Origin of the sequence: Corynebacterium sp. zg-331 (assembly GCF_014267345.1) — a bacterium.
Lineage (GTDB): Bacteria > Actinomycetota > Actinomycetes > Mycobacteriales > Mycobacteriaceae > Corynebacterium.
In genome coordinates, this window is record NZ_JACMYD010000002.1 from 227,452 (window position 1) to 280,609 (window position 53,158).

Annotated in this window: 43 protein-coding genes, 1 tRNA gene and 1 pseudogene (1 of these 45 cut by a window edge); 17 read left to right on the top strand and 28 right to left on the bottom strand. The window is 68.2% G+C overall.

The genetic code is table 11. The features are described 5' to 3' along the window. The 5 genes from H7347_RS04340 to dcd all read right to left on the bottom strand — a co-directional run. Positions 1 to 1,804, bottom strand: partial view of a bifunctional cytochrome P450/NADPH--P450 reductase gene (locus H7347_RS04340; RefSeq protein WP_152821670.1) — the 5' portion only. The gene continues 1,427 nt to the left of window position 1, outside the view; 1,804 of the gene's 3,231 nt are visible here — the first part of the coding sequence; the start codon lies at positions 1,802 to 1,804; its stop codon lies off the left edge, out of view. A 147-nt stretch (positions 1,805 to 1,951) separates the two neighbouring features. Then, the gene (locus tag H7347_RS04345; protein WP_186337230.1) at positions 1,952 to 2,104 is read right to left on the bottom strand and encodes a hypothetical protein; all 153 of its coding nucleotides are present in this window, start codon (positions 2,102 to 2,104) and stop codon (positions 1,952 to 1,954) included. Between the two features lie 11 nt (positions 2,105 to 2,115). Continuing rightward, complete coding sequence (locus H7347_RS04350) at positions 2,116 to 3,105, bottom strand: GDSL-type esterase/lipase family protein (RefSeq protein ID WP_152821672.1); 990 nt, start codon at positions 3,103 to 3,105, stop codon at positions 2,116 to 2,118. 205 nt (positions 3,106 to 3,310) lie between these two features. Further along, positions 3,311 to 4,630, bottom strand: a complete 1,320-nt coding sequence (locus H7347_RS04355; protein WP_152821674.1) for a UDP-glucose/GDP-mannose dehydrogenase family protein — start codon at positions 4,628 to 4,630, stop codon at positions 3,311 to 3,313. Positions 4,631 to 4,678: 48 nt separating this feature from the next. After that, positions 4,679 to 5,236, bottom strand: coding sequence for a dCTP deaminase (gene dcd, locus H7347_RS04360; RefSeq protein WP_186337231.1), 558 nt, complete (start codon positions 5,234 to 5,236; stop codon positions 4,679 to 4,681). Between the two features lie 130 nt (positions 5,237 to 5,366). On the opposite strand from dcd, the gene H7347_RS04365 reads away from it, so the two are divergent. Continuing rightward, a tRNA-Gly gene (locus H7347_RS04365) sits at positions 5,367 to 5,437 on the top strand. Between the two features lie 257 nt (positions 5,438 to 5,694). On the opposite strand, the gene H7347_RS04370 is transcribed toward H7347_RS04365, so the two are convergent. Continuing rightward, positions 5,695 to 5,883: a hypothetical protein gene (locus H7347_RS04370; protein ID WP_152821677.1), complete on the bottom strand. Its 189-nt coding sequence runs from the start codon at positions 5,881 to 5,883 to the stop codon at positions 5,695 to 5,697. A gap of 430 nt (positions 5,884 to 6,313) precedes the next feature. Here H7347_RS04370 and H7347_RS04375 point away from each other — a divergent pair, with 430 nt between their 5' ends. Then, positions 6,314 to 7,303 (top strand): Abi family protein, encoded by a 990-nt coding sequence (locus H7347_RS04375; RefSeq protein WP_186337232.1) that lies wholly within the window; start codon positions 6,314 to 6,316, stop codon positions 7,301 to 7,303. Between the two features lie 182 nt (positions 7,304 to 7,485). Here the strand turns inward: H7347_RS04375 and H7347_RS04380 are convergent, their stop codons facing one another. Then, positions 7,486 to 8,043 (bottom strand): TetR/AcrR family transcriptional regulator, encoded by a 558-nt coding sequence (locus H7347_RS04380; RefSeq protein ID WP_152821681.1) that lies wholly within the window; start codon positions 8,041 to 8,043, stop codon positions 7,486 to 7,488. A gap of 107 nt (positions 8,044 to 8,150) precedes the next feature. Here H7347_RS04380 and H7347_RS04385 point away from each other — a divergent pair, with 107 nt between their 5' ends. After that, positions 8,151 to 8,651 carry a flavin reductase family protein gene (locus H7347_RS04385; RefSeq protein ID WP_152821683.1) on the top strand — a complete coding sequence of 167 codons (501 nt, stop codon included), beginning with the start codon at positions 8,151 to 8,153 and terminating at the stop codon, positions 8,649 to 8,651. A gap of 35 nt (positions 8,652 to 8,686) precedes the next feature. Next, the gene (locus H7347_RS04390; RefSeq protein WP_152821685.1) at positions 8,687 to 10,036 is read left to right on the top strand and encodes an NtaA/DmoA family FMN-dependent monooxygenase; all 1,350 of its coding nucleotides are present in this window, start codon (positions 8,687 to 8,689) and stop codon (positions 10,034 to 10,036) included. 16 nt (positions 10,037 to 10,052) lie between these two features. Here H7347_RS04390 and H7347_RS04395 read toward each other — a convergent pair whose 3' ends face one another. Beyond that, complete coding sequence (locus tag H7347_RS04395; RefSeq protein ID WP_152821687.1) at positions 10,053 to 10,514, bottom strand: helix-turn-helix domain-containing protein; 462 nt, start codon at positions 10,512 to 10,514, stop codon at positions 10,053 to 10,055. Positions 10,515 to 10,573: 59 nt separating this feature from the next. On the opposite strand from H7347_RS04395, the gene H7347_RS04400 reads away from it, so the two are divergent. Next, positions 10,574 to 11,581 (top strand): NADP-dependent oxidoreductase, encoded by a 1,008-nt coding sequence (locus H7347_RS04400; RefSeq protein WP_152821689.1) that lies wholly within the window; start codon positions 10,574 to 10,576, stop codon positions 11,579 to 11,581. A 3-nt stretch (positions 11,582 to 11,584) separates the two neighbouring features. Here H7347_RS04400 and H7347_RS04405 read toward each other — a convergent pair whose 3' ends face one another. The 3 genes from H7347_RS04405 to H7347_RS04415 form a co-directional block, all read right to left on the bottom strand. After that, positions 11,585 to 12,385 carry a hypothetical protein gene (locus tag H7347_RS04405; protein ID WP_152821691.1) on the bottom strand — a complete coding sequence of 267 codons (801 nt, stop codon included), beginning with the start codon at positions 12,383 to 12,385 and terminating at the stop codon, positions 11,585 to 11,587. A 36-nt stretch (positions 12,386 to 12,421) separates the two neighbouring features. After that, on the bottom strand, positions 12,422 to 14,113 hold the full coding sequence (locus H7347_RS04410) for a VanW family protein (RefSeq protein ID WP_186337233.1): 1,692 nt from the start codon (positions 14,111 to 14,113) through the stop codon (positions 12,422 to 12,424). 61 nt (positions 14,114 to 14,174) lie between these two features. Continuing rightward, positions 14,175 to 15,305, bottom strand: a complete 1,131-nt coding sequence (locus H7347_RS04415) for a glycoside hydrolase family 3 N-terminal domain-containing protein (RefSeq protein ID WP_152821693.1) — start codon at positions 15,303 to 15,305, stop codon at positions 14,175 to 14,177. A 126-nt stretch (positions 15,306 to 15,431) separates the two neighbouring features. Between H7347_RS04415 and H7347_RS04420 the strand changes: the two genes are divergently transcribed. Next, positions 15,432 to 15,629, top strand: coding sequence for a DUF2613 domain-containing protein (locus H7347_RS04420; protein WP_152821695.1), 198 nt, complete (start codon positions 15,432 to 15,434; stop codon positions 15,627 to 15,629). Further along, complete coding sequence (locus tag H7347_RS10930; protein WP_152821697.1) at positions 15,613 to 18,798, top strand: alpha-(1->3)-arabinofuranosyltransferase family protein; 3,186 nt, start codon at positions 15,613 to 15,615, stop codon at positions 18,796 to 18,798. The genes H7347_RS04420 and H7347_RS10930 overlap by 17 nt, the downstream gene beginning before the upstream one ends. Before the next feature lie 27 nt (positions 18,799 to 18,825). Here H7347_RS10930 and H7347_RS04430 read toward each other — a convergent pair. Next, positions 18,826 to 19,857: pseudogene (locus H7347_RS04430) on the bottom strand (acyltransferase family protein); the annotation flags it as partial. 18 nt (positions 19,858 to 19,875) lie between these two features. Here H7347_RS04430 and H7347_RS04435 point away from each other — a divergent pair. Both H7347_RS04435 and H7347_RS04440 read left to right on the top strand, forming a co-directional pair. Continuing rightward, positions 19,876 to 20,919 (top strand): porin PorA family protein, encoded by a 1,044-nt coding sequence (locus tag H7347_RS04435; protein ID WP_152821699.1) that lies wholly within the window; start codon positions 19,876 to 19,878, stop codon positions 20,917 to 20,919. Then, entirely contained in the window at positions 20,909 to 22,414 is a 1,506-nt protein-coding gene (locus tag H7347_RS04440; RefSeq protein ID WP_186337235.1) for a hypothetical protein, read from the top strand. Before H7347_RS04435 ends, H7347_RS04440 begins: the two co-directional genes overlap by 11 nt. Here the strand turns inward: H7347_RS04440 and H7347_RS04445 are convergent. Beyond that, a complete protein-coding gene (locus tag H7347_RS04445) occupies positions 22,395 to 23,513 on the bottom strand; it encodes a glycosyltransferase family 4 protein (RefSeq protein ID WP_152821701.1) in 1,119 nt (372 codons plus the stop codon). The two genes, H7347_RS04440 and H7347_RS04445, sit on opposite strands and share 20 nt — an antisense overlap. Positions 23,514 to 23,549: 36 nt before the next feature. Between H7347_RS04445 and H7347_RS04450 the strand changes: the two genes are divergently transcribed. Next, positions 23,550 to 24,053, top strand: a complete 504-nt coding sequence (locus tag H7347_RS04450; RefSeq protein WP_186337236.1) for a helix-turn-helix domain-containing protein — start codon at positions 23,550 to 23,552, stop codon at positions 24,051 to 24,053. A 161-nt stretch (positions 24,054 to 24,214) separates the two neighbouring features. Here the strand turns inward: H7347_RS04450 and H7347_RS04455 are convergent, their stop codons facing one another. Further along, positions 24,215 to 24,433 (bottom strand): hypothetical protein, encoded by a 219-nt coding sequence (locus H7347_RS04455; RefSeq protein WP_186337237.1) that lies wholly within the window; start codon positions 24,431 to 24,433, stop codon positions 24,215 to 24,217. A gap of 204 nt (positions 24,434 to 24,637) precedes the next feature. On the opposite strand from H7347_RS04455, the gene H7347_RS04460 reads away from it, so the two are divergent. The 3 genes from H7347_RS04460 to H7347_RS04470 all read left to right on the top strand — a co-directional run bounded on the left by H7347_RS04460 (position 24,638) and on the right by H7347_RS04470 (position 26,933). Next, positions 24,638 to 25,432, top strand: coding sequence for a class I SAM-dependent methyltransferase (locus H7347_RS04460; RefSeq protein WP_370513908.1), 795 nt, complete (start codon positions 24,638 to 24,640; stop codon positions 25,430 to 25,432). Between the two features lie 9 nt (positions 25,433 to 25,441). Further along, entirely contained in the window at positions 25,442 to 25,804 is a 363-nt protein-coding gene (locus tag H7347_RS04465; RefSeq protein WP_152821705.1) for an META domain-containing protein, read from the top strand. A gap of 145 nt (positions 25,805 to 25,949) precedes the next feature. Further along, the gene (locus H7347_RS04470) at positions 25,950 to 26,933 is read left to right on the top strand and encodes an HtaA protein (RefSeq protein WP_186337238.1); all 984 of its coding nucleotides are present in this window, start codon (positions 25,950 to 25,952) and stop codon (positions 26,931 to 26,933) included. Between the two features lie 64 nt (positions 26,934 to 26,997). Here the strand turns inward: H7347_RS04470 and H7347_RS04475 are convergent, their stop codons facing one another. Beyond that, complete coding sequence (locus H7347_RS04475; RefSeq protein WP_152821707.1) at positions 26,998 to 28,827, bottom strand: phosphoenolpyruvate carboxykinase (GTP); 1,830 nt, start codon at positions 28,825 to 28,827, stop codon at positions 26,998 to 27,000. A gap of 478 nt (positions 28,828 to 29,305) precedes the next feature. On the opposite strand from H7347_RS04475, the gene trmB reads away from it, so the two are divergent. From trmB to H7347_RS04495, 4 genes are read left to right on the top strand one after another with little or no spacing between them, the layout of a single operon-like run. Continuing rightward, positions 29,306 to 30,118 carry a tRNA (guanosine(46)-N7)-methyltransferase TrmB gene (gene trmB / locus H7347_RS04480; RefSeq protein WP_152821709.1) on the top strand — a complete coding sequence of 271 codons (813 nt, stop codon included), beginning with the start codon at positions 29,306 to 29,308 and terminating at the stop codon, positions 30,116 to 30,118. Between the two features lie 6 nt (positions 30,119 to 30,124). Further along, complete coding sequence (locus H7347_RS04485) at positions 30,125 to 32,416, top strand: MMPL family transporter (RefSeq protein WP_186337239.1); 2,292 nt, start codon at positions 30,125 to 30,127, stop codon at positions 32,414 to 32,416. Between the two features lie 44 nt (positions 32,417 to 32,460). Next, on the top strand, positions 32,461 to 33,432 hold the full coding sequence (locus tag H7347_RS04490) for a YbhN family protein (protein ID WP_370513909.1): 972 nt from the start codon (positions 32,461 to 32,463) through the stop codon (positions 33,430 to 33,432). After that, positions 33,429 to 33,737, top strand: coding sequence for a DUF3054 domain-containing protein (locus tag H7347_RS04495; protein ID WP_227658999.1), 309 nt, complete (start codon positions 33,429 to 33,431; stop codon positions 33,735 to 33,737). The genes H7347_RS04490 and H7347_RS04495 overlap by 4 nt, the downstream gene beginning before the upstream one ends. Before the next feature lie 96 nt (positions 33,738 to 33,833). Here the strand turns inward: H7347_RS04495 and H7347_RS04500 are convergent, their stop codons facing one another. From H7347_RS04500 to H7347_RS04560, 13 genes are all read right to left on the bottom strand, one after another. Continuing rightward, positions 33,834 to 34,295 (bottom strand): hypothetical protein, encoded by a 462-nt coding sequence (locus H7347_RS04500; RefSeq protein ID WP_152821713.1) that lies wholly within the window; start codon positions 34,293 to 34,295, stop codon positions 33,834 to 33,836. A 94-nt stretch (positions 34,296 to 34,389) separates the two neighbouring features. Continuing rightward, on the bottom strand, positions 34,390 to 35,934 hold the full coding sequence (locus H7347_RS04505; RefSeq protein WP_186337241.1) for an acyl-CoA carboxylase subunit beta: 1,545 nt from the start codon (positions 35,932 to 35,934) through the stop codon (positions 34,390 to 34,392). After that, positions 35,934 to 40,787, bottom strand: coding sequence for a polyketide synthase Pks13 (pks13, locus tag H7347_RS04510; protein ID WP_152821715.1), 4,854 nt, complete (start codon positions 40,785 to 40,787; stop codon positions 35,934 to 35,936). The genes H7347_RS04505 and pks13 overlap by 1 nt, the downstream gene beginning before the upstream one ends. Positions 40,788 to 40,904: 117 nt before the next feature. Then, a complete protein-coding gene (locus tag H7347_RS04515) occupies positions 40,905 to 42,740 on the bottom strand; it encodes a FadD32-like long-chain-fatty-acid--AMP ligase (protein ID WP_152821718.1) in 1,836 nt (611 codons plus the stop codon). A gap of 88 nt (positions 42,741 to 42,828) precedes the next feature. Next, entirely contained in the window at positions 42,829 to 43,761 is a 933-nt protein-coding gene (locus tag H7347_RS04520) for a cutinase family protein (protein WP_152821720.1), read from the bottom strand. A gap of 19 nt (positions 43,762 to 43,780) precedes the next feature. Further along, entirely contained in the window at positions 43,781 to 44,302 is a 522-nt protein-coding gene (locus H7347_RS04525) for a DUF732 domain-containing protein (RefSeq protein ID WP_152821721.1), read from the bottom strand. Next, positions 44,302 to 46,236, bottom strand: a complete 1,935-nt coding sequence (locus H7347_RS04530; RefSeq protein WP_152821723.1) for an alpha/beta hydrolase-fold protein — start codon at positions 46,234 to 46,236, stop codon at positions 44,302 to 44,304. The genes H7347_RS04525 and H7347_RS04530 overlap by 1 nt, the downstream gene beginning before the upstream one ends. A gap of 202 nt (positions 46,237 to 46,438) precedes the next feature. Further along, positions 46,439 to 47,506, bottom strand: a complete 1,068-nt coding sequence (locus tag H7347_RS04535) for an alpha/beta hydrolase family protein (RefSeq protein ID WP_152821725.1) — start codon at positions 47,504 to 47,506, stop codon at positions 46,439 to 46,441. A gap of 186 nt (positions 47,507 to 47,692) precedes the next feature. Next, complete coding sequence (locus tag H7347_RS04540) at positions 47,693 to 48,712, bottom strand: alpha/beta hydrolase family protein (RefSeq protein ID WP_152821726.1); 1,020 nt, start codon at positions 48,710 to 48,712, stop codon at positions 47,693 to 47,695. A 140-nt stretch (positions 48,713 to 48,852) separates the two neighbouring features. Then, positions 48,853 to 49,836 (bottom strand): decaprenyl-phosphate phosphoribosyltransferase, encoded by a 984-nt coding sequence (locus H7347_RS04545; RefSeq protein WP_186337242.1) that lies wholly within the window; start codon positions 49,834 to 49,836, stop codon positions 48,853 to 48,855. Then, positions 49,833 to 50,354 (bottom strand): phosphatase PAP2 family protein, encoded by a 522-nt coding sequence (locus tag H7347_RS04550; protein ID WP_152821728.1) that lies wholly within the window; start codon positions 50,352 to 50,354, stop codon positions 49,833 to 49,835. Before H7347_RS04550 ends, H7347_RS04545 begins: the two co-directional genes overlap by 4 nt. Further along, complete coding sequence (locus tag H7347_RS04555) at positions 50,347 to 52,326, bottom strand: glycosyltransferase (protein ID WP_370513912.1); 1,980 nt, start codon at positions 52,324 to 52,326, stop codon at positions 50,347 to 50,349. The genes H7347_RS04550 and H7347_RS04555 overlap by 8 nt, the downstream gene beginning before the upstream one ends. Before the next feature lie 185 nt (positions 52,327 to 52,511). Beyond that, positions 52,512 to 52,730 (bottom strand): hypothetical protein, encoded by a 219-nt coding sequence (locus H7347_RS04560; protein ID WP_152821730.1) that lies wholly within the window; start codon positions 52,728 to 52,730, stop codon positions 52,512 to 52,514. Positions 52,731 to 53,158: the final 428 nt, after the last annotated feature.

Consider the following 53,158-nt stretch of genomic DNA (forward strand, 5'->3'; position numbering starts at 1 on the left):
TGCGGTGGAAGGTGGCCGCCCATTCGCTGTTACCGCTGCCGAAGACCGCATAGCGCACGCCACTGAGGTCGATGGTAGCGTCGCCACTGATCCACTCCACGAACTTCTTGGCGTTGTCCGTGGGCAGCCCCTCGTAGGACGCGGTGCAGATGAGCACGGGGCCCTCGGTGGAAATATTGTCCACGGCCTCATCGAGGTCCAGGGTGTTCACCTCATAGCCCTGCGCGGTGGCGAAGGCCGCCAGACGACGCGCGAAGTTGCGGCTGGTTCCGGCGTTCGATCCCACGAGGATCTGCACGCTGTGCCCATTGGGGGCCGCCTCTACCTCAGCGTGCGCCACGGGGCACTCCATGCCGGAGGCATCGACATCCACGCCTACGGTCTTGCGGTTTTCCCCGCGGCCCTGGTAGGGCCGCTCGGCACGGGGGGTGATGCGAATATAGAAGTCCTTGGGCTTGGAGGTCAGACCATCGAGCACCTCAAGCTGGTAGTTCGGATCCGCAAACTCGATATCGAGGTGCTGAACGATCAGGGCCAGTACCATCGTGGCCTCCTGAAGGGCAAAGGCACGACCGATGCACGAGCGCTGCCCGTTGCCGAAGGGCTTCCAGGCGTTGTGCGGAATATTCTTGGCGTTCTCAAAGTCAAAGCGCTCGGGGCGGAACTCCTCCGGGTTATCCCACACCTTGGGATCGCGGTGCATGAGCGGGAGGATCACCAAAGCGGTATCCCCCGGGTGCATCTCGAATCCCTCGTGTTTCTCGTCCGCGCCCACAACGGTGGACTCGTAGGGCGTCACGGCGAAGGCCGGGGCCGTCGGGTAGAGACGCAGGGTCTCGCGCAGGATTTGGTCGATGTAGCCGAGATCCTTCAGGTCGCTGTGCTCGGGGAATCGGCCGCCCAGAACCTCATCGACCACCTTGCGGGCCTTGATCCACACGCGGGGGTTGCGCAGCAGCTCGTAGATGGCGAAGCTGAGCAGCCCCGAGGTAGTTTCATGCCCCGCGATGAGGAAGGTCACCAGCTGATACCGCAAGTTTTCATCGGAGAGCACCTCGCCGGTCTCCGGGTCCTTGGCGGACATCATCACGTCGAGGATGTCTTCCTCTCCCGCCGAGCTGGGGTTCTCCCGGCGCTCCGCGATGAGGGTATCCACCGTCTCCCACATCGTGGACACATCCTTATCGAAGCGACGCTGCGCCAGGACATTCATCTTTTTCTGCAGCTCCAAGGCGTGCGCGCGCCGCCCTGACTCGGCGAGGCCATCGCCCATCGCAGCGATGAAGGGGTGGAAGTCCTCGGAATAGAAGGAATTGAAGCGATAGCTAAAGGAACACAGGGCGATGGTGTCCAGGGTGAGACGGGTGAAATCCGCCGGGACGTTCACCTTTTCTTCCTGACGGGTGCGCGTCCACTTCAGCAGCAGCTGATCGGCAATATCGCACATGCCGTCATACATCGCCTTGAGCGCCACCGGGTTGAAGGCGGGCATGAGAATACGATGCGCCTTGGCCCACTCCGGGTCCTCCTGCTCTGCGGTAAACAAACCGTTGCCAGCGAAGCCTCGAATCTCCCGCAATGCGGAATGCACCTGCTTTTTAAAGCGGGTTTCATCGGAAAGGTCGCCGACCAATCGGTGAGAGCTGACCATATAAACGGGCTGATGTCCGGGGAAATTCTGCACGTACACTTCCCCGTATTTCTTGCCCAACTTGATCATCGACTGAACAAGATTATCAGGGTTGATGCTATAGGCAGTTCCAATTCCGGGAAGGGTCTTGGGGCCGGGAACGGCGGTGGTCATAGGGATGATGATCCTTAATTTTTCTTTAGAAAAGGTCAATGAGACTAACAATGTGCGGTGGGGCCGCGACGGAATAAACGTCGCTTATAGCCCCACGGGAAGCACGAGGCGCCTCGCCCCGGAGCGACCGAGGCGCCCGAAACGGGCTTAGCCGTAGTATTCGATCACCTGGCGGGTGTCCGGCCAGGCATTGAGGGTGCGCTCCACGAAGTCATCCAGTTCCAGGGAACCCGTGAGGTGAACCAACGGGGTGGTCAGGGGATAATCGTTGATGATCTGGGTCAGCAACTCGGGACTCATCAGTTTTCTCCTTATGCGTTGAACTCTTGCACGAGCCGGTTGGCGTAGTACGTATGACCGGCATCGGTGAGATGGAAAGTGAAGTTGTGCGGGGCGTCATCGAAGATAGCGGCGCTCAACCGATTCGGGTTCGGCGAGCAGCCGTTATTGTCGTTAGCGAGGTTAATCTCACTGACCATATCCAGGTATCGCGCACCGGTGGCCTGGGCTGCGGCACGCTGCGCGTTGCGCAACTCATCCTGATAGTAGGACACCACCGGGAAGTACCAGTGGGACACCATGCCGAGCAGGTTCGTGCCACACGTGTGGTTGGCACCGTCAGTCTGATCCGGCAGGCCCAGCATGACCACCTTGGCCTGCGGCGCAGCTTCCTTGATCCTGTTGAGGGCGCGGGTCACGTTCTCGTGATACAGAGCATTGCGGCGCTCCTGCCCCACGTTTTCATAGTTCCCGGGCTGCCACAGATCGTTCACGCCGATGGACACGCTCACCAACCGGGTACGGCCATCAAGCGCTCCGGCGGCGATAGCCTTGGATACCTGATCGTTGATCGTGTCGTGCGGAATGGCGCTCTTAGGATTGTCCTCCATGTAGGCGGTGGCACCACCGCAGGAGTAATCCTCCAACCGCAAACCGGTCTTCTGCGCCACCTGCGAAGGGAAGTTATTGACGCCCTGAGCGCAGAAGCCCTCCCGGATGGTGGGCCACTGAATATCAAGGCCCTGGCGCTGAGCGCGGGTGATCATAATGTCCAGCACGGTCGGGTTGGCGGCCACGGAGTCACCAAAGCTGACGTAGCTTTCCTGAGCGTTGGGATTAATGGGGGCCGGTGCCGCCACCCTCGGCTGTGGAATCGGCGACTGCGCCTTGACCACGTCCCCCAGGAACTGCGCCCCACCGGCGGGCTGCTGATTATCCTGAGCTAGGGCGATCCCCCCCCCCGCTAGGCTCATACCCGCCGCGCATACCGTGGCCAGGGCAAGCGAGACCCGTCGTTTCATCGAACTACCTTCCTCATTACTTCATACTTATCACTCAAGGTACAAAAGTAGCCTACTGTGAACTTAACCGACAACTGCCCACCATCACAGGCGGAACGGCAGGAAATACCTACCAAAACCGGAACCAATGATACCCCCACTCACCGCAAGAGGGAGCGGAAATCGAGGACACCTTCAGTAACATAAGCCACTTAGGTCACAGCTGTCACACGGCTCTCCCTAGAGCATAGACATCCCACCCGGCCTCCCGCCACCGCGAAAGGTCCAATACATTGCGCGCATCGATGAGGTTACGGCGCGCCACCAGCCGGGCCACAGCTGCCGGATCGAGGTCGCACAACTCCGGCCACTCCGTGGCAAGAATCACCACCTGCGCTTCCTGTAACGCTCCTTCCGCCGTGGGCGCGTAGGCCAGCATGGGAAAAACCGCTCGTGCCTTATCCATCGCCCGCGGGTCGTACACCGTTACACGCGCCCCCGCCGCGTGTAGTTCCCCCGCCACGTGCAGCGCCGGGGAATCGCGCACGTCGTCGGAATGGGGCTTAAACGCCGCGCCCAGCACGCACACCCGCACCCCCGATAACGAGGGCCCGCAGAAGCGTCGGACCAACTCCACCGTGCGCTCGCGGCGTCGGTGGTTAATCGCGTCCACCTCGCGCAGGAAGGTCGCCGCCTGCCCCACCCCCAGTTCCTCGGCGCGCGCCACGAAGGCCCGAATATCCTTGGGCAGGCACCCGCCGCCAAAGCCCAGTCCGGCACCGAGGTAGTGCCCGCCGATGCGCTCGTCATAGCCCAGGGCGCGCGCCAGGGCCGTCACGTCTGCCCCCGCCGCCTCGCAGACCTCGGATACCGCATTGATAAAGGAAATCTTGGTAGCCAAAAAGGCGTTGGCGGATACCTTCACCAGCTCCGCCGTGGGCAGGCCCATCGTCAAAAACGGCACCCCCTGCGCAATAGGCTCGGCATACACCTCGCGCACCAGCGATTCCGCCGCCGAGCCCTCGCGCAGGCCCAACACCAGGCGATCCGGGCGGAGGGTGTCCGCCACCGCGTGGCCCTCCCGCAGAAACTCCGGGTTCCATGCGATCTCCACGCTGGCCCCGGGACGCGCCAGGGAATCCGCCAGCTCCTGCAACTGCGCCGCCGTGCCCACCGGCACCGTGGACTTGCCCAGGATCAGGTGCTCGCCCTCCAGCAGCGGAACCAGCCGCTCGATCACCGCGCGCACGTGGCTCACGTCCGCCGCGCACGAGTCGCGCCGCTGCGGGGTGCCCACCGCCACGAAGTGCACCTCGGCGTGCTCCGCCGCGCGCGCATAATCCGTGCTAAACCGCAGCCTGTCGGCCTTCAGGTTGCGCGCCAATACCTCCCGCAACCCCGGCTCGTACAGCAGCGCCCGCCCCGCGGTGAGGGCCTCAATCTTGCGCCTATCGACGTCCACCCCCACCACCTCGTGGCCCAACTCCGCCATGCAGGCGGCATGCGTGGCCCCCAGGTAGCCCGTTCCTATCACGCTCAGCCTCATGCCACCAGCCCTACTCCCCCGGGGTAAACGACAAGGAAACCGGGGTGGTTACCGGAAGTTCAGGTACGCCTTCGACGGGGTGGGGCCGCGCTGCCCCTGATACTTCGAGCCCAGGCCGGAGGAACCATAGGGCGCCTCCGCCGGGGAGGACATCGCAAAGAGCGCCAGCTGCCCTACCTTCATCCCCGGATACAGCACGATGGGAAGGTTAGCCACGTTGGACAGCTCCAGCGTGATGTGCCCGGAAAAACCCGGGTCGATAAAACCGGCCGTGGAATGCGTGAGCAAACCAAGCCGCCCCAGGGAGGACTTGCCCTCCAGGCGGCCCGCCAGGTGCGCCGGCAGCGTGAACCTCTCCAGCGTGGCCCCCAGCACGAACTCGCCGGGGTGCAGCACGAAGCCCTCGTCCACCTCCACGCAGCTGGTCAGATCCTCCATCTCCCGCTTGGGGTCGATGTGGGTGTACTTGGAGTTGTTGAACACGCGGAAGAACCTATCCAGGCGCACATCCACGCTGGAGGGTTGCACCAGGGCCGCATCGTAGGGCTCGATGCCCAGATCGCCCTGGTCGATGGCACGGCGGATGTCACGATCGGAAAGAAGCACGGCACCGAGTCTACCGCGCCGGGCCCGCGAGGCCACCAGGGAGTTTCGCTTGGTCCGCCGCGGTGGTGTAGAGTATGCGGCAGCGCTTTTATGCGGCTCCTCTCGGAGGGGTCGCGATTGATGGCGCAGCGCCGATGTAATTCAATGGTAGAATGTCAGCTTCCCAAGCTGAATACGCGGGTTCGATTCCCGTCATCGGCTCCGCTTGGACGTCACTCTGGACACAAAGATTCCCGGCCCTGCTGGGAGGTGTGCGGGGTGGCGTTTTTGATGAAAAGTCCCGTCGACTTCAAGAACAAGATAGCCGACCACCACCTACAAACAACAGCTTAACCAGCAAGCCACTTAACTATGTGTCCATAGTGTGCGGGCAACCCCACATCGTTCATAAACTGCGGGTCATGCAGGTGCGGCGCCAATGGGATTACCCTGCGATGCACCGCGTGAGCGCAGAACTCTCATGGCAGCCTGACGTTCGCCTCGATGTCACCGTAGTACGGGGAGCAGAGGTAGACCGGCGGCCGGTAAGCAAACTCATCACGCTGAACCTGCTTGAGCGCTTTCAACGCTGTGGAGTCCAGGTAGCCGTGGGAGTTCACGCGCGGGATACCGAGATTGATGTCGAGCAGGATCGTTGTGGTGCTCATGCCGCCCGCTCTCATGAAGGGTGACGAGATCACACAGGGCCACGATCGTCGCAGCCTGCACACGGTTGATCTCGGCCAGCGTGTTGATTTCTCGGCGGGCTTCGTCGAGGAACGCCTCCAGCTGGGGTCGGTTGTGTGTGCCATCGGGGCGCTCCTTCCTGAGTACCCCTACATCGATTCTTCACGCCGGACGGCGCACAGGGGCCTCACCCCATTACCAACAGCTCGTGAAGTGTTAAGCTACTCCGACACCGCACCGCAGGAACAGCCCTCTGAGCGTCGGCGCAGAGGGCTGGAGCATCCGATGCGGCCACAGGCGCGTGATACCCTCGGCTCTCAACTGTGGTAGCCTCAAGGTAATCGTTCAGCCCGCTACGGCCCCAGAGTCGCAGACGGGCTGGATTTCTATCTACACCGAGGAAGTGAGCACGTGGGCACTGTCAAGCAGCCAACGTCGCCCACCCAACAACTCGAGATCCTGAAGTCCCGTGGCATGCTCGTGGACGAGGCCCTGGCTCGGCAGTGGCTCTCCAGCGTCTCCTATTACCGGCTCTCCGGTTACTGGTACTCCTACCGCATCCTCCCTGTACCAGATGATCCGAAGCAACCGAAACGACTCGATCAATTCATTCGTGGCACAACCTTCGCTCAGGTTGCCGCTCTCTACGAGTTTGACCGCAAGCTAAGAACCCTCATCCATGACGGGATGGAACGTATCGAGGTAGCCATGCGAACCCGCATCGGCGAACTCCTCGCCGCCAAGGGAGCACTGTCCTACAAGGACGCCTCACTTTTCCACGAAGACTTCGATCACGCATCATGGCTCCGCACCGCCCAGGGCCGCGTTGAGCGTGCTCGCAAACGCAACCACGCCATCGCACACTACGCAGCCAACTACGACGACTACCCATTTTGGGTACTCGCCGATGTCCTCGACTTCTCCGACATCTCGCAGCTCTACGACGGCCTGCGGCTCGGTGACCAGCGCTCCATCTCCGAGAGCTACGGATTCATCGTCGACCCCGAACGATTGAACGCGAAGCAGAAGCGCAGCTACTACCATCAAGACCCACTGGCACGCTGGCTGGAGCAACTCACCGTGCTTCGAAACACCTGCGCGCATCATGGACGCGTGTGGAACCGGTACCTGACACCGGCCTCCTCCAACGCCTTCCTCACCATCGATCACCTCTCCTCACTGCCTCGCGGCCAGAGCGATCGACTCTACGGGGCACTACTCGTGATGGCCTTCATGCTCAACACCATTTCCCCAGGCACGTCCTGGCCACACAAGCTCCGCCGCCTCATCGAAACGGAGTACCTTCTCTTGAGAGGCCGCTCTCTTGAAGAGATGGGCTTCCCGGAGAACTGGCAACAGTTATCACTCTGGAACCCAGGCACAGATCAGTCCTTCATGTAGAAGCCGCACTCGTAGCCGTCAGCATCGAGAGGGACTCCCTCCACCCAGGCGGGCACGGTGGCCATGAGTTCGCAGATCTCCTCCACGTTTGACTCAGCGGTTTCGACTCACGATCACCCGGACCATAGTTCCCCGCCGCAAGTTCCGCCTCGGCCACCGTAGCGGGTATGCACCCCGAGGAATCACGCACAGCGCCAGCCAACCTCCAACATTCGCAACAGTCGTTCCACAGCGTCGTCGTCCTCGCCCGCCCACGCTATCCCCAAGACCGCGGAGTAGAGATCGCGCGCACTAATTTCGGCGTTGATGACGCCGGAGGCCTGCGCGGCACCCAGCAGACGCTCCAGCGTCCCCAAGAGATCCGCACACGTGGCCGCCAAGGGCCCCTCCCCCGTCGCAATCGCCTCGTTCATGGGCGCGCTCGCGCCTTCAAAGGAACGCGACCAGCGCACAATAATCCGCAGCCACTCCCGCACCGCCTGCGCCGCATCGTCGATCCGGGCAAGGCGCCGCCCTTCTTGCTCCACCTGCGGCGCGCAGCCCTCCAACACCGCACCAAAGAGCGCCTCCCTGTTCGGAAAATGCCGGTACAACGTTCCCGATCCCACGCCGGCGGCCTTGGCCACCTTGTCCATGGACACGTCGAAGCCGTGGGCCGAAAACTCATCGCGGGCCACAGCAAGGATCGCATCGCGGTTTGCCCGCGCGTCCCTGCGCGTTTTTTTGTCTGGTTGAGGCATGGGGTTTCCTTCACGCTTGAAAAACGGAGAGTGTCTCCGTATAGTGTTGCATGTAAGCGGAGAGCATCCCCGTTTACATGCAGACAGAGTAAGCCAGAGCAGGAATCATGACAACTAGCACCACGACACCGGACCTCAGCCCCGCCGCGCTGCGCCACACTTTCGGCGCTTTCCCCACCGGCATAGCCCTCATCGCCGCCAACCTAAACGGAAAGCCCACGGGAATGCTGGCAAGCTCCTTCACCACCACCTCATTGCAGCCACCGCTCGCGCACATCAGCTTCGACAAATCCTCGACCACGTGGCCCTCGCTCCGCACGGCCCCGCTAGCCGGCATCTCTATACTCAGCACCGATAACCACAGGGACATCGAGCTGCTACGCCGCCCCACGGAGCATCGCTTCGATGGAATGACGTTGACCCATCATCCGGGCGATGCGCTCACGCTTCCGAACGCAATCGCCACCTTCCTCGTGAGCCCCCATGAGGACATCGACACGGGAGACCACATCACCCGCTTCTTTAGGATCCTTGAGCACTCCCGCCGCCCGAATGCCGAGCCCCTGGTCTTCCACAACAGCGCGATCACCGCCCTCCAGCAGGACTAACGCCCACTAGATCTCACGCCTCTTAAGGAGAAACAATGACTTCCGAAACCCCCACGACCACCCCCAAGGGCAGCGACAAGCCCCGCATGCTCATCGGCATGCAGCTGGGCAACGGATACGGTTCGCAGGTGACCGCGTGGCGCGCCCCGCAGGTGGACGTCAACAACTACGTCAACCTAGACTCCCACGTCCGCTATGCCCGCAAGGCCGAGCGCGGAAAGTTCCACTTTCTGTTCTTCCCGGACTCGCCGAATCAAACCCAAAAGCATCCGGGCGAAGCCCCACAGATGACGCTCGACCCGCTCATCACCATGGCCGCCATCGCCCGAGAGACCTCCCACATCGGCATGGTCACCACCGCCTCTACCTCCTGGAACGAGCCCTATAACCTGGCGCGCCAACTCAAAACCCTCGACGTCATGTCCGGGGGTCGCATCGGATGGAATGCAGTGACGGGCTCCGACCCCATGGGAGCCGCCAATTTTGGCCAAGAGCTCAAGCCCTCACACGAACGCTACGAACGCCTCCACGAATTTGTCCAGATCACCCAGGCGCTCTGGGGTTCGTGGGAAAAAGATAATTGGCCGCCCAACCGCGACGCCAGCATCTTTGCCGATCCCGACAAGATCCGCCCCATCAACCTAGGAGGCAAGCACGTGGCCTCCCGCGGACCGCTGCCCATCCCACCCTCCAAGCAGGGCCAACCCGTTATTTTCCAGGCCGGCGGATCGCCCAACGGCCTCACCGTGGCCGGCCGTTACGCCAACGTCGTCATCGGCGCGGCCTTTACCAAGGAGGACGCCAAGGCGCAGCGGATGCGCGTGCGTCAGGCCGCGGCCGACGCCGGCCGGGATCCCGACGAGATGAAGTTCGTCGCCGGGATCATGCCCACCATAGCCCCCACCATGCGCGAGGCCCTGGATCGGCGAGGCTTCCTCGTGGAACCCACCATCCAACAGCGCGTGAGCTACCTCGGCCTCATGCTCTCGACCACGCTCACCCCGGAGGACCTTGACACCACGCTGACGAATCGACCGCTGCGCGCCAACCCCTCCGATCCCCGCTCGGGGCGCGCCCTCGAGCTCGCGCGCGAGGGGTGGACCGTGCGCGACATCCTCTACCACGGCATCATCGATTTCCATCCTTCGCCCATCGGGCCGCCCGAGGTCACCGCCGATCACATGCAGGAGTGGTTTGAGTACGGCGCGGTTGACGGTTTTTGGTTCAGCCCCGACATCTACGAGGACGGCATCGACGCCTTCGTCGACGGTGTGGTGCCGATCCTACAGCGGCGCGGCCTCTTCCACGCCGACTACGAAGCCGATACCCTCCGCGGACATCTCGGCATCGCCGAGCAATACGGCCCGGATCCCCGCCTCCAGTAGGCGGACGCAGGAAGCTTCACTCGCGATCCCTCGGGGTTACTTCCGCGATACGCAGCTCCCTGGGCCGCACATCGTGCCCCTCCTCGCAGGCCAGGCGGGTATTCACCCGCGCCCCGCACCCGTCGTGGATCACGGGTCCCAGGGGCTCCTCGCACCGGTCGAGGTGCGCCAGCCCCCAGGATTGCAGGGCCAGCAGCGTGGGGAGGAGATCGACCCCGGCCGGGGTGAGGTGGTACGAGTTGCGCGCCCTCGCGCCGGGTTCCCGGTATTCCTCCGTGCGCACAAGGCCCGCGGTGCGCAGGGCCTTGAGCCTGGCGGAGAGGAGGTTCTTCGGGCAGTTCAGGCTGTGGTGAATATCGCTGAACCTGTGCAGCCCGCGGGCGATGTCGCGCAGGATCAGCAGGCTCCACTTCTCGCCGACGATCTCCAGGGTGCGGGCGATGGGGCACGCGCTCAGCGACGGGCTCGGCATTGACATCGGGTACCACTCCCTTCTAAGTTCATTTATTAAACTTAGGATAGCACGACGGGAGACCGATGAAAGCCCTCGCACTGAAAAAGTACGGCCAGCCCCTCGCATGGATCAACGCACCCGTGCCCACCCCCGCCGACGGGGAGGTCGTGGTGCGGGTGCACGCCGCGAGCCTCAACCCGCTGGACGCCATGATCCAGCGCGGCGAGATCAAGGCGCTGTACCGGCACAAACCCAACCAGATCATGGGCAACGACCTGGCCGGGGTGATCACCGCAATAGGCGAGGGCGTCACCTCCTTTGCCATCGGGGACGAGGTCTACGCGCGCCCCGCGATCCAGAGGCTGGGGGCCTTTGCCGAATACGCCGCGCTCGGCGTGGAGGACGTGGCACCCAAGCCGCGCAACCTCACGATGGCGGAGGCCGCCTCCCTGCCACTGGTCAGCCTGACCGCCCTCCAGGCCTTCACGGAAAAGACCCGCGTGGGCCCCGGCACCACCGTCTTTATTCAGGGCGGAGCCGGCGGGCTTGGCTCCGCGGCGATCCAGGTGGCCACCATGCTCGGGGCCACCGTCGCCACCACGGTGGGCACCAAGGACGTCGCCCTCGCCCGCACGCTGGGGGCGGACATCGTCGTCGATTACCGCACCCAGAGGTACGAGGACTTCGTGGCGGACTGTGACGTCGTCCTCGACACCCTGGGCGGGACGGAAATCGAGCGCTCCATGGGGGTGCTCAAGCCCGGCGGCACCCTCGTCTCGGTCATCGGCAACCCCGATACCGAGCTCGCCACGCAGATCGGCAGGCCATACATGAAACCCGTCATGGCCCTGCTCAGCCGCAAGGAACGCGCCGCCGCGAAACGGCACGGGGTGAGCTATAAGTTCCTGTTCATGCGCGCCGACGGCGCGCAGCTCGGCCGCATCACGCAGGCCGTGGAAAGCGGCGCCCTCACGCCGCTGGTCGGCCGCGTCTTCCCCTTCGCGGAGCTTGCCGAGGAACTCTCCCCGCTGGGCACAAAGAAAGCTGGCCCGGGCAAGACCGTGGCGCAGATGGTGGCCCCGGGGGCCTGAGCCCTACACCACCTCGCGCACGCGCCGCTGCCCCGCCGCCCACGCCCGGGCTCCGGGCAGCAGCAGGAATACCAGCAGCCCCACGAGGTAGGGCACGTAGATCAGCCCGGCGTAGGAGAAGTCCAAGGGCATGAGCCATACCCACGCCGAGAGCACCAGGAGCACCGCCGTGGAGCCCACCGCCGCCGCGTGCGCCACCGGGTTCGATCCGCGCAGGGCGATGGCCGCCACGGCCAGCCCGTGCAGGCAGTACAGGGCGGCGGCGAAGGCCATCACCGCCAGCGAGGCCACCACCCCGGCGGTGAGAACCTGGGTGCCCACCCCCACGCCGTAGACCTGGTTAAGCGCGTCCATGCCGCGCAGCTCCCGGCGCGCGGCGAGGTAGAGAAACACCATCGCCAGCAGGGAGATCAGCGCCCCGCCCAGGGCCAGCAGCGTCGCCCCGCCAACAGCCGTCGGCGCGGCCCTGAAGGCCTCCCCGAGGGTATCGGGCGGGGTGCCCACCGGTTCGTAGCGGTAGTGCACGCGGCGCGCCGGGGCCGGGGAGCCCGCGAGCTGGCGCAGGGAGGTGATGGTGAGGGGTTCGCCGTGCGGGTCGCCCAGGCGGGCGTCGTAGATTCGCCTCGTGGCCTCGTCTCCGAGGATGATCCGGGCGGTGGCAGCCTCGTCGTAGTCGGGGTCGTTGCGCTCGCCGCCATGTTCCAGGTGGGCGGCGAGCCTGGCGTCGAGCTCGGCGGCGATGTCCGCGCTGCTGGCATCCCGGCGCAGCCCCAGCGAATCGTAGAGATTGTAGTGCTCGCTCATGGGGGAAATCCTAACAGCGCCGCGGCACGCCTCCTCCTACCCGCACGTGACGATGGGCTGTGGGTCGTAGACCGTGGTGGTCTCCTCCCGGCCGATCTCGCGGCCGGAGAGATCCTTGATGATGCGGGTGTCCGAGGTGGTAAAGCCCGGCGCGCCGCCCGAGGGGGAGCACGTACTGCCCGAGAGGCTGAGCCGCTGCGGGGAGGTCTGCGCCCAGCGTCCGCCATTGACCGATTCCACGTTGACGGTCTTCACACCCATGAGCTTCACGGTGACGTCGCCGCCGCCCACGGAGGTGTCGATGCGCACGGGATAGTCGGAATCGTTGCGGAACTGCAGGTCGATGGCCCCCTCGTACACGGTGGCCTCGCGCCCGGCCGGGTAGCGGGAGATGTAGTAGCTGTGCGGGGTGTGGGCGACGTCGGTCATCCCGGCGAAGTACGCGGCGTTGTAGAGGGTGGTAGCGAATTGGGAGATGCCGCCGCCCACGGCCTCGTCGGCGTGGCCGTTGAGGATGATGCCGCTTTCCACGTAACCCTGGGCCTTGCCCCGGGGCCCGGTGTAGCCGTTGAGGGAGAAGGTCTCCCCCGGCGGGACGATCGCGCCGTTGACCGCCTGGGCCACCAGGGCGATGTTCTTGCCGGAGGCCTCGGAATAGCCGCCGGTGCTAAACTCCCCCACCACCTCGTCGAAGGTGGCGGCCTCCGCCTGCTCGGTGGTGAAGGTGGCCGGCTCGTCGATGTAGGCGACGTCGAACTGCCGCGGCTGGGTGCCCACGATGCGCTCGCGCAGCTGCTGGGTGCTCTTGTCCCAGTCGATGGTCACGCCGTCCACGTGCGGGGTAACCTGCTTGGCGTCGCCGCGAAAGGAGATCTGCGCGTTGGCGCGCTGCCGCTCGGTGCCGGCCAGGCCCTGGGCCAGCATCGCCTGGGCGGCCTCCAGGTTCACGTCGGTGCGCAGCGCGCCGCGATCCGGGGCGAAGGTCACCACCTCGCCCATGCGCTCCACGGGCAGCACGCCCTTGACGCCGTCGCGGCCCCGGGCCACCACCGGGGCGGAGACGGCGCGGGCGGCGTCCCCCTCGGCGGCGGCGCGCGCGGCGGCATCCCTGATCTCCGGGTCCACCGTGGTGGCGGCCACCTCGATGCCCTTGGGATTGAGCCACTCCGAGGTCACGGCCTTGCGCAGCTCCTCGCGGCCGATGTTTTGCCCGCTGATCTCCGGTTCGGTCACCACCCTGCCCCCCTCGATGCGCACCGCAGCGTCGCGCGGCGCGCGGGAGAGATCGCCGCGCACCCGCTCCAGGGTGGCGGTGAACGCGGAGTCCTCCGCCCGGCTGACGATATCCACCTCGTAGGTATCGACGAAGCCGCGCACGCGGGTGATCGGGTTCAACGACTGCGCCCCGGCCGCCGCCACCGTGGCGCCCCAATCCGGAGCCACGCCGGAATCGGCGGGGATGAACTGCGTGGTGAGTTCCCCGGCGCGCACCGCCACCGGCCGCGAGGAGACCGCGCCCAGCTGCGCGTCGAGCTTCGCGGCGGCCTCCGCCTTCGTCAGCCCACCGATCTGTACTCCCCCCACGGTCGCGCCGCGGGGAACGCTACCCTTGGAGGTGAGCACGTCCGCCGCGTAGGCCAGGATCGCCAGGGCCACCAGTACCAGGATCGCCCAGAGGGTGATCCTGAGGCCACGGCGGCTACCACGCTGGTCAGTAGACTTATTCACGGTGCTTAAGCGTAACCACCCGCCCCCGGAAAATCACATTATCGCGGGGCGCGCGGCGGGGCTAAAGAACGCCCGCCGAGGCCCGCAGCCGCTCCTCCGTCAACCGTCCGTCCGCCACGGCGGCCACCACCTTGTCGATGGCCTCTCCCACCGCCTCGCCCGAGGACCACAGGGCGCGATCCGCCCCGGCCACCACGGCCTGCGCCACGGCCTCGGCGGTGGACAGGCGCTCGGTGATAGCGCGCATCCCGGAGAGGTCGTCAGTGTAGACGGTACCGCCAAAGGGCACGCCCTGCGGGTAGGCGCCGCTGCGCAGCAGACCGTACACGGCGGGATCGATGCTCGACGGCACATCCCCCGAGCTCAACCCCGGCACCACCAGGTGGCCCACCATCACCCCGGCGCCCCGGGAATCCGCCAGAGCCGGGCCGTAGCCGCGCAGGTCGAGATGGCTCAGCCGCTCGATCGGCGGGGTCACCGCCGCTCCCTTATGCGTATCGCCGCTGGCCGCCCCGTGACCGGGGAAATGCTTGAACACCGGCTTGACCCCGGCGGCGTGCAGGCCGCGGGCGAAGGCGGCCGCGTACTGCGCGGCACACTGCGGCTCGGTGCCAAAGGAGCGGTCCCCCACGACCTCCAGCCCCGCGCTATCCACGTCCAGCACCGGGGCGAAGTCGATGGTGATCCCGCGCTCGCGCAGGCTGCGGCCCATGCGGAGCGCCAGGTCCTCGGTCTCCTGGGGGCTCATCGTGTCCGCCATCTCCCGCGGGGAGGGAAACTCGCCCAGCACCGAGGAATGGCGCTGGACCCGACCCCCCTCGAAATCAATGGAGACGCTGAAATCGCGCCCCACCGCCTCGCGCAGGGCCGCGATGTCCCGCCCGGGCTCCGTGAGGATCGCCGGATCGGCCCAGCTGGTGATGAAGATGCCGCCCACGCCCTGGCGCAGCTTGACCAGGGCGTCGTCGTAATCCGTCACGCCCACCACCATGAGGGAGGCAGCCAGCGCGCGCAGCTCCTCCGGGGTGGTCTTCGTCGGCGGCGCCTCGAGGGAGGAGGCCGGCGCGGTAGTCATCGGGGAGGCCGCCGAGGAGGCGGGGGGATCGGCCGGGGCGTCTCCCGGGCCAGCACACCCCGCCGCGAGGGCCGCGGTGAGGGCCACGACCACCGCGCCACTGTGAAAAAACCGCATGCTCCTCCTCGACATACATCCCGGATACCCAGGTTATCGGATACCCGCGCGGGGCCCTCGGGGTGCCCCCACCGTCGGGGCGCGACCCCGGGGAATCCTCCCGGCAACCTGCTAGGCTGTGTGCTCATGGCACGAGCATCCGATTCCCTGCCGCGGCGCACCCTGGGGCCCGCCGTGGCCAGCGTGGTCGTGGGCATTGCCCTGGGGGTCATCGCCATCCTCGGCATTTCCTCGTTGAGTCAGCAGAACGCGGTTCCCGCCGGGGGCACGCCCAACGCGGAAGATTCCCTGCTCGGCGGCCCGGAATATGGTTCCCGCACTTAGCCGACGCGCCCCGACCCCCCGCTGGGGTCACGCCTGGGGGTGGGGCGTGCTCGCCCTAGTGGTTCTCCTTCAACCGTGGGGACGGGTGGCGGCCGACACCAAGCACGACCTCACGGCTAACCCGTGGGGCTTCCTGCGCGGCGCGCTGCACTCCTACTCGGATGTCTTTCCCCTGGGGCAAGCGCAGAATCAGGCCTACGGCTACCTGTTTCCCCAGGGTCTTTTCTTTGCGCTGGCCGAGCCGCTGCCGGATTGGGTAGCGCAGCGCCTGTGGTGGCTGATCATGATGGGGGTGGGCTTTTCCGGCGCCCTGGTGCTGCTGCGCCGTCTTCACCTCTCGGCCGGCGTGGGCACCCCGGCGAGCAGGTGGGGCGCCGCGCTGCTTTTTGCGCTCAGCCCCCGAACGCTGAGCACGCTAACGGCCATCTCCTCGGAAACCTGGCCGGTCATGCTGGCCCCGTGGATCGCGGCGGCCTTCGTGGGGGTGCTCGATCGCCGGGCGGTGGCGGCAGGGGTGCTGCCGGTGGCGGCCCTGGGGGCGGTCAATGCCACCGCCACGCTGGCCGCCTGCACGCCGGCGGGAGTGATACTGCTGTGGCGGTGCCGACGCCGCGACGCGGGCGCGGTACGGGTGCTGGCCTGGTGGGTGGCGGGCTGCGCCCTGGTCAGCCTGTGGTGGATCGTTCCCCTGGCGGTGCTGGGGCGCTACGCGCCGCCATTTATGGACTTCATCGAATCCGCCTTCGTGACCACCCGGTGGCTCAATCCCGCCGAGGTGCTGCGCGGCGCCACCAGCTGGGTCCCCTTTGCCAGCGCGGAGCGCACCGCGGGCTACCTCGTAGTCACCGAGCCGGTCGTGGTGCTGAGCACCCTGGCGGTGGCGGCGCTGGGGCTGATCGGGCTGCGCCGCGCCCCCCACCGGGACCCGTGGCTGGTCATGCTGCTGTGCGGCGTGGCGATCCTGGGCGCGGGCTGGTCGGCGGGCGCCCCCTGGGCCGCGCAGTATCAGGCGTTCCTGGACGGCGCGGGGGCAGCGCTGCGCAATCTGCACAAGTTCGACCCCCTGGTGCGGTTGCCGCTGGTGGTGGGCCTGGCCGCGCTGGGCAGTGCGCCGCGCGGCGGCCGAAGCAGGAGCGCGATCGCGCTGGTGGCGGCGGTGGCGTCGATCAGCGTGGCCCCGGCGTGGAGCGCCCGGCTGCTGCCGCAGGGGACCTTCGAGCAGGTGCCGCAGGAGTGGCGCGAGGCTACGGAGTTTATCAACGCTCACGCCGCCGATACCCGCACGCTGATCCTCCCGGAGGCCGCCTTCGCCCGGCAGGAATGGGGCTGGACCCGCGACGAGCCGGCCCAGCCGCTGCTCTCCGTGCCGTGGGTGGTGCGCGACGCGATCCCCCTGGTCGATCCCGAGGCCATTCGCGGCCTCGACGGCCTGCTCGCGGTGCTGCACGACGACCCCCTGGCCGCCCGCACCACCCTGCACCGCATGGGGATAGGCGCGCTGCTGGTGCGCCACGACCTCGACGAGGTCGCCGACCCCGGCGCGGACATCGCGGTGCCGGAGGAGCTGGGCGAGGTGCACCGCTTCGGCGCGATCGAGGCGGTGCTGCTGCCCACCCAACCCGACATGCGCGTGATAGAGGGCGCGCCTGTGCGCGTGGCGGGCGGCGGGGAATCGCTGGCGCTGCTGGATGCCCTGGGCACGGCAGCCTCCTACGAGCTGGTGGCGGATCACGCCCAGGTGGTCACGGATACCCCCATGCTGATCGCCCGCAACTACGGCGCCCTCCACGGGGCCCAGTCCGCGCCCCTGGCCGAGCCTCGGGAGGGGGCCGACGTGCGCAACAGGGTGCCGGATTACCCCAGCGCCGGGCCGCTGACCTCGGTGGCGCAGCGCGGTGGGCGGGTCCAGGCGTCCTCCTCCGCCTCCGACGCCACCAGCTTCGGCGGCGCGGATCCGGCGCGCTCCCCCACCGCCGCGGTGGACGGGGAACAGCGGACCGCCTGGTATCCGGCCCCCGGCCCCGCCCGCGGCCAATGGCTGGAGGTGATCCCGGACTCCCCGGTCACGAAGGTCACCGTCACTACCACCGAGGACGCCACGCTGCGCGTGAACTCGCAGGAGGTGCGCACCCGCGCCGGCGAACCCTCCACGGTGCGGTGGGACGCCCCGGCCTCGGCGGTGCGCCTCACGCTGGGCTCGATCACGGGAATCGCGGAGGTGCTACTGCCCGAACACCCGGTGGAGCGCGTGGTCACCGTGCCCGATACCTCCCCGGAGGTGGAGCAGTTCGTGTTCCAGCGGCTCGCGGTGGACACCGGCGTGCTCCTCCGCGAGTTCACCGCGCCCAGGAACATGCGGGTGCGCATCGAGTCCCCCACCGACCAGCCGGTGCGCATCGACGGCACCGAGCACGCCCCCGGCGAGACGGTCGCGCTGGCCGCCGGCACGCACCGAGTGCGCAGCCCGGCGATGTGGGTGCGCCTGAGCGAGAACCAACCGGCCTCCCCGCTGAGCCGGGACGTCCGCGACCGCATCGACCCTACCGGCGCGGAGCGGCTGGTGGTGACCAACCGGGCGGCCAACCCCGGGCTGCGCATGACCGTGGGCGGGGTGTCCCTCACCCCCCGCACGGTGGAGGCCGGGGTACAGGCGTTCGTGCTGCCCGCCGGGGTGGGCGGCGCGATCGACATGGGCTTTGCCGGCGAGCGCGCCTACCGGGTGGGCCTGATCGGCGGGCTGATCCTCGCGGCGCTCACCGCGCTGTGGGCGGTGGGCGTGACCGTCCGCCGCGGCGCCCCCACTCCCACTACCGGGGAAAACCGGACCCAGGGGCGAGGGGCGTGGCTGCCCTGCCTGGCTGTGTGCGGCCTGCTCGGCGGGCTACCGGGGGTGGGCACGGCGGTGGCCTCCTGGCTGGTGCTGCGGTGGAGCACCTGGCGACCCGGCTGGTTCATCGCCGCCACCCTGGGCATCGCGGGGGCGTGGCTGGCCCGCGCCCCCTGGCCCAGCGTCGACTATGCCGGGGATTCGCCGTTCCTAGGGTTATGCGTGCTCGCGGCCCTGGGGGCGGCGTGCGCGCCACCGGCTCAGGATCGCCCGGCGCGCGGGTACCTCCACCCACTCGTAGCTCGCCGCCGCCACCACGGTGCTCAACGGGAGCGCGGCTAGGGCCACCACCGCGCTGTGGGCGAGGTTGCCGCTGAACAGGGGAATGCCCAGGGCAGGGAACACCACCGCGAGCACCACCACGTGCCACAGGAATATCGAGTACGACCAGCGTCCCAGGGCGCGCGCGGCGGGGTGCGCCAGCGCGTCGCGGGGACGAGGCGCCAGGGCATAGGGCCACACGACCGCCGCCGCGAAGGCCGCGCCGGCGACGATCCGCAGGTTAAACTGCCCCGGGCTGGGGTGGGTGAGGCCCAGGGGCCCAAACCATTCCTGGCCCGCCACCCAGGCCAGCCCCAGGGCCAGGGCCCACCACAGCCACCGCCGGTGCAGGAGCCGGACGAGGAGGCGGGAGCGACGCACCAGGGGTTCCGCCTCGGCGGCCACCAGGCCCACGGCAAACCAGCTGGCGTAGGCCGGCGGCCAGATCTGCATATTCGGCCAACCGTTGCCTGGGGTGGCCGCCACCGGAGGCCACCACGGCCACCCCAGGCTGGCGGCCGCACCCAGCGCGATGAGCGCCACCCTCACCCGGCGCGAGGGCAACGCACCCACCGTGAGCGCCAACAGCGGCAGCACCAGGTAAAAGGCCACCTCCACGCACAGGGACCACAGGTGCGTCAGCCCCCCCACCAAGCCGTGGGGGAGATAAATCTGGGTGAAGGTCAGCTGCGCGAGCGCCGCGGCGGGCTGGGTGCCAAAGGCCTCGGGCGCAAAGAGCAGCACCGCTAGCACGCAGACCGCGTAGGCCGGAACGATGCGGGCGAAGCGATGGAGGTAGTAGGCGCCCACGCGGCGATCATCGCGGTGGCGGCGCCACAGCAGGAAGGCGGAGAGCGCAAAGAACACGGCCACGAAAAAATCGAGGCGCGCGGTGAGGGCGCCGAGGGTTCCGGCGGGGTCGAGACCAGTGTGGAAGGCCACGTGGGTGAGCAGCACGCCGTAGGCCGCCACGGCGCGCAGCCCCTCCAGGGAGGGCAGAAAGCCGGTTGCGTAGGATGAATCCGGTACCCGTCGGGCCGCGGCTACCCTGGCTTTCGGCGGCGTCGTCACCGCTCCCACCCTAGTGGAAGGATCATCGTGACTGGTACCCGCAGGTGGTTGATTGCCCTGGTCATCGCGGCCGTCGCGCTCACGCTCAGCGGCGACGTCCTCCCGCGCGCGATACTGGGCTCGATGAAGAAGCTCGACGTGGGGACCACCGTGTCCGTGCGCACCGAACCCGCCACCGCCAGCGTCCTCGACGTGGCAGCCTGGCGGCGGCGCGGCCCGCAGGACTGCGCGGAGCTGCGCTGCTACCAGACCACCGCGCCCCTCCAGGAGACCTCCGAGATCAGCGTGCTTCCCGGGGACGATAAGAAGGAGGCGGTGATCCAGGCCCACACCGCCCTGGGGCGGATGCAGTGGCACGACTCGGTGCGGGTGGCGCGCCACTCCGCCTTCCCGGTCTCGGGGGACAGCGGCGCGCTGAGCGCGCAGGGCTCGCTGGCCGGGGTACTCACCGGGGGGGAGAGCGGGCCGCTGGGCCGCGACGGGCTGCACTATCGCTTCCCCTCCACCACGGAGCAAAAGTCCTACCCCTTCTTCGACCCGTGGAGCCTGCGCTCCGCGCCCATCGACTACGTGGATAAAACAGAACACTATTTTCTCTTTCACCAGGACGTCGCCCCCGTTGCGCTCGGCCCGAACTCCCCCACGCTGCTGCACGCCGAACCGCTCAGCGGCCCGGCCAGCTCCTTCTATTCGGCCGAGGAGCTCACCACCCTGGGGCTGCGCGCCGCGGACCCGATCACGCTCAATCCCTTCTACGCCGCCAGCCGCACGCTCACGGTGGAACCGGCCTCCGGGCGAATCATTCAGGAGCACGAGCACCGGGTAGTGATCCTTGCCGCCACGGAGGAGGAGGCCCAGCAGGCCGCCGCCGAGGAACCCTCGGGCAGGGTGCTCTATCGCGCCGACACCCGCTGGGACGCGGACACCGTGGCCGCCCACGCGCGGGCCGCCGATCGGGTGGTGGCAACCCAGCAACGCATGGCCGTGCTGGCCTGGGTATCCAAGACCCTGCGCCTGCTGATCGTCCTCGCCTTCCTCCTCGTGCTGGCCCGGGCCCGGCGTGCGCACTAAAACCACGGGGTCGGCCCTGCCCACCGTCCTGCTGAGCGCCTGGGCGACGCTGCTGGTGGGGCTGGTGACCCTGCCCCTGTTTCATCCCGGCGCGCTCGCGCTGCGGGACATGATGGTGCTCGACCACCCGGCGCTGAGCCTCAACGCCCTGGGCTGGGGGGATCTCCCGGCGCGCGGGGCGCCCCAGGAGGGCATCCTCGCCCTTGCCGGGACCGTACTGCCCGCCTCGTGGCTGGTGCGGGCGGGCATGGCCGCGGCGGCGATCGGCGCCGCGGCGGGCAGCTGCCTGCTGGCGCTCCACCTGCGCGCCGGGCGGTGGGGCTGCGCGGCGGCCCTCGCGCTGGGGGTGGCCAACCCGGCCATCATCGAGCGCCTGCTGCAGGGGCAGTGGTCGCTGGTCCTCTGCGGCTGGCTGTTGCCGCTGATCGCCTGGGCCGGGTTGGGCGGTCGCCCCCGCGCCCAATGGGCGGCGATGTGGGGGGCCTCGCTCAGCCCCACCGGGGGCATGCTCGCCCTGCTCACTGCCCTGACCACCGCCCAGAAGCGGCGCTGGGCCACGACGCTGATTGGGGTGGTGCTGTGCGCGCCGTGGTGGGTTCCCGGCCTGCTCGCCGGGGCGGATACCACCTCCACCACCCGCGCGGTGGCGGCGTTTGCCCCCCGCGCCGAGGCCTTCGCCGGTACCCCCGGCACGCTGCTCGGCCTGGGCGGGATCTGGAACGCCGCGGCCGCCCCACCCTCGCGCGAGGCCGGGGCCGCGCTCGCCGGGGTGGCGCTGTTCTTCCTGCTGTGCGCCGGGTGGCGGCGCTGCCCGCGTGGGCTGCTCGTACTCGGCGCCCTGGGCCTGGGGGTGGCGCTGGCGGCGTGGGCGCTGCCCTCGGCGATGGGCATGGCCGTGGGCGGTGTTCCGGGCGGGGGGCTGCTGCGGGATGCCCACAAGTTCGTGCTGCTCGCCGCGCCCGGCTACATCGCCCTGGCCGCCGCGCTGCGCCCCGGTCCCGCCGCCGGGGCGTTCCTGCTCTGTGCTCTGCAGCTCATCGACGCCCCCGTGGCCCTCGGCGCGCTGCGCCCGCTGCCCCCGGAGGCCCTTCCGGTGCCCCCGGCCGCCATGCGCGCGGCGCAGCACCAGGCGGCCGGGCGGACGGCGCTCGTGGTGGGGGAGCACTCCGGGGCCCTGGTCAGCGCGGGCGGGCGCGTCTTGGTCAATCCCTGGTGGAAGGCGCTGGCCGCCGTGGAGCCGGGCAGCCTCAGCGTGGACGGCGTGGAGGTCGATCCCCCCTCCCCGCGCTGGGTAGCCGCCACGGCGGCCTGGCGCTCCGGCGACCTGCCCGAGCTGGAAAGCCTGGGGGTGGGGCTGGTGGTGGACGGCGCCACCGGCACCGTCCTCGCGGAGACCCCCGCCCCAGCACCGACGCGCACCCGCGGGCTCGCCCTGCTGGGGGCGTGGTTGGCGGTGGTGCCCCTGGCGCTGCTGCTTAGTCGGCGGCGGAAGTGACGTCGCTCAGCAGCCGCTCGAAGCGCGCCCCGGCCTCCGCCCAGGAAAAGGCCGTGGCCTTGCGCCGCGCGGCCTGGCCCAGGCGGCGGCGGGCGGGGGCGTCGTCGAGCAGATCCCGCACGGCTGAGGTCAGCTGCGCCGGGGTATCCACCAGCAGACCGGTGCGGGCGTGATCGATGGAGTCCTGCAATCCCCCCGCGCTGCGGTACCCCACGGTGGGCACCCCGTGCTGCGCGGCCTCCATCACCGCCAGGCCCCAGCCTTCCTTGCGCGAGAGCATCAGGTGCAGGGCCGCGCGGGCCAGCTGGGCGTGCTTGTAGTCCTCGGAGACCTGCCCGTGGAACACCACCGCCTCCCCCAGGCCCCGGCGGCGGGCATACTCCCGCAGCCGCGCGCCCCACCAGCCGCTGCCCAGCACATCCAGGACTACCCCGTGGCTGCGGTGCAGGGCTCCCGCCACGTCCATCGCGTGTTCGATCTGCTTGTGCGGCACGAGGCGGGAGAGGGTGACCAGGTGCGGGCGGCCGTCGGCCGCCAGGCGCGGCAGGTGCGCCGGGACGGGATCCACGCCGTTGCGGATCAGGTGAATGTCCTCGGCCCGCACCCCGAGCGCCACGAGCTCCTCGCGGCTGGGATCGGAGACCGTGACGTACTGGCTTCCCCGATACACCCGGGGGGCCACCGAGGACTCCAGCCACCAGCCCAGGCGGGCGATAGCGGGCCCGGCCACCGGCCACTGCTCCCGGTGGCAGTGGTGCGTGAGCAGCACCGTGGGTTTTCCCGCCACCGGGCGGGCAAAAAACGGAATGCCGTTTTGGGTATCCACCACCACATCCACCCCGCGCAGCGGCCCCCAACCCAACCGGCCCGCCAGCATGGCCAGCCAGGCGCGCGGATAGACCGTGTACTTGCCCCCGGCGCGGGAAAACACTACGCCGTCGCGGGTGCCGCGGGAGGGGGCGTCCGTGTACGAGGCGGTGCGAAAGACCACCTCGTGGCCGCGCGCGGCGAGGTAGGCGGCGACGTGTTCGAGGTAGCGCTCCGAACCCCCGCCCTGGGGATGATCCGTGTCGCGCCAGCACAGCAGGAGAATCTTCATGGGTAGGTCAAAGCCTAGCGCAGGGGGATGGGGAGGGTGGAGCGCATACGGGGCGGGAGTGTTTCGTTTATTTCGTTTATCGGTTACGATACCGCCCTGACACAGACCACGAATCCCGCAGAATCATCCCACGACATCAACGCCATCGCACTGCGACAACTCAACCGCACCCTAAGCGGCCCCTCTCCCACCACGGTGGCGATTACAACCGAGTGCCCGGCCGACCCCATAAGAATCTCCCGGGATGTTGCCGACTCGCTGCGCACCGTCCTCGCCCATGCCGTGGCAGGCCGGGCCGTGAGCATCATACCCGCATGCGCGGAACTCACCACGCAACAAGCCGCCGCGCTGCTCAACGTGTCTCGTCCCTACGTGGTCAAGCTGATCGACGAGGGCACCCTGCCCTGCCACAAGGTAGGAAGCCACAGGCGGCTCTATGCCTCTGACGTGAAAAAATACCAACACGATCGCGCGATTTCCGCACGCATGGCCGCCGACAAACTCACCGCCTTATCCGAGGAGATGGGACTCTACGAATAAGCGCCTTTATCGCGATACTCGACGCTAACGTGCTCTACCCCAGCGTCCTTCGCGACGTTCTCATCCGGTTCGCCCTCACCGGCATGTTTCGAGCCTGCTGATCAGACCGCATCCTCGACGAGGTATTCCAAAACCTCCGCTCCCATCGTCCCGACATCGCATCAGAGAATTGACAAAGAACCCGGGAACTCATGTGCCAAGCCGTGGACAATTGCCTCGTCACAGGGTATGAAGACCTCATCGAGGGTCTCACGCTGCCCGACCCAGACGATCGCTATGTTCTCGCCGCGGCCATACGCTGCAATGCACAAGTCATCGTGACCGAAAATCACAAAGATTTTCCCCCAGACGTCCTCAATCGATACGATCTTGAGGCTCAAGGAACGGACGAATTCCTCTGCTACCACATCGATCTATTCGGCCCCGAGCGCATCAGGCGATCACCCATGCGTCAGCAGCATGGAAGAATCAGCCCACAACAGTCGATGACGTCCTCCAGGCACTCGCGCACGCGGTGCCCCCGCAGCAGCGGCCCTGCTCCAGCGATAAAAAATTCTCCCACCCTACCCTGCTACCCTGGCCCCGTGCTCGACTCCCGACTCCCCCGCACCCGCCGCCGCGCCACCCTGCGGCGCTCCTTTTCCCTGCTGAGCAGTTTCCGATTCGAGCAACGCGATCCCGCCCGGTTCTACGGGGGCCTCGCCCGCGATACCGCCGAGCTCGTCGAGGCCCTGCGCGCGGACTCCCTCCCCCCGGGCACCCACCCCGGAGCGCTGCGGGATGCCGCCGTGCTCGACGTGGGCGGCGGCCCCGGCTACTTTGCCCGGGAGTTCGAGGCGCGCGGGGCACGCTACATCAGCGTGGAACCAGACGCGGGGGAGATGGCGGCGGCCGGGATGAAGGTGGCGGCCTCGGTGCGCGGCTCCGGCATGGCCCTGCCGTTTCGCACCGGGGTTTTTGACTTGGTGTATTCCTCCAACGTGGCCGAACACGTGCCCGATCCCTGGCGCATGGGCGCAGAGATGCTGCGGGTCACCGCCCCCGGCGGACTGGCGGTGCTGAGTTATACCGTGTGGCTCGGCCCCTTCGGTGGGCACGAGACCGGACTGTGGGAGCACTACGTGGGCGGAGGGTACGCGCGCAACCGCTATACGCGACGCCACGGGCACCCACCGAAGAACGTCTTTGGCACCTCGCTCTTTGCGGTGTCCTGCGCCGCCGGGCTGCGCTGGGCGCGGCGCGCGGAGGAGCGGGGGGAGGCCGAGGTGGTGGGGTGTTTTCCACGCTATCACCCCGGCTGGGCCTGGTGGCTCACGCGGGTGCCGGGCCTGCGGGAGTTCGCCGTGAGCAACCTGGTGATCGTGCTGCGGCGGATATAATTGCGCACCATGTCTTTGCGTTCCTCCCTCGCCGTCGCCTCCGCCGTACTCCTCGCCGGGGCGACCACCGCCCACGCGGCCTCCCTCACCGACACCGAATGGGCCTTGGCCGACGCCCCCGATGCCTTCTTCGTCCTCCACGAGAACGGCACCCTCAGCGGCAACGATGGCTGCAACGTCTTCGGCGGCAGCGCCGCTCTCGACGGCGATGTCCTCACCGTGGGCGGTCTTTCTTCCACCCTGCGCTATTGCGACATGGAGGTCTCGCTCACCAGCATTCTCAACGGCACCACCGCCGTGACCGTGACGGGCGATACCCTCACGCTGACCGACGCTCAGGGCGCCGAGTGGGCCTTTACCACAAAGAAGTAAGTTCCCCCCTTTTTTAGGGCTCCCGCCTCGTCGCCCTGGCCCGGGGAGGGAGACGCGGGTGCCGTTACGCGGCCAAGGCGGCAGTGAGGCAACACACAGATGATTGCAGGTTAGGCTTCCCTTTCCTTGGCTTATCCTTAAGGGCATGAGAATTCGCGCTGCTTCTACCGCCGCCCTGTGCCTGGCCGCGGCCCTCAGCCCCGCCACGGCACACGCCGCCACCCCCACCATCCCGGACGACCTTCCCGTCTTCCCCCGGGTGCAGGAGGATCCCCGCGTGTTCGTCACCCTGGAGGACGGCACGCCCCTCACCCCCACCACCACCGTGCATCGCGGCGACGTCCTGCTGGTGCACGGCAGTGGCTTCTCCCCGCAGGCCAACCGGGGCGGGTTTCCCTTCCCCGTGCCGCCGGGCACGCCCAACGGGCTTTTTGTTCTCTACGGGGCCTTCCCCGAGCAATGGCGGCCCAGCGAGGGCGTGGACAGCGCGGCGCGCGCCCACCCGCACGACCGGATGGCGTGGGTCATGCCCGAGGGCACCCTGGAATCCATCCCCAGCGGCCCGATAGAGATGCGGCGCTCCATCGCCCGCCAGGCCCAGCCGATGAATCGGGACGGCTCGTTTACCGCCCGCCTGGTGGTCGATCCCCCGGAGAACACCACCGGCGATCGCTGGGGAGTCTACGTCTACCCGGGCGCCGGTTCCCACAACGCCGCCGAGGAGTGGTACATTCCGCTGGCCTACTCCCCCGAACCCGGCCCGCACACCCCGCCCGCCCCCACCCGGGATCTGCTCATCGACGCCCCGGCGGCCTTCCGCTTCGCCGGGGTAACCGGAGGGGCGGTCAAGGCCACGGGCGGGGCCGCCGCGATCGATGGCGCGCAGGTGAGTTTTAGCCGCGATCGCGCCGCCGAGAGCGACGACGGCGTGCGCAAATACAAGGGCACGGTGGTCACCACCGCCAAGTTCACCCTGGTGGAGGTGGCCCTGGCCGATCCCTGGCTCAGCCCCCTGCCCGGCGGGAATTACGCCGTCTCCGCCCTGGTGTCGCGCTCCTATAACGTGGGCCCGGACGAGATGGTGCGCGTGCCGGTGGGCGTGGTGAGCGCGGACCGGGTGCTGGGCTGATCCCCCGAGACGCCATGGCCGCCCCCGCCGAGAGCGATGGGGGCGGCCATGCCGATAGGCGTGCCTAGTTCGTGGCCTCCGCCACGCGCTGTTGCAGCGCGCGGAACTGCTCCCACACCTGCTCGGGCACGCGGTCGCCCAGGAACTCCAGGTAGGCGGCATTCTCCTCCAGGTCGCGGGCCCACTGCTCGGCGGGGGCGGTCAGCGCCTCGCGCACGTCCTCCAGCGGGGTGTCCAGGCCATCGAGGTTGATGTCCTCGGCGCGAGCGGTGTAGCCCACCACGGTTTCCTCGGCCTCCGCGCGGCCCTCGATGCGATCCACGATCCAGGCGAGCACGCGGGAGTTATCCCCGAAGCCGGGCCACAGGAAGCGCTTGTCCTCGCCCCGGCGGAACCAGTTGACCAGGAAGATCGGCGGCATCTTGTCGCCACCCTTGCGGCCCATCTCGATCCAGTGGCTCAGGTAGTCGCCCACGTTATAGCCGATGAAGGGGAGCATGGCCATCGGGTCGTGGCGCAGCGCACCCACGGTGGCCTCGGCGGCGGCGGCGGTCTGACCGGAGGACAGGAGCGCACCGATCATGGTGCCGTGTTCCCAGCTATAGGACTGGGTGACCAGCGGCACGGTGTCGGGACGGCGGCCGCCGAAAAGGATGGCGTCGATCTTCACGCCGCGCCAGTCGTCGAACTCGGGCGCGGCAACCGGGCACTGCGAGATGGGCACGCAGTAGCGGGAGTTGGGGTGCGCGGCCAGGCCCTCGGAATCCGGGGTCCAGTCGTTGCCCAGCCAGTCGACGAGGTGCTCGGGGGCCTCGCCCATGTCCTCCCACCAGACGTCGCCGTCGTCGGTGAGCGCCACGTTGGTGAACAGGGTATTGCCCTGCTCCATCGTCTTCATGGCGATGGGGTTGGAGGAGTAGTTGGTACCGGGCGCCACGCCAAAGAAGCCGTTTTCCGGATTGATGGCGTGGAGGTGGCCGTCCTCCCTGAACTTGAGCCAGGCGATGTCATCGCCCACCACTTCGGCCTTCCAGCCGGGGATCGTGGGGGTGATCATGGCGAGGTTGGTCTTGCCGCAGGCCGAGGGGAAGGCCGCGGCCACATGATAGGTCTTGTTGTCCGGGGAGGTGAGCTTGAGGATGAGCATGTGCTCGGCCATCCAGCCTTCCTCCCGGGCCATCACGGAGGCGATGCGCAGGGCGTAGCACTTCTTGGCCAGGATGGCGTTGCCGCCGTACCCGGAGCCGTAGGACCAGATCTCCTTGGTCTCGGGGAACTGGGTGATGTACTTGGTGTCGTTACACGGCCAGGTCACGTCCTGCTCGCCGGGGGCCAGGGGCGCGCCCACAGAGTGCAAGCAGTGCACGAAGGTGCCGTTCTCGCCGATCTTGTCCAGCGCCTCGCGGCCCATGCGCGTCATGATCCTCATGGAGAGCACCACGTAGGCGGAGTCCGTGAGCTGCACGCCGAGCTTGGGCTCGGGGTCGCTGATGGGGCCCATGCAGAAGGGCACCACGTACATGGTGCGCCCGCGCATGGCGCCCCGGAAGTGCTCCCGCATTTCCGCCTTCATGTCCTCCGGCGAGACCCAGTTATTGGTGGGACCCGCCCCGTCCTCGGTGGGGGAACAGATGAAGGTGCGGGATTCCACGCGAGCCACGTCCGAGGGGTTGGAACGGGCCAGGAAGCTGTTGGGGCGTTTCTCCTCGTTGAGCCGGATGAGGGTTCCGGCCTCCACCAGTTGCGAGGTCAGCCGCTCCCATTCCTCCTGCGTCCCGTCGGCAAACACCACGGCATCTGGCTCGAAGAGCTCCACGGACTCGGAGATCCACCTCAGCAATTCCTGATTTTTCGTGGGCGCTGGGCCTTGCAGACCCTTGATGGCAGCGGTCATAACCTACTCCTGATCTTCGGTCGCTTTCTCTGCGATACGTTTCCCAGCGTATCCATGTGCACAGCGGAAAAACAGTTTGTCCCCCCTCACAGCCGGCCGAGTGGTCATAACATTTTACTCGCACACCCCACCACCTGGCACGTCCCGCGGGATGCGAAAAGGCACACATATATCGAGCACCCCCGCACGGGGGTATTCCCCCACTTTCGACGCCGCGAAAAGTAGCCCGGCGCGCCCATCAGGCCGAGACACTCCCAGGTTTTTTCTCCCATCCCCCTCCCCCACCCCCTCGGCCAGGTACCTATCGCCGGGTCAGTACCCGCACCGCCCCGCCCGACCCCATCCCGGCGCGTGTTACCTATACCATACGTAGCCTTGCTCACAGTGCGTCCGCCGTGGTTATAACAACCCGAGAGGGGGCGCGGACGGGATCACCGGGGCGTCGATAAGCACCCCGCGCGCGGATATGCTGTAGGAGATGAACGATTCTTCCCTCTCCCCCCGCCCCGGTCTCGGCGATCTTCCCCACGGCCGCCCCTTGCAGTCCGAGTTCCACGATGGATTGGATTACCCGCGCCTGGGCACCGTGTCCTTCCGGCGCGGCACCCTGACCCCTCGCCAACAGGAAACGTGGCAGCGGCACTGGCCCCGCCTCGGCCGCGTGATGAGCGACGAGCGCATCGACGTCGCGCGGTGGTTCGGCCGCGAGGCCCACCCCACGATCCTGGAGATCGGTTCCGGCACCGGTACCTCCACCGTGGCCATGGCCCCCCTGGAGAGCGATACCAACATCATCGCCGTGGAGCTGTACAAACCCGGCCTGGCCAAGATGATGGGCGCGGCGCTGCGCGAGGGGATCGAGAACATCCGCATGGTGCGCGGGGACGGCGTCGAGGTGCTCAATCGCATGATCGCCCCCGGTTCCTTGGACGGGGTGCGCATCTTCTTCCCCGATCCCTGGCCCAAGGCCCGCCATCACAAGCGCCGCATCATCCAGTCCGGCCCGCTGCACCTCATTGCCACCCGGCTCAAGCCCGGCGGGGTACTGCACGTGGCCACCGACCACGCGGACTACGCCGAGTGGATCGGCGAGCTGGTGGACGTGGAGCCGCTGCTGCGCTATCGCGGCTGGCCCTGGGAGGACTGCCCCGTGCTCACCGACCGGCAGGTACGCACGAAATTCGAGGGACGCGGCCTGCGCATGGACCACACCATCACGGAGTTCCTGTGGGAAAGGGTGGCGGCCCCGGAGGACCTCCCCCGGCACGACGCCCCCGAGCAGGAAGGATAACCGCCCGTGTTTATGCGCTGGGGTCAGTTTTCCTATCGCCACCGACGCCTCATCCCCGCGCTGGTGGTGCTCGTCATCCTCGCCCTGTATGGCATCTTCGGCCTGCGGCTGGGCGATCGGCTCAGCCAGGAGGGATGGGAGGATCCCGGCGCGGACTCCACCGTGGGCGCGCGCATCGAGCAAGAAACCTTCGGGCGCGACCGCAGCGGGGACGTCATCGCCCTCTATTCCACGCAGGCCCCGCGCTCCCTCAGCGATCCCGCCCTCGCCCGGGAGATCGACGCGCAGCTTCAGGATCTCCAGGCCCGCTACCCCGGGCAGATCGACCACGTCACGAGCTATTTTTCCACCACGGCCCCGGAGATGATCACGGCCGACGGCACCCGCGCCTTCGCCGCCATCGGCCTGGCCGGGGACGGAGAGCAAACGCTCAAGGATTATCGCGTCATCGAGGATGCCCTGCGCGACCAATCCCTCCCGGAGGGCGTGTCCCTGCAGATCGCCGGGGCCACCGCCGTGGCGGATTCCCTGGACGAGGGCATGGCCGGGGACATCTCCCGGGCGGAGCTGGTGGCCCTGCCCGTGGTGGCGGTGCTGCTGCTGGTGGTCTTCGGTTCCGTGGTGGCGGCCACCATGCCGCTGATCGTGGGCTTGCTGTCCATCCTGGGTTCCCTGGGCATCCTGTCCATCCTGGCGGGCACCGCGCAGGTCAACGTGTTCGCGCAGTCCGTGGTCACGCTGCTGGGCCTGGGCCTGGCCATCGACTACGGCCTGTTCATGGTCTCGCGCTTCCGCGAGGAGATGGACGCATCCACCCCGCTGCCCCGGGCGGTGGCCGTCACCACCGCCACGGCGGGTAAGACGGTGGTCTTTTCCGCCGCGATGGTGGCCGTGGCGCTTTCGGGGCTGATGATCTTCCCCCAGGCCTTCCTCAAATCCGTGGCCTACGGGGCGATCTCCGCCGTGGGGCTGGCGGCCCTGCTCTCCGTCACGGTGCTGCCCGCGCTCTTTGGGCTGCTGGGGCACAACATCGACCGATGGGCGCTGCGCCGCACCTCCCGGCGCGGCCGACGCCTGGAGGACACCCTGTGGTGGCGCCTTCCCGCCTGGGCGATGCGTCACGCCAAGGCCGTCACCGTGGTCATCACCGGGGCCCTGGTGGCCCTAGCAATCCCGCTGGCGGGCATGACCTTCGGCGGGATCAACGAGACGTACCTGCCGCCCACCAATCCGACGCGCCAGGCTCAGGCGGCCTTCGACGAGACCTTCCCGGCCTTCCGCACCGAGCCGATCAAGCTGGTGGTCACCGGGGCGGACAATCAGCAGCTCAGCGCCGTGTACCGCCAGGCTAACGAGGTCGAGGGGCTCACCGGACGCTTCCGCCCCGCCCACCCCAGCCAGGACGGCACCACGGTGCTCACGGCGGGGATTAGGGATCGGGAGGACAACCAGGAGGTGATCGAGCGGCTGCGCACCATCGACGCCCCCGAGGGCGTGACGGTGCACATCGCCGGCACCCCGGCGATGGAGGTGGAGTCCATCGAGGCGCTGCTGGGCACCCTGCCCTGGATGGCGCTGTACATGGTGCTGGCCACCTTCCTGCTCATGGCCCTGGTTTTTGGCTCGTTCGTCCTGCCCGCCAAGGCCATCATCATGACGATCCTGGGCCTGGGCTCCACCCTGGGCATCCTCACCCTCATGTTCGTGGACGGGGTGGGCTCCGGCGCGCTGAACTTCAGCGCGGGCCCGCTGATGAGCCCCGTGCTGGTGCTCATCGTGGCGATCGTGTACGGCCTGTCCACGGACTACGAGGTCTTTCTGGTCTCGCGCATGGTGGAGGCCCGGGATCGCGGCGCCCGCACCGACACCGCCATCACGTACGGCACCGCGCACACCGGCGGGATCATCACCGCCGCCGCGCTCATCATGATCGTGGTGGCCGGGGCCTTCGGTTTCTCCGAGATCGTGATGATGAAGTACATCGCCTTCGGCATGATCGCGGCCCTGCTCATCGACGCCACCGTGATCCGCATGCTGCTCGTACCCGCCGTCATGCACCTGCTGCGCGAGGATAACTGGTGGGCCCCCGCCTGGCTGCGCGCGGCCTACGATCGGCTGGGCCACGGTATTCCCGTCCCCGCTCCTCGTCCTCAGCCTGCCGCCCCGACCACCGCCCCGGTCAGCGTGGACGAGGCGGTGGTGATCGAGGAATCCGAGGCCGCCCGCGGCGGGCGCACCACCGCCCAGGACACCGGGCTGGTTCCGTTCAAGGACCTCATCCGGAAGCTGGAGAAGTAGGGGTGGGGCGGTGGCTGCATAACCCGTGGGTACGCTACGGCCTGGTGGCCCTCCTCCTCGCCGCCCTGGCCTACGCGCTGCGCGATAACGCCCACTTTCTGCGAGAGGGATGGGCGGCGCTGGGCGAGGCCCGCGGGCGCTACCTGGCGGTGGCGGTGTTCTTCGCCGCCGTCACCATGGTCTTCCAAGCGGAGACGCTGGTCAGCCTGCTGCGCGCCACCGGTGTGCACTGCGGCCGGGGGCGCGCCAACGCCCTGGGCCTGGCCGCCAACGCGTGGTCAGCCACCCTGCCCGGCGGCCCGGCGGTGGCCGCCGCGATGATCTTCCGGGAGCAGTTGGCCTGGGGGGCGAGCGCGGTAGTGGCCAGCTGGTACATGGTGGTCTCGGGCCTGTTGTCTGCCGTCGGCATGGCGCTGCTGGGGCTCAGCGCGGTGTTCTTCCTGGGGGCCTCGGTTCACCCGGTGGCCCTCGGGGCATCGATCGTGGCGCTGGTGGCCATGCTCTGCGCGGTGAACTGGGCGGCCCGCAACCCGGCCACCGTGGAGGCCGGGTTGCTCGCGGGGCTGCGCTGGTACAACCGCCGCGTGCGCGCCCCGGAGGAGCGCTGGACGGATAAGCTCTCGGGCCTGCGCACGCAGCTGCGCGCCGTGGACGTCCCCCTGCCCCGCCTGGGGCTGGCGCTCCTGTGGTCCACGGCCAAGTGGGTGGCGGAGATCGTGTGCCTGTGGGCCTGCGTGGTGGCCGTGGGCGGCGATCCCGACATCGCCGGGGTCGCGCTATCCTTCCTGGCCGCCAAGCTCGTCGGTCAGGCGCAGATTACCCCCGGCGGGCTGGGGCCGGTGGACGTGACGCTCACCTCCACGCTGGTGGCCCTCGGGGAGATTCCCATGTCCCTGGCCGTGGCGGCGGCCATCGTGTTCCGCATGCTGACCTTCGTGTTGCTCGCCGCCGTAGGCTGGGTGGTGTTTTTGTGGTTCTGGGTTATTCGCTCACGAGAAAAGGAGAAACTCGCATGACCCGCTGGTGCGGCTACGACGCCCTCGCTATCGCCCTCTTTGCCCTTCTGGCCCGCGTGGCTCACCGCAGCGAGGACATGCCCCTGACCGTCACTGGGTGGCTATCCACCCTCTGGCCCTTCCTGCTCGGGGTGGCCCTGGCCTGGGGTCTCATCACCGCGCTCGGGCGGGGCGGGGCCACGGCAGCCTCGCCCTGGCGCAGCCTCGGCGTGGTGTGGCCGCTGACCGTCGCCGTGGGCCTGAGCGTTTGGGGGCTGCGCCACGGAGCGGTGCCGCACTGGTCCTTCCTCATCGTGGCACCGTGACCTCCGGCGTTCTCATGGCCGGGTGGCGAGCGCTCGCCGGGCGCAAGTAAAAGGGCCGGGGTCCATCCCCCGGCCCTTTCGGCGTGTCGCGCTGGTTTAGGCGCGGATCACGCGGCTAAAAGCCGGGTCGATCGCGGGGAGTGCCGCGGCCTCCACCTCGGTGTCCTCGTCCACCAGGGTGCTCAGGTCGAGCTCGGGCTTCTCCGCGTAGAGCGGCTTGCCCACGGTGGAGATCTTCTCGTAGCCCAGGGCCTTGAGGGCCTCGGTGATCTGGGCAAAGGCGCCCTGATCGGCCTGCTCATCAAAGGAATCCACCTGGCGTAGCACCACGGAATCCCCATCGAACTCCACGCTCACCAGATCATGCCCGGCCTCGTCCTCGATAGCCTGCACCGATGCCTCCGCGGCGGCCTGGCGATCCTCAGCGCCCTGATCGGTAGCTTCGCTCGCGGCCACGGTCTCCGCCACGGGGGCCTCGCTGGAGCTAAAGGGCGTACCGCCCAGGGAGAAGAGACCGGCCATAGCCAGGGCCAGGCCCTTCAGAATCGTTACGAGCATGCAAGGCTCCCTATTTCTTCTTCGAAGGTACAATGCGGCCCCAACGCGACGGGGCCATATCCCTTTGAACCCTACTCTCCTTTCGTACCCTCCGCTACATCGGCGCAATGGGGTGCTTCTTCGGCAGATCGCTCTCCCGCTTGTCCGCCAGTTGGCGCAGGGCACGACGCAGTTCCAGGCGGGTGTCGCGCGGCTGGATCATCGCGTCGAGGAAGCCACGCTCGGCGGCGACGTAGGGCGAGGTCATGTTCTGATCGTAGAAGTCCATAAAGAGCTTCTTCATCTGATCGCGCTGCTCCAGCGGGGCCGCCGCGATCTGCTTTCCCTGGATCATCACCACGGCCGCCGCCGCCCCCATCACCGCGATCTGCGCGGTGGGCCAGGCGAGGTTGATGTCCCCGGTGAGGTTCTTCGACCCCATCACCGCGTAGGCTCCGCCATAGGCCTTGCGCACGATGAGCGCCACCTTGGGCACGCTCGCCTCCACCACGGCAAATGCCAGCTTGGCCCCGCGGTGGATCAGGCCCTCCTTCTCCTGCGCCACCCCGGGCAGGTAACCCGGGGTGTCCACCACAAAGATCACCGGGATGTTGTAGGCATCGCAGGTGCGGATGAAGCGCGCGCCCTTGTCGGCGGCGTCGGCGTCGATGCAGCCCGCGTAGTGCATGGGCTGGTTGGCCACGAAGCCCACGGTGCGACCGTCGATCCTGCCGAAGGCGCAGATCAGGTTGGGCGCAAAGTTCTCCTGGATCTCGATGAGGTCCTCGTCGTCGCCCAGCTGCGCCAGCAGTTCCATCATGTCGTAGCCGGCGTTGGTGTCATCGGGCATGAAGGTGTCCAGGCCGCGGGTGTCGGCCACCTCCTCGTCGGTGGGCGCCGCCACCACGGGCGCGGGGTCGAAGCAGCTCGACGGCAGGTGCTCCAGAAGGTCGCGCACCAGGTCGAAGGCCTCGTCCTCGCTGCCCACCACGGCGGAGATATTGCCGTTGGCCTCCTGCTGGCGGGCTCCGCCGAGTTCGGCGGAACTGATGTCCTCTCCTGTGACCTCGCGGATCACCGCCGGACCGGTGACGTACATCTCCGTCTCCCCGTCCACGGCGATGACGAAGTCCGTGGTCACCGGGGCATACACGGCACCACCGGCGGACTTGCCCAGCATGATGGAGATCTGCGGGCTGCGCCCGGACAGCGGCATCTGGCGGCGCGCGATCTCGGAATACATGGCCAGGGAGGTCACGGCGTCCTGGATGCGCGCCCCGCCGGAGTCCTGGATGCCGATCACCGGGCAGCCGATCTTGATGGCCATGTCCATGACCTCGACCACCTTGCGACCAAAGGTCACGCCCACCGAGCCGCCATACACGGTCTTATCGTGGGCATAAACCACCACGGGGCGGCCGTCGATGCGCCCGTAACCGGTGACCACGCCGTCGGAATAGATGGCGTCCGGGTCGCCGGGGGTCTTGCCCAGCGCGCCGATCTCCATGAAGGAACCCTCGTCGAGCAGGGCCGCGATGCGTTGCCGGGGCGTGGTGCGCCCCGCCTCGTCGCGCTTGGCGCGGGAGCGCTCGCTGCCGGGGTCCTGCGCCTTGTCCAGGCGGCTTTGGAGATCCGCGAGTTTTTCCGCAGTGGTGGCCACTAGTACGTGCCCCTTTCCAGGCTCTCGATGCGGCGGGTCAGGTGCGCCCCCACCGTGGCGATTTCCGGCTCGTCCACCACCGCGAGGTGGTCGCCGCGCAGCTGCACGATCTCCAGATCCGCCACGATGGCGCCCCAGCCGCCGTCCGGGGCGATATTGGCGTAGGCCGGCTCCAGCTCGATGGCCCCCTCGTGCATCCGCTCCGCGCGGAAGAGCAGCACCGGCACCGTCACGTCCGCCCAGCGGCGCATGTCCAGGCTGTCCAGAATGCGGTTATCCACGAAGCTGGCGCGCTGGTGCTCCAGTACCCCGGCGGCCAGGCCGTGCTCGGCGGCGTCGGTGGTGCTCAAGAACTCCGTGAGCATGCCCAGCATGGCTTCCTCTCCAGCGGACTCCAGCAACTCGTAGGGGACGGGGAAATCCAGGCCATAGGTCTTCTTGGCAAAGGCGGCGTACCGCTCCCAGCGGGCCCTCGTCTCCTCCGGGGTGTCCGGGATCCGCTCGGCGGGCTGCACCGTGTCCAGCAAGACGATGGTGGCCACCTCCACCTCGTTCGTCGCACGAAGCTGGTGCGCCACCTCGTAGGCCAGGGCGCCGCCGAAGCTCCATCCGCCCAGGATCACCGGGCGGTCCTCCGCGAGCCGCGCGATCTCCTCCAGGTACGCCGCCGCGCGCTCCTCCAACGGGCCCTCCCGACGCTCCACGCCGTAGACCGGGACGCTCTCCGGCAGCCGACGCATGAGCGGCTGGTACACCACGGAGGAACCGCCAGCCGGGTGGAACAAGAACACCGCGGGCGCCGTCGAGCCCTCCGGGCGGGCGCGTAGAACGCGGATATTGCCCTCCACCTCGGTTTCTAGGCCCTCGCGCACCAGGTTGGCCAGCGGCTCCAGGGTGCGCGCCACCGCCACCTGCTCCGCGGTGATCTCTACCCCGGAGCGTTCGCTGAGGCGCTGAGCAATCGCCTCCGCTACCTGCGCGGACACCTCCGGCAGCTCGCTGGTCACCCCGGCGGGGGCCGCCCCGCTGTGTCCCGCCCAGGTGGCAAAGACCAGGCGCTCGGAGGCGTCGCGCGGGGCCACGCCCACGCCCTGCGACGCGGCCTTCGACGCCTCCTCGGTCGCCGCGGGCTCGTCCGGTGCGGCGGTCACCTCGGCGGCCTTGCCCGCCACGGCCTGCTCCACCAGGGTGATCACGTCGGCCACCGAGCCGTCGCGCAGGGCCTGCACCTGCAAGGGCGGAATCTGGAAGTCGTTTTCGATGCGATTTTTGATCCGCATTCCCATCAGAGAGTCCAGGCCGAGGTCGATGAGCGGCAGCTCCAGGGGAAGATCCTCCGCGTCGTATCCCATCGACTCGGAGACGATCGCCCGCAGGCGCTCCTCCACCGTCTCTCCGGAGGCCGCGTCCCAATGGCGGGCCTCGACGTCGATCTCGCCCCGGGCGCCGGGCATACCGGTGGCCATGGCAGCCGACGGGATCGCGGTCGCCTCGGCGTCCGGCTCGCCCTGCAGCCGCTCGTCCCCGGCCACGAAGCCCTCCGCGAGCACCAGAGAACCGGTCTGCGCGGCGTAGACCGCCACCGAAAGGCCACCCAGGTGCCGGGTCACCACGGTGGTGACCTCCCCGGTGGCGGGGAGGGCGGCGTGCTCGCGCTTGGCCACCAGTCGGGCCTGCGGGTCGATCTCCGCAACGGCGGCCTCCACCAGGGCCAGGCCGGAGGGAACCCGGGTGGCCTCGGTACCAAAGGCCACTCGACCGTCCGGCAGGCTCACCCTGGCTCCCGGTATCCCGGCGGCGCCACCGGAGGGACGCGCGGGAGTCCAGTATTCCTGCTTCTTCCAGAGGGTGCCGGGGGCGTCGGGCAGCGTGGCGCCCAGGCCGCGCACCCGGCGGAAGTCCACGGGGGCGCCGGCGACGTAGAGGGCGGCGAGCAGGTCGCGCAGCGAGGCCACCGCGGGCACCTTACGCTTGAGGGCGAAGAGCAGCTGGGCGTCCGGCTTGCCGACGGCAAAGGCGGTGCTCATCATGCCCATGAGGGCCACCGGGTTCGGCGCGATCTCCACCAGGGCGGTGTGGCCGGCGGCAAAGGCGGCCTCAGTGGCGTCCTGGAACCACACGGCGTGACGGGTGCACCGCAGGAAGTAGTCCGCATCGTGCACGGTCTCACCCGGCCGATACACCCGACCGCGATCCACGGAGCTCAATAACGTGGTGTGCAGGGGGCGGGGGCGCAGGCCCGCGATCTCGGCGGCGAGCTCGCCCAGGATCGGGTCGAGCGCGCTGGTGTGGCCCGCGCCCTTGACCGCCAGCAGGCGGGCGAACTTGCCCTCGGCCTCAAGGCGCTCCACCAGGGCGCTCACGTCGGCGCTGGGCCCGCCCACGGTGGTCATGCCCGGCGCGGTGTACACGGCGGGTTCGATGCGGGCGAAGCGCTCGTCCTCGGCGGCGAGCTGCGCCAGCGCCTCGGTGGACAGCTCCACCACGGCCATCGCGCCCCGTTCCTCCTCGGACAGGGAGTTCTCCCCCTCCCCCATGAGGCGGGAGCGGTGGCAGGCGATGCGCATGGCCTCCCGGGCGCTCAATCCCCCGGAGGCGTAGGCCGCCGCGATCTCGCCCATGGACATGCCCATCACGGCGGCGGGGCGCACCCCCAGATCCGCCAACAGGTCGGTCAGCGCGATCTGGATGGCGGTGATGGTCACCTGCGCGGTTTCCGTGTTGTAGGTCTGGGCGTCGTCCAGGATCAGCGCGAGCATGGACCAGCCGGACTCGTACTGCACCAGGGAGTCCAGCTCCTCCAGGCGCTCCTTGAAGGCCGGGGAGACGGCCACCAGATCCGTGGCCATCTTGCGGTGCTGGGAGCCAAAGCCGGAATACACGAACACCGGCCCGGTGGCCGCCGGGGAGTCCGCCACCGCGATCCCGGCGCTCTTCTTCCCCTCGGCCACCCGACGCAGGCGGGTGATGGCCTCGTCCACCGTGGCCGCCTGCACCACGGCGCGCGAACGCCCGTGATTGCGCCCCGCCAGGGTGCGCTCCAGGGCCGCGAGCAGCCCCTCGTCGCCTCCTCGCCAGTTCTCCAGGTAGTCCGCCAGCGCCGCGGCCTGCGCCCGACGCCGCGAGGGCAGGTGTCCGGAGACCGGGAGCAGCGCCGTCGCCTCCTCAGTCTCATCCAGGAGCGCCGCAGTGGCGGCCTCGGCCGCCCGGGTGTCGAGGCCGGAGTAATCCGCGGCGTCGAAGTCGCTGACCACCACGTGGGCGTTGGTGCCGCCGAAGCCGAAGCCGGATACGCCCGCGATCTTGCGGCCGGAATATTCCGGCCACTCGCGGGGATCCTCCACCACCTCCAGGCGCTCGGCGTCGAAGTCGATGTAGGGGTTGGGGCCCGCGTAATGGATGGAGGGCGGTATCACCTCGTTGTTCATGCCCAGGATCACCTTGGCCAGCCCCGCGGATCCCGCCGCGGACTCGGAATGGCCAAAGTTCGACTTCGCCGACCCCAGCAGCGTCGGGGAGGCGGCCTCGCGTCCCGCGCCCAGCACCTCGCCCAGGGCGGTGGCCTCGATGGGGTCGCCCAGCACCGTGCCCGTGCCGTGCGCCTCCACGTAATCCACCTCGCGGGGGTCAATCCCGGCGTCCGCGTAGGCCCGGCGCAGCACATCGGCCTGGGCCTCCGGGTTCGGGGCGGTCAGCCCGTTGGAGTGCCCGTCGGAGTTGATGGCGGAGCCGCGCAGCACCGCCAGGATGGTGTCCCCGTGGGCCACGGCGTCCGCCACCCGCTTGAGCACGAAGACCCCGGCACCATCGGCGCGCACGAAGCCATCGGCGTCCTCGGAAAAGGCGTGAATGCGGCCGCTGGGGCTGATCACTCCGAGCTCTCCGAAGGCGGTGGAGACGAAGGGCGAGGCCATGATGTTCACGCCCCCGGCCAGGGCCACCGTGGCGTCGCCGGCGCGCAGGGAGCGGATCGCCTGGTGCACCGCCACGAGGGAGGAGGAGCACGCGGTATCCACCGCCACCGAGGGACCTCGGAAGTCGAAGGTGTAGGAGACCCGGTTGGGGATCACCGAGCTGGATGTGCCGGTGAGCGCGTAGGGGTGCGCGACCTGCGGATCGGCGGCGATCACCATGCCGTAGTCGTTATTGGAGGAGCCGTAGAACACGCCCACCGGGGTGCCGCGCAGCTCGTTGGCGGGCAGCTGCGCGTGTTCCAGGGCCTCCCAGGAGAGCTCCAGCATGATTCGCTGCTGGGGATCCATGTTGGTGGCCTCCAGGGGCGAAAGCCCAAAGAATTCCGCGTCGAAGGAGGAAATATCGTCCAGGTAACCGCCGGCGAGGTTCTGCTCGGCCATCTTGGCCCTGGCCACCGGGTCGCCCTCGTACTGCGCCCATCGCCCCTCCGGGGGCGCGGCGGTGGTGCCCTCGCGGCCCTCCACCAACAGGCTCCACATCTCGTCGAGGCTGTCTGCCCCGGGGAATCGCGCGGCCATACCGATCACGGCGATGTCGTGTTCCTCGGGGGCGGAGCTGGGCGCGGGGGCGAGGGGTACGGCGGCCGCCGTACCCCGTCCCCGCGCGCCGGAAGACTGCCCGGACAGCAGGTGCGTGGCGAGGTCTCCGATGGTGGGATGCTCGTAGACCACGGTGGCGTCAAGCTTGCGCCCCAAGAGGTTTTCCAGCTCCCCGGAGAGCAGCACCGCGTCGCGGGAGGACAGGCCCAGGCTTTCCAGGGGTCGATCGTCGGTGATCTCCGCCACCGGAACGTCGGTCACCCCGGCCACCCATTCGCGCAGCCACTGGCGCAGCTGGGCGTCGGTCATCGTGACGGAGGCACGGGGGCTATCTGCCATGCGAGGAGTCTCCCTATAAAAATGCTCGGTGAAAATACATGCGTGACTATCGTCAGCCCTGTAGGGTACCCCGCGGCACCCCACAATGCGACCGCCGTAGACGAAGGTTCCCGCCGGTCAGGCCAGGTAGTGCTGCCGCGCCACCCGGCGCGCGATCTTGGCGCTCGACGTCCTGGCGATGCTGCCGGGATCAAGGATGCGCACGTCCGCGGGCGTCACGCCGTGCGCCGCGCTGACCTCGGTGCGGATCGCCCGGGCGGCCTCCGCGTCCGCCTCCGCGTCCGCCTCCGCGGCGCGCTCCGCCAGGATCACCAGCCGCTCGACGTCCTCGCCCGGCACGGAGAAGGCCGCGATCGCCGCGGGGTCCACCTGCGCGGTGGCGCGGGCCACGGTGAACTCGATGTCCTGGGGATAATGGTTGCGCCCGGCGATCACGATGAGGTCCTTGAGGCGGCCGGTGATAAAGACCTCGTCGTCGATGATCGCGCCCAGGTCGCCGGTGGCCAGCCATCCCTCATCCGGGGCGCCGTCCGCCCGCGATCCCTCGGTCAGGCGACCGGCCAGGGTGTTGGCGAAGGTCTCGGCGGTCTCCTCCGGGCGGTTGAGGTACCCGGCGGCGACGTTGTCCCCGTGGTTCCACAATTCGCCGATGGTGCCCTCCGGCACCTCGCGGCGGGTCTCCGGATCCACCACCACCAGGCGCTGCGGCGAGACCACCTGGCCGTTGGAGAGCAGGGCCACGGCGGCGGGGTGATCCTCCTGCACCCTGCGGGCCTCTCCCCGGGAGAGCGCCTCGCGGTCGAAGTGGGCGATGACGGGGCGCTGCGGGGTCTGCGGGGTGGTCACCAGCAGGGAGGCCTCCGCCAGGCCGTAGGAGGGGCGCAGGCTGGCGCGCTGTAACCCATAGGGGGCGAAGGCCTCGTGGAAGGCGGTGAGCGAGCGCTGGGTAATCGGCTCGGCCCCAAGCACCACGCCGTCCACCCCGGAAAGATCGGTGTCCTCACCGGGGGCGCCGTAGCGCACGGCCAGATCGAGCGCGAAGTTCGGGGCGGCGGTGTAGACGGCGAGGTCGTCGTCCCCGCCGCGCTTGCCGAGCTGCGCGATCCACCGGGAGGGCTGCTGGATGAAGTCGCGCGGTCCCATCAGCTCCGTCTCAAAGCCCAGGATGAGCGCGAAGGTGGCCAGGATGATGCCCATGTCGTGATGGAGGGGGATCCACAGCACCAGGCGCATGGGCAGGCGCAACCGCCCGGCGGCAAAAACCTGGAGAATATTGGTGAGCACCGAGCGGTGGGTGAGCATGACCCCCGCCGGGGTGCGGGTGGAGCCGGAGGTGTACTGCAGGAAAGCGGGCAGGTCGAGGGGCGCCACGCCCTGCTCCTTGAGGTAGGCCTGGGCCTCGGGTTTGTCCAGCGGGTTGGCCCAGGAGGCGGCTACCGCGTCGGGCAGGGCGTCGATGGCGATGATGCGCGGGCGCTCGGTACCCGGCAGGTCGGAGAAGTAAGAGCGCACCGCCGGGGCGGAGACCCTGTTGGTGAGCACCAGGCGCGGGTCGGAATCGTGGAACACGGCACGCAGGTGTGCGTCGTGGCCCGGCTCGCGGGGGTCGTAGAGCGGCACCGGGGTCAGTCCCGCGTAGAGGGCGCCGAGGAAGCCAAAGAGGTACTCCGGGGTATTGCCCATGAGCAGGGCCACGCGCTGGCCGGGCTGGGCCACCTGCTGCAACCGAGCGGCCACCGCCTTGATCCGGGTGTTGATCTGGGTGCGCGTGTAGTCCACGGGCCGCCCCGTCCCCTGGTAATCCCAGTGACGCAGGGCGGGGCGATCGCCGCCGCCGGCGGCCCGTTCCTTCTGGTAGAGCAGCTCGGACAGGCCGGGAAGGGTGAGGCGGGGGTCGATGGCGATCTCCCCGCGCTCGTTGAAGAACGCGGCCAGGGCGGAGTTGAGGTCCATGCTTCTCCTTTTAGGGTTCAAGGCGGATGCGGGCGCGTAACAATACCACTGACAGAATCTACCCCAGTGAATAATTTTGTTAAAAATACTACTGCGGCGCCGGCGCGCCGTCGATCATCGCGCCGATCCAGTCCACCAGCCAGCGATCGGTGGTGGTACCGGGGAAAACGTGGGGGTTGGTGCCGTACTGCGCGTGCACCCCACCGGCCGCGATGAGGTCGCGCGCCCGCCCCAGGGCGTTACCCACATCACGCGGGGCGTCGCAGATGTGATCGTCCGGGGCGCACACCTGATACACGCGGTCGTCGAGGGCGCCGAAGCCGCCGCGCGGCCCGCGCATGGTGGCGCCGGGAACGATGGGCTGCACCACCGCGCTGAGCGGCTGCAGGGCCACCTCGGCGCCCACCCCGGTCACGGGGCTGCCCACGGCCACTCCTTGCCCCGGCACCCGCCGCCCATCGGCCACCAGCGCTATGCCGCGGATGCGTTCCGGGGGAACCGCAGCCTGCGGACCACCGAGCTCCTCCGCGAGGTCGCCCAACAACACCGCCCCCTGGGAAAAACCGGTCAACACGAAGTCCGTGCCGGGGCACTGCCGGTGGGTCTCCACCATCTCCGCACGCACCCGGTCGGTGCCCTGGGTGCGCGAGTCGTCGTAGCTCATCTCCGCGGGGGCGTTGATGTTGCGGAACTGCGCGGCATACGGCAGCGTCCATATCTTGACCCGCTCCTGCGGGTAACGCTCGCGCACGGGGGTGGTCACCGTGCGTAGGAAAGATAGCCGCGCGGCATGCGGATTCAGCGGGTCATCATCGGCCGCCGACTCCCAGGTGCCCGGGGCGGAGATGACCTCTACCTCGGGGCACCCCTCCGGTTGCCTCGGCGGGGCCTGCCCCGGGGCGGCCTGCTCGGCGGGCAGGGGATCATCCTGGCCGGGCGGGGCCTGCCACCACCGCAGCGCCCCCACTCCGATGAGCGTTAGCACGACCACCACCGCGAGAACCGTGAGAACCTTTCGCATCCTCTTTATCGTAGCGGTTCTAGCAGTATGCCTTCCGTGCGGCGGATTCGATCAGCTCCGTGGCCTTCTGGGCATCCAGCTTCGTCAGGCCCTGCTCCGCGAGCTGCCCGCCAATGGCCTGCGCCGTGGCGTCCGCTCCCGGTTCCGCGTTGCCCTCCGTCGCCGCAGTGCACACGGATTGCGCCGCGGCGATGAGCTGATCGGCGACCTTCTGTGTGTCCACGCCGCCGTCGGCCACGAGGTCGAGGTAGTCCCGCTCCTCGGGGGTGGTGGCTCCCTGCGGCTCGGGCAGGGACTCGATCTCCCGCGCCCCGGAGTCGTGCCCGAGCGCCTGATCGGCGGCGGGCTGCGCGGCGCTTCTCGACGCCGTGCTGTGCCCCGAGGCAACCGCGCTCTCGGGCTGCGCCGAGGCGGACGGGCCGCGGGTGAGCGGGGCCACCGACTCCCCGCTACCGTCGCCCCCCTCGACGGTAGTACCACCGCAGGCCGCCAGGCCCGCGCCCATCGCCACGGCCATGACGGCCAGCGCTCGGCGGCGCATCAGGGACGCTCCTTGTGCACCTGGCCGTTGATCTGACTGATCTTGCCGTGCTGGAACTCCACGTATTCCCCGCCGGCGGGGATCTGTTCCTGATCGGCGGTGGGCCAGCCGAAGGCGCCCTGCTCCCACTTGTCCTCGCCCCAGGCGTCGAAGATCGCGCCATAGCGGATTGCGTGGGCCCCGGAGGCCTCCGAGTGATAGATGTTGCCGTGCTCGAACTGCTGAAGCGCCCCGCCCGGAATGCGGATCACGTTGGAGGTGGGCATACCCAGCCACGAGGCCGCCGCGCCGAGTTGCGCGTACTTCTGGCCGATGGGACCGCTGAGACGGAAGGCCTTGGCGTCCTTCCCCTCGCCGGTGGTCACGATCACCCCGTTCTGGAACTGCTGCACCTGAGACGCCCCGGACTCCACGGCGTCCGAGATCGGGTAGCCCAACTCGCCGGTCTCGTAGTTGGCCCCGCCCCAGGCATCCATCATCGTCGCGCTCACGGGGAAGGCCCCCGTCTCCTGCGACCAGTAGATGGCTCCGTGCTCGAACAGCACGTACTTGCCCTTGCCGTCCGGGGAGCCCAGCTCGGTGGAACGCGGGAAGCCCAGCCACGAGGCCGGTCCTCCCAGCTCAGCGTACCGGGCGTTGATGCGCCCGAAGAGCACGTGGGCCCCGGTGGGCTCGGACCAGTAGGCCGTGCCTCCCTGGAAGTCCTGAGCCTTGCCCGCGCCACCGGCCACGTCGTACTCGTTGTTCACGCAGGAACCGATGGCCCCGTCCTTGGTGGCCTCCGCGATCGCGCCGATGGGGGCGCACTCCGTGCCGCGATCCCCGGCCTGCACGCCCAGGGCATCCGCGATCAGCGGCCACGCCTGGGTCATCTCAAACTGCCAGTAGTGCCAGGAGTGGATGCCCGCGTCGCGGAAGCGGGCGGTAACGTCCACTCCCGCCTTCTTGGCGTGATTGACAAAGGTCTGGGTGGTCATGCGCGAGACGGCCTCCAGGCCCATGCCCGTCATCCGGGCGGCGGGTTCGGGCACCGTGACCTGGCCTTTTTCCTCTCGGCCGGAACCCGCGGAGACGTATACCGGGGTGCCTTTGAGCGCCGCCAGTCCGCGCTTGGGATCATGATTCTTCCACTCCTCCGAGCCGTAGGGGCCCCACATCTTGGTGGCGCTGTATCCCCCGGCGTCCGACATCGCCGCGCTGATCGCCGCGGGCATGCCCGGGGTGGTGGTGTCCAGGTACCCGGAGAAGGACCCCACGAAGCCGAACAGGCCCGGGTTGTGTGCCGCCAGGTTCACCGCAGCGGTCGCGCCCATGGAAATGCCGGTGATGGCGCGCTGACCGTTGGCGCGGAAGCCCTTGTCCAGCACCGGGATCAGCTCCTTGATGAGGAAGCTCTCCCACTGGTAGCGGCGGCCGTTATCCTCCTCCCGCCAGTCGGAGTAGAACGAGGACTCGCCCCCCACGGGCAGGATCACGTTGACGTTCTTGTCGGAGTAGAACTGCTCGATGTTGGTGGCGCTGGTCCAGCCGTTCTCATCGTCGCGGGCGCGCATCCCGTCGAGCGCCCACACCTCGGGGAAGGTGCGATCCGGCTGCGAGTGCCAGTCCCGGGCCAGCAGGATCTGCACTTGCACCGGGTTCTGCGGCATGGACGGGGAATTGATGTACACCGCCACCCGGCGGCTGCTCAGCCACTCCACGCGATCCACGCTCACGCCCTCCGGCAGCCCCTGGATCTGGGGGACGTCGGTGCGGCTCGGCGCGGGCTGGTGGGAATCGCCCGGCTTGATGTAATCCGAGAGGCTGATGGGGAGGCTTGGCAGAGCGTTCGCCGGGGCGATCCCGCCGAGGGCGAGCGCTACGACGGTGGGGATTGCCGCGGCGGCAATCCGGAAGGAGCGCCGCTGCGGCGCGGAGGATGCGGTATCTCGCATGTGATCCTTGTCCTTTACTTCTCAGTGGTGGTCCGCCGAGCAGCGAAAGTTCCCCTCTTCCGTTGCCCTATCTACACACAGTCTAGTCAAGTTTAAGTTGAACTTGAGGGTTTGCCGCGCAGACACGCGGGCGCGTCGCGGCGCAAAAAAGGGCCGCAGGTCTTCCCCGCGGCCCCGGCCGAATCCCTCGCTACTGCGGGCGCTAGGCGCCCAGCGCCTGCAGGATCCGCCCGCGATTCTGGTTCATCACGTCGTTCCACAGCGGCCAGTTGTGCAGGCCCACCGGCGGATAGACCTCCGTGTCCACCACTCCCTCCAGGCGGGCCTTGCCGCTCCACAGCTGCGTGGAGGCGCGCGAGACCGCCTCCAGGCCTCCGCCCACCACCAGGCTCCAGGGGTCCTTAAGATCGTCCTCGCGGGGCAGGCCGCTGCCAGCCACCACCACCACGTCGGAGTCGCGCAGCCCGCCCATGTTCATGAAGGGATCGTTCTCCGCACGCTTGGGGCTCATGAGGGAACCATAGAGGTTGTTTATGTTGAAGCCGCCCATGCCCAACAGCATGAGGCCCATCACCGAATACGCCCCCGGCACCGTCAGGGTGAGATAACCGGACAGGGAAAACACCTGCTTGAACTGCGCCGGATACTTGGCGGCCAGGTTCATCGCCCCGGTGGCGCCCATGGACATGCCCGCGATGGAGTTGTTATTGCGCGCCACGCCGAAGTGCGCCTCCAGATACGGGGGCAGCTCCCGGGTAAGGAAAGTCTCGTAGCGGTAATCCGGGTTCAGGGGCAGCTGCATTCCCGGGAGGGGAAGAGTACTTCCCTCCGGGACGGGAAGCCCGTTGGCGGGGCCGTTCCAATCCGCGTAAAAGGAACCGCGGCCCCCGGTGGGCATGACCAGGGTGATGTTATCGTTCTCGAAGGTCTTGTAGACGGTGGAATCCTTCACCCAGCTGTTCGGGTCCTCCACGGTCAGGCCGCCCAGGAGATAAAGACCACCGTTGCCGCCGCGCGAGGCGGGACGGATCTGCACGGGGATGTGCTTGTTCATGGAAGGCGACCAGACATCGCAGCGCTGAATCCAATGCAGCGCGGGATCCCACTCGCAAGTACCGGTGGAGTCCGGACGCAGCCAATCCCGGTTATCGGCGTGTGCCCGCGCCTGCGGGCCGACGACCATCATTGCCACGGAGGCGAGCACCGCCACCAGGACGGCCGCCACTACTCGATCCACCCGAGGCCCGACTCCGGCTTCTCCACTGCGCATTTTTTACTTCCTCACGTTATCCCTTTGCCGTCATGCGGCCCTGGCACGTCCGTCTCCGCGACACCGGCGCACCCCGCGACAGCCCCTTTAAATATTAACAGCAATCACATAGACCACAGAAGCAACATTTCCGCTCGGCTTTCGGGCCGAGCACACCCCCGAGCGCACCCTCCCGAATCGGGTGGGCTACGCCGCGCCCATGACCTCCAGCACGCGCGGGCGCACATGGTTATTGAGCTGATCCATCCACAGGTTCCAGTTGTGCAGACCCAGCGCCGGATAATTCTCCGTGACGCTCACCCCCGTCAGCCGCGCCTTGCCCGACCAGATCTGGCTAGAAGCCCGGGAGATGATCTCCAACGGGGAACCGGCCGCGATATCCTGCGGGGGCAGCTGATAATCCACCGGGGCCGGAAGCCCCGACGCGGCCGCCACGTACACATCGGTGCCGCGCAGCCCCTCCATATTCAGCAGGGGGTCGTTGGCGAAGCGCCGGGGGCTCATCACCGAGCCGTACATATCGTTGATGTTCAGGCCCACCTGCATCATCACCACCCGCATCAGGCTTTGGGCCCCGGGCAGGGTGTTAGTGAGGTACCCGGACAGGGAGAACACCTGCTTGAACTGCTCGGGATGATTAGCCGCCAGGGTCATGGCCCCGGTGGCACCCATCGAGATACCCAGGATGGAATTGCGGGAGGGCGATACCCCGAAGTGCTGCTGCAGATACGGCGGGAGCTCCCGGGTCAGGAAGGTCTCCCACTGGTAGTTCACCGGATCGGTGACGTCGGACTTGGCGGGGGCGTTCCAATCCGCGTAGAAGGAACCCGGGCCGCCCACCGGCATGACCAGGGTAACGTTATCGTGCTCGAACACCGCCGGGGCGTTGGGCACGTTCATCCACCCGTTGGTTTCCTCCGTGGCACGCAGACCGTCCAGGAAGTACAGGCCAGCGTCGCCGCCGCGTTCGGCGGGCTGGATCTGCACGGCAATATTGCGCCCCATCGACGGCGACCACACGTCGCAGCGCTGCACCCAGTAGCCGTGGGGGTCCCACTCGCAGGTGCCGGTGGCATCGGGCCGCAGCTGATCGCGGTTGGCGGCCTGTGCCTGCCCCGTTCCCACGGCCATCATCCCCAGGGCGGCAAGCATCGCGCCCACTACCGCCACCGCCGCGCGCGGCGCAAAGCGCAAACCAGACTTCATGGATATGCCTCTCTTTGTACTATCCCTATCGGCGGCACTCCGTCCGGGAACACCGCGCGTTCTTTTCTTCTCATCGGCCACAATCGCCTCACCGTTACACACCGGGAAACAACCGAGGTCCCGGCACACGATCCGGCCCGCTACACCAGGGCCGGCACCACGTACACCGCGAGCACGATGCACAGGATCCACAGGCCCGCCAGGGCCTGCAGCACCCGATCGGACAGGGCCAGCTCGTCCGGGGCTCCGCCGTCGCCGCGATCAACGTCGGCCGCATAGCGCAGGATCGCGATGGCAAAGGGCACCATGGAGATCTGGTACCACACCCCGGAGGAGGAAGCCACGGTGGTGGACATCTCGAAGCCCCACAGCGCATAGCTCATCACCACGGAGGTAGCCGCCAGCGTCCACACAAAACGCAGGTAGGTGGGGGTATAACCGCGCAGAGACTTGCGGATCTTCGCCCCCGTGCGCTCGGCTAAGAGCAGCTCGGAATAGCGCTTGCCCGCGGCCATGAACAGGGAGCCAAAGGCCGCCACCAGCAGGAACCACTGGGACAAATTGATGCCCGCGGCCACGCCCCCGGCCATCGCGCGCAGCATGAAGCCGGAGGACACCAGGGCGATGTCGATCACCGGCTGATGCTTCCAACCAAAGCAATAGCCCAGCTGCAGCGCGATGTAGACCGCGGCCACGATCGCCAGGCCGTAGCCCGAGGAGGCCAGCAGGGAAACCCCCAGGGAGGCCAAGATCAGCACCACGGCCATCGCGTAGGCCATGCCCACCGGCAGCACCCCGGCGGCGATCGGCCGGAAGCGCTTGGTGGGATGCTGACGATCCGCCTCTACGTCGCGGGCGTCGTTGATGAGGTAGATGGAGGAGGCCGCCAGGCAAAACACCGCAAAGGCCAGGGCGACGTCGATCAAGGTGCGCCCATCGAGCAGTTCCTCGGCCCCGGCGGCGGCGGGGGCCGCCACCACCAGCACGTTCTTCACCCATTGCTTGGGGCGCAGCGCCTTGATCATGCCGTCCGCCAGATTCCTGGGCGGACGGCGCCTCTTCGTGTCGTCGATGCCCTCGGTATGCGGTTCCGAGCCGAAAATGCCCGTCGTCTGCTCCGTCACGCGCTGCGCCCTTCCTCTCCTGCTGCCTTCATCGCGGCCGCGCCGATCGCGGCGCCGAGTGCGGCACCCGTGGCCACATCCGTGGGGTAATGAACCCCCAGCACCATACGCGAGACCATCATCACCGGCACAACGAGCAGCGGCGAGCGCCGCCCCGTCAGCCGGGACACCGCCACCGCGGTGGCCGCCGTGGAGGTGGCGTGGGAGGAGGGAAAGCTCAGCTTGGAGGGGGTGGACACGCCCACCCGGATGCGCGGGTCGTGCGGCCGCTTGCGCCGCACCACCCGCTTGATGGCGATCGACGCCGCGTGGCTTACCACCGCCGCCGCCCCCACCCGCAGCCACTGGCCCCGGCGAGGGGCGTCCACGCCCGCGCCCACCGCGGCGATCCCCATCCACCCCAGGGCGTGCTCACCGAAAGCACTCAGACCCCGCGCGGCGGGCAGGACGCCGGGGCGCTCCGCGAGCGCCCCCTGCACCGTCACCAGGACGTCCGCCTCCATGCCATCGCTACGCATCGAAGATCTCCCCCCAGGCCGCGCGGCTGGTGAGCTCGGGCAGGGCCGCGCGATACTCGCCCCGCAGCTGGTCGAAGCGGACGGCCAGCTCCTTGTGCAGGCGCAGCGTCTCACGCACCAGCTCGGTGGCCTGCTGCCGATCCCGCTTGCGGAAGGTCACGCCCTTGCCGTCGGCGGTGGTCACCGTCGCGCTGTCCAAGCGGGACAGGGAGAACCAGCGGGCCTCGTGCTTGCTCAGGTGGGCCTGCGGCACCTCGTGATGCTGGGCCTGGGCCGGGCGCGCGGAATGAGCCAGACCCTTGGCCAGCCACCGCAGCTTCTTCACCGGGGCCAGCCTGCCGCCGATGTCGTGCGTGGGCACCCCGCCCGGCAGCCCGGAGGGGTCGGGCAGCGACGCCGCCGAGGCCACCACCTGCGCGTCCGGGTACTGCTTGCGCAGGGCGTTGATGCGCGGCAGGGAGCTTTCCAGGATCTCGAAGAGGCGATCCGGCCCGGCCAGGAAGTCCTTGAGGGCCTCGATCTGGATGGCCAGGGTGGAATACTCCAGGCACATGGCGTGCTTGAAAACAGACTTGCGCAGGGACGTGATGATGCCCTTGACGTCACCCTGGTGATACATGGCCGCCACGATCAGGCGGTTGCGCAGGTGGAAGTACGCCTGCCAATCGATCGCGTCGTCCTTATCCGCCCAGGACATATGCCAGATGGCCACGCCCGGCCAGGTGGCCGTGGGGAAGCCCGCCTCCTTGGCGCGCAGGGAGTACTCCGTGTCATCCCACTTGATGAACAGCGGCAGGGGCTGGCCGATCCGCTCCGCCACCACCGTGGGGAACAGGCACATCCACCAACCGTTGTAGTCCACGTCGATGCGACGGTGGATGTCGCGGGAGGTCACGGTGCCCGGCGGGTCACCGTGCCTGCCCAGGTCGTTCATGGGGTGCTGGGCGAAGTCGTGATCGTAATGCACGTTCGGGGCCGGCGACCACATGAAGTCCGCGTGGTTGACCACCTCACCCATGGTGCGCAGCTCGGAGCGCTGCAGCAGATTGAGCATCTGCCCGCCCACGAAGATCGGACGCGCGGCGTAGCGCGCCACCTGCACGGCGCGCAGGATGGCGTCCGGCTCGATGGCGATGTCGTCGTCCATGTACAGGATGTAGGGGCTGCTGGGGGTTTTCTCCCCCAGCGCCTCGTACATGATGCGGGAGTACCCGCCGGAACCACCCAGGTTGCCCTGACGGAACTCGAAGAAGCGCTCCCCGAAGTGCCCGGTCACCTCCTTGTAGCCGGGCTCGTCCGCCGGGTGCTGGTTACCTTGATCCGGCATGAGCACAGCGCTGATGATCGCGTCCACCTCCGGGTCGGAGGCCAGCGCCTCTAGGGCCGCCACGGCGTCCGCCGGGCGGTTAAAAGTGGGAATGCCCACCGTCACAGACTTCTCGAACGGCCCCACCTGGGTGCCATCCGGCATGGTCTGCGGCCCCGGGGCCTGCGGGGCGTACCAGCCGCCACCGGTGAGCGTCACCGACGACTCCGCCGTGACGTCAAACCAATACCAACCGCCGTCCTCGAAGGGGGCCAGGGGCAGCACGAACTCCGCGGCACCATCGACGACCTCAGCGGCATCCACCGCGATGCGCCCGCCGTCGAAGCGGGAACGGTAGACGTCGATGCGCGCGGCGCCGCGCGCCTCCACCCGCAGCACCACTGAATCCAGCTGGGACCAGCGCCGCCAATAGCTCGCGGGGAAGGCATTGAAATACGTCTCAAAGCTCAGCTCCGCACCGGCCGGAATGGTGACGCTGAGGCGATCCGGGCAGGTGATCCGCTCGTGCGTCTGATGCGTCTCCATGTAATACAGGCTGCGCACGTCCGCCGGCTCGCCGCGCTTGGGCATGAGCAGGCGCTGAAGCTGCTCCACCGCGGTGGCCTCCGCGTTCTGAGGTGTGGTCTTGGGGGTCTCGCTCACGATGCTGTTATTCGCCTTCCCGTCACGGACGTTCTTCTCGCCACTATTATCGCCCCTCCAAGACTAATTGGTTACCGTGGCAGGGGCCGTCAGGCACGGCTGTCGCCCGACCGCAGACGCGCGAAAGGCCCCAACCCACTGCTCAGAGCGGATTGGGGCCGTGGCTTTGCGCCCACCGGGGCGGCCGTCTAGGCGGCGAGGACGTCAGTCATGCCGCCACCAAGGCGGTACTCCAGCTCCTCGACGGCCTCGCGCTCGATCAGCGCCGTACGCAAGGGCGCGGAGCTGGACTCCCATCGGTGGGCCACCTCGTTGAGGGTGGCGTCGATGAGGCCAATGGACAGCTCGGCACCGAAGCGGGCGTGAAGGTCCATCCGCACGCTCCAGAGGCGATCAATCTTGGTCATGGTTTTCACGATCCTTTCCTTCAGATGCACGTTGGAAGCTTCCGTTTGTTTACTGGTTGTTCACCTTAGCCCCACCAGCCACGCAACGCAAGGTGTTTCAAATAATGGGAGGTTCAAACCGTTTTTCCGCCCAGAGGCGAGCGACACACCTCGACCCCCAGGCCCCTTGAGCAGCGCGGTAGCCCACCAAGGAGACCTCATAACATAAGGTGCACACATAACTATCCAGCCGGAAGATGCCCCTCCACCGCCTCCAGGCATCCGCTGCGCGATGCCACGCTGCGCAAGCACACGCGTGGAGTGAGGCGTCCTTGGGGTGTGAGAGTGCACGAGCTAAATAGGAGATAATGGGGCCCATGGGCACTATGAGGTTTGATCAAGAGACCAAGGACCGTGCGCTGCGCTTGTATTACGAGGCGGTTGCCGAG

Coding starts and splice junctions, on each gene's coding strand:
- H7347_RS04405 (WP_152821691.1), bottom strand. CDS start 12,385: ATGAGCGAGCACTACAATCTCTACGATTCGCTGGGGCTGCGCCGGGAT.
- H7347_RS04525 (WP_152821721.1), bottom strand. CDS start 44,302: ATGCGCCGCCGAGCGCTGGCCGTCATGGCCGTGGCGATGGGCGCGGGC.
- H7347_RS04500 (WP_152821713.1), bottom strand. CDS start 34,295: ATGCTCGTAACGATTCTGAAGGGCCTGGCCCTGGCTATGGCCGGTCTC.
- H7347_RS04385 (WP_152821683.1), top strand. CDS start 8,151: ATGACAACTAGCACCACGACACCGGACCTCAGCCCCGCCGCGCTGCGC.
- H7347_RS10930 (WP_152821697.1), top strand. CDS start 15,613: ATGGTTCCCGCACTTAGCCGACGCGCCCCGACCCCCCGCTGGGGTCAC.
- H7347_RS04390 (WP_152821685.1), top strand. CDS start 8,687: ATGACTTCCGAAACCCCCACGACCACCCCCAAGGGCAGCGACAAGCCC.
- pks13 (WP_152821715.1), bottom strand. CDS start 40,787: ATGGCAGATAGCCCCCGTGCCTCCGTCACGATGACCGACGCCCAGCTG.
- H7347_RS04520 (WP_152821720.1), bottom strand. CDS start 43,761: ATGCGAAAGGTTCTCACGGTTCTCGCGGTGGTGGTCGTGCTAACGCTC.
- H7347_RS04535 (WP_152821725.1), bottom strand. CDS start 47,506: ATGCGCAGTGGAGAAGCCGGAGTCGGGCCTCGGGTGGATCGAGTAGTG.
- H7347_RS04465 (WP_152821705.1), top strand. CDS start 25,442: ATGTCTTTGCGTTCCTCCCTCGCCGTCGCCTCCGCCGTACTCCTCGCC.
- H7347_RS04350 (WP_152821672.1), bottom strand. CDS start 3,105: ATGAAACGACGGGTCTCGCTTGCCCTGGCCACGGTATGCGCGGCGGGT.
- H7347_RS04415 (WP_152821693.1), bottom strand. CDS start 15,305: ATGCGGTTTTTTCACAGTGGCGCGGTGGTCGTGGCCCTCACCGCGGCC.
- H7347_RS04355 (WP_152821674.1), bottom strand. CDS start 4,630: ATGAGGCTGAGCGTGATAGGAACGGGCTACCTGGGGGCCACGCATGCC.
- H7347_RS04530 (WP_152821723.1), bottom strand. CDS start 46,236: ATGCGAGATACCGCATCCTCCGCGCCGCAGCGGCGCTCCTTCCGGATT.
- H7347_RS04400 (WP_152821689.1), top strand. CDS start 10,574: ATGAAAGCCCTCGCACTGAAAAAGTACGGCCAGCCCCTCGCATGGATC.
- H7347_RS04475 (WP_152821707.1), bottom strand. CDS start 28,827: ATGACCGCTGCCATCAAGGGTCTGCAAGGCCCAGCGCCCACGAAAAAT.
- H7347_RS04540 (WP_152821726.1), bottom strand. CDS start 48,712: ATGAAGTCTGGTTTGCGCTTTGCGCCGCGCGCGGCGGTGGCGGTAGTG.
- H7347_RS04445 (WP_152821701.1), bottom strand. CDS start 23,513: ATGAAGATTCTCCTGCTGTGCTGGCGCGACACGGATCATCCCCAGGGC.
- H7347_RS04550 (WP_152821728.1), bottom strand. CDS start 50,354: ATGCGTAGCGATGGCATGGAGGCGGACGTCCTGGTGACGGTGCAGGGG.
- H7347_RS04370 (WP_152821677.1), bottom strand. CDS start 5,883: ATGAGCACCACAACGATCCTGCTCGACATCAATCTCGGTATCCCGCGC.
- H7347_RS04345 (WP_186337230.1), bottom strand. CDS start 2,104: ATGAGTCCCGAGTTGCTGACCCAGATCATCAACGATTATCCCCTGACC.
- H7347_RS04470 (WP_186337238.1), top strand. CDS start 25,950: ATGAGAATTCGCGCTGCTTCTACCGCCGCCCTGTGCCTGGCCGCGGCC.
- H7347_RS04495 (WP_227658999.1), top strand. CDS start 33,429: ATGACCCGCTGGTGCGGCTACGACGCCCTCGCTATCGCCCTCTTTGCC.
- trmB (WP_152821709.1), top strand. CDS start 29,306: ATGAACGATTCTTCCCTCTCCCCCCGCCCCGGTCTCGGCGATCTTCCC.
- H7347_RS04420 (WP_152821695.1), top strand. CDS start 15,432: ATGGCACGAGCATCCGATTCCCTGCCGCGGCGCACCCTGGGGCCCGCC.
- H7347_RS04380 (WP_152821681.1), bottom strand. CDS start 8,043: ATGCCTCAACCAGACAAAAAAACGCGCAGGGACGCGCGGGCAAACCGC.
- H7347_RS04515 (WP_152821718.1), bottom strand. CDS start 42,740: ATGGACCTCAACTCCGCCCTGGCCGCGTTCTTCAACGAGCGCGGGGAG.
- H7347_RS04395 (WP_152821687.1), bottom strand. CDS start 10,514: ATGTCAATGCCGAGCCCGTCGCTGAGCGCGTGCCCCATCGCCCGCACC.
- H7347_RS04560 (WP_152821730.1), bottom strand. CDS start 52,730: ATGACCAAGATTGATCGCCTCTGGAGCGTGCGGATGGACCTTCACGCC.